Annotated in this window: 53 protein-coding genes (2 of these 53 only partly in view); 23 read left to right on the top strand and 30 right to left on the bottom strand. The window is 51.7% G+C overall.

The features are described from left to right. The 3 genes in view from IE117_RS15155 to IE117_RS15145 are tightly spaced (at most 24 nt apart) and all read left to right on the top strand, a layout consistent with a single transcriptional unit that may run on beyond the window. Positions 1–398: the end of an NAD-dependent epimerase/dehydratase family protein gene (locus IE117_RS15155; RefSeq protein ID WP_189565272.1), read on the top strand. Its footprint begins 679 nt before the window's first position; 398 of the gene's 1077 nt are visible here — the last part of the coding sequence; its start codon lies off the left edge, out of view; the stop codon is at positions 396–398. A gap of 24 nt (positions 399–422) precedes the next feature. Beyond that, positions 423–1370, top strand: coding sequence for a glycosyltransferase (locus tag IE117_RS15150; RefSeq protein ID WP_189565271.1), 948 nt, complete (start codon positions 423–425; stop codon positions 1368–1370). A gap of 2 nt (positions 1371–1372) precedes the next feature. Next, positions 1373–3034: a hypothetical protein gene (locus tag IE117_RS15145; protein WP_189565270.1), complete on the top strand. Its 1662-nt coding sequence runs from the start codon at positions 1373–1375 to the stop codon at positions 3032–3034. 34 nt (positions 3035–3068) lie between these two features. On the opposite strand, the gene IE117_RS15140 is transcribed toward IE117_RS15145, so the two are convergent. The 8 genes from IE117_RS15140 to IE117_RS15105 all read right to left on the bottom strand — a co-directional run bounded on the left by IE117_RS15140 (position 3069) and on the right by IE117_RS15105 (position 10996). Then, a complete protein-coding gene (locus IE117_RS15140; protein WP_189565269.1) occupies positions 3069–3506 on the bottom strand; it encodes an RrF2 family transcriptional regulator in 438 nt (145 codons plus the stop codon). Between the two features lie 183 nt (positions 3507–3689). Beyond that, positions 3690–4430, bottom strand: a complete 741-nt coding sequence (locus IE117_RS15135; RefSeq protein WP_229580912.1) for a tetratricopeptide repeat protein — start codon at positions 4428–4430, stop codon at positions 3690–3692. A gap of 80 nt (positions 4431–4510) precedes the next feature. After that, complete coding sequence (locus tag IE117_RS15130) at positions 4511–5854, bottom strand: DEAD/DEAH box helicase (RefSeq protein ID WP_189565268.1); 1344 nt, start codon at positions 5852–5854, stop codon at positions 4511–4513. A 38-nt stretch (positions 5855–5892) separates the two neighbouring features. Then, complete coding sequence (blaOXA, locus tag IE117_RS15125) at positions 5893–6684, bottom strand: class D beta-lactamase (RefSeq protein WP_189565267.1); 792 nt, start codon at positions 6682–6684, stop codon at positions 5893–5895. 59 nt (positions 6685–6743) lie between these two features. After that, positions 6744–7637, bottom strand: a complete 894-nt coding sequence (locus tag IE117_RS15120; protein WP_189565266.1) for an ROK family protein — start codon at positions 7635–7637, stop codon at positions 6744–6746. A 171-nt stretch (positions 7638–7808) separates the two neighbouring features. Next, on the bottom strand, positions 7809–8597 hold the full coding sequence (locus IE117_RS15115) for an SDR family NAD(P)-dependent oxidoreductase (protein ID WP_189565265.1): 789 nt from the start codon (positions 8595–8597) through the stop codon (positions 7809–7811). Positions 8598–8790: 193 nt separating this feature from the next. Then, positions 8791–10041 (bottom strand): ATP-dependent Clp protease ATP-binding subunit ClpX, encoded by a 1251-nt coding sequence (gene clpX, locus IE117_RS15110; protein ID WP_189565264.1) that lies wholly within the window; start codon positions 10039–10041, stop codon positions 8791–8793. Positions 10042–10309: 268 nt separating this feature from the next. Next, on the bottom strand, positions 10310–10996 hold the full coding sequence (locus IE117_RS15105) for a ClpP family protease (protein ID WP_189565263.1): 687 nt from the start codon (positions 10994–10996) through the stop codon (positions 10310–10312). 365 nt (positions 10997–11361) lie between these two features. On the opposite strand from IE117_RS15105, the gene IE117_RS15100 reads away from it, so the two are divergent. The 5 genes from IE117_RS15100 (at position 11362) to IE117_RS15080 (ending at position 15087) form a co-directional block, all read left to right on the top strand. Beyond that, positions 11362–11721 (top strand): helix-turn-helix domain-containing protein, encoded by a 360-nt coding sequence (locus IE117_RS15100; protein WP_189565262.1) that lies wholly within the window; start codon positions 11362–11364, stop codon positions 11719–11721. 146 nt (positions 11722–11867) lie between these two features. Then, positions 11868–12023, top strand: a complete 156-nt coding sequence (locus tag IE117_RS15095; RefSeq protein ID WP_189565261.1) for a hypothetical protein — start codon at positions 11868–11870, stop codon at positions 12021–12023. A gap of 66 nt (positions 12024–12089) precedes the next feature. Next, the gene (locus tag IE117_RS15090) at positions 12090–12476 is read left to right on the top strand and encodes a hypothetical protein (RefSeq protein ID WP_189565260.1); all 387 of its coding nucleotides are present in this window, start codon (positions 12090–12092) and stop codon (positions 12474–12476) included. Positions 12477–12682: 206 nt separating this feature from the next. After that, entirely contained in the window at positions 12683–13633 is a 951-nt protein-coding gene (locus tag IE117_RS15085) for an RraA family protein (protein WP_189565259.1), read from the top strand. 170 nt (positions 13634–13803) lie between these two features. Next, positions 13804–15087, top strand: a complete 1284-nt coding sequence (locus IE117_RS15080; protein WP_189565258.1) for a mandelate racemase/muconate lactonizing enzyme family protein — start codon at positions 13804–13806, stop codon at positions 15085–15087. Between the two features lie 40 nt (positions 15088–15127). On the opposite strand, the gene IE117_RS15075 is transcribed toward IE117_RS15080, so the two are convergent. Together IE117_RS15075 and truA are read right to left on the bottom strand one after the other, a co-directional pair. After that, the gene (locus IE117_RS15075) at positions 15128–15718 is read right to left on the bottom strand and encodes a nucleotidyltransferase family protein (RefSeq protein WP_189565257.1); all 591 of its coding nucleotides are present in this window, start codon (positions 15716–15718) and stop codon (positions 15128–15130) included. 97 nt (positions 15719–15815) lie between these two features. After that, the gene (gene truA, locus IE117_RS15070; RefSeq protein WP_189565256.1) at positions 15816–16592 is read right to left on the bottom strand and encodes a tRNA pseudouridine(38-40) synthase TruA; all 777 of its coding nucleotides are present in this window, start codon (positions 16590–16592) and stop codon (positions 15816–15818) included. 179 nt (positions 16593–16771) lie between these two features. On the opposite strand from truA, the gene IE117_RS15065 reads away from it, so the two are divergent. The 3 genes from IE117_RS15065 (at position 16772) to IE117_RS15055 (ending at position 20717) form a co-directional block, all read left to right on the top strand. Then, positions 16772–18439, top strand: coding sequence for a glutamine--tRNA ligase/YqeY domain fusion protein (locus IE117_RS15065; protein ID WP_189565255.1), 1668 nt, complete (start codon positions 16772–16774; stop codon positions 18437–18439). 129 nt (positions 18440–18568) lie between these two features. After that, the gene (locus IE117_RS15060) at positions 18569–19678 is read left to right on the top strand and encodes a T9SS type A sorting domain-containing protein (protein ID WP_189565254.1); all 1110 of its coding nucleotides are present in this window, start codon (positions 18569–18571) and stop codon (positions 19676–19678) included. Between the two features lie 52 nt (positions 19679–19730). Then, positions 19731–20717, top strand: coding sequence for a Kelch repeat-containing protein (locus IE117_RS15055; protein WP_189565253.1), 987 nt, complete (start codon positions 19731–19733; stop codon positions 20715–20717). Between the two features lie 22 nt (positions 20718–20739). On the opposite strand, the gene IE117_RS15050 is transcribed toward IE117_RS15055, so the two are convergent. From IE117_RS15050 to IE117_RS15020, 7 genes are all read right to left on the bottom strand, one after another. Further along, a complete protein-coding gene (locus IE117_RS15050; protein WP_189565252.1) occupies positions 20740–22974 on the bottom strand; it encodes a xanthine dehydrogenase family protein molybdopterin-binding subunit in 2235 nt (744 codons plus the stop codon). A gap of 77 nt (positions 22975–23051) precedes the next feature. Beyond that, the gene (locus IE117_RS15045; RefSeq protein WP_189565251.1) at positions 23052–24071 is read right to left on the bottom strand and encodes an FAD binding domain-containing protein; all 1020 of its coding nucleotides are present in this window, start codon (positions 24069–24071) and stop codon (positions 23052–23054) included. A gap of 21 nt (positions 24072–24092) precedes the next feature. Continuing rightward, a complete protein-coding gene (locus IE117_RS15040; RefSeq protein WP_189565250.1) occupies positions 24093–24602 on the bottom strand; it encodes a (2Fe-2S)-binding protein in 510 nt (169 codons plus the stop codon). A gap of 324 nt (positions 24603–24926) precedes the next feature. Then, positions 24927–26630, bottom strand: coding sequence for a sodium:solute symporter family protein (locus IE117_RS15035; RefSeq protein WP_189565249.1), 1704 nt, complete (start codon positions 26628–26630; stop codon positions 24927–24929). Next, complete coding sequence (locus tag IE117_RS15030; RefSeq protein ID WP_229580910.1) at positions 26627–26836, bottom strand: hypothetical protein; 210 nt, start codon at positions 26834–26836, stop codon at positions 26627–26629. The genes IE117_RS15035 and IE117_RS15030 overlap by 4 nt, the downstream gene beginning before the upstream one ends. A 98-nt stretch (positions 26837–26934) precedes the next feature. Beyond that, the gene (locus IE117_RS15025; RefSeq protein ID WP_189565248.1) at positions 26935–29151 is read right to left on the bottom strand and encodes a xanthine dehydrogenase family protein molybdopterin-binding subunit; all 2217 of its coding nucleotides are present in this window, start codon (positions 29149–29151) and stop codon (positions 26935–26937) included. Between the two features lie 23 nt (positions 29152–29174). Beyond that, positions 29175–29642 (bottom strand): (2Fe-2S)-binding protein, encoded by a 468-nt coding sequence (locus tag IE117_RS15020; protein WP_189565247.1) that lies wholly within the window; start codon positions 29640–29642, stop codon positions 29175–29177. Positions 29643–29980: 338 nt separating this feature from the next. On the opposite strand from IE117_RS15020, the gene IE117_RS15015 reads away from it, so the two are divergent. Then, positions 29981–30559 carry an RNA polymerase sigma factor gene (locus tag IE117_RS15015; RefSeq protein ID WP_189565246.1) on the top strand — a complete coding sequence of 193 codons (579 nt, stop codon included), beginning with the start codon at positions 29981–29983 and terminating at the stop codon, positions 30557–30559. Next, the gene (locus IE117_RS15010; RefSeq protein ID WP_189565245.1) at positions 30559–31140 is read left to right on the top strand and encodes a hypothetical protein; all 582 of its coding nucleotides are present in this window, start codon (positions 30559–30561) and stop codon (positions 31138–31140) included. Before IE117_RS15015 ends, IE117_RS15010 begins: the two co-directional genes overlap by 1 nt. Positions 31141–31184: 44 nt before the next feature. Here the strand turns inward: IE117_RS15010 and IE117_RS15005 are convergent, their stop codons facing one another. The 10 genes from IE117_RS15005 to IE117_RS14960 all read right to left on the bottom strand — a co-directional run bounded on the left by IE117_RS15005 (position 31185) and on the right by IE117_RS14960 (position 41303). Then, positions 31185–32231 (bottom strand): tetratricopeptide repeat protein, encoded by a 1047-nt coding sequence (locus tag IE117_RS15005; protein WP_189565244.1) that lies wholly within the window; start codon positions 32229–32231, stop codon positions 31185–31187. A gap of 6 nt (positions 32232–32237) precedes the next feature. Further along, complete coding sequence (locus IE117_RS15000; RefSeq protein WP_189565243.1) at positions 32238–33899, bottom strand: serine/threonine-protein kinase; 1662 nt, start codon at positions 33897–33899, stop codon at positions 32238–32240. Between the two features lie 13 nt (positions 33900–33912). Continuing rightward, the gene (locus IE117_RS14995) at positions 33913–35919 is read right to left on the bottom strand and encodes an NHL repeat-containing protein (protein ID WP_189565242.1); all 2007 of its coding nucleotides are present in this window, start codon (positions 35917–35919) and stop codon (positions 33913–33915) included. 52 nt (positions 35920–35971) lie between these two features. Further along, positions 35972–36766, bottom strand: coding sequence for a caspase family protein (locus IE117_RS14990; protein ID WP_189565241.1), 795 nt, complete (start codon positions 36764–36766; stop codon positions 35972–35974). Then, complete coding sequence (locus tag IE117_RS14985) at positions 36763–37599, bottom strand: PP2C family protein-serine/threonine phosphatase (protein ID WP_189565240.1); 837 nt, start codon at positions 37597–37599, stop codon at positions 36763–36765. The genes IE117_RS14990 and IE117_RS14985 overlap by 4 nt, the downstream gene beginning before the upstream one ends. A gap of 47 nt (positions 37600–37646) precedes the next feature. Continuing rightward, complete coding sequence (locus tag IE117_RS14980; protein ID WP_229580908.1) at positions 37647–38189, bottom strand: FHA domain-containing protein; 543 nt, start codon at positions 38187–38189, stop codon at positions 37647–37649. 56 nt (positions 38190–38245) lie between these two features. Next, positions 38246–39208 carry a hypothetical protein gene (locus IE117_RS14975; RefSeq protein ID WP_189565238.1) on the bottom strand — a complete coding sequence of 321 codons (963 nt, stop codon included), beginning with the start codon at positions 39206–39208 and terminating at the stop codon, positions 38246–38248. Between the two features lie 67 nt (positions 39209–39275). Then, entirely contained in the window at positions 39276–39986 is a 711-nt protein-coding gene (locus IE117_RS14970; RefSeq protein WP_189565237.1) for an FHA domain-containing protein, read from the bottom strand. A 69-nt stretch (positions 39987–40055) separates the two neighbouring features. Further along, positions 40056–40460, bottom strand: a complete 405-nt coding sequence (locus IE117_RS14965; protein WP_189565236.1) for a Dabb family protein — start codon at positions 40458–40460, stop codon at positions 40056–40058. Between the two features lie 21 nt (positions 40461–40481). Next, on the bottom strand, positions 40482–41303 hold the full coding sequence (locus IE117_RS14960) for a trypsin-like serine peptidase (RefSeq protein WP_189565235.1): 822 nt from the start codon (positions 41301–41303) through the stop codon (positions 40482–40484). 77 nt (positions 41304–41380) lie between these two features. Between IE117_RS14960 and IE117_RS14955 the strand changes: the two genes are divergently transcribed. Continuing rightward, complete coding sequence (locus IE117_RS14955) at positions 41381–41743, top strand: hypothetical protein (protein ID WP_189565234.1); 363 nt, start codon at positions 41381–41383, stop codon at positions 41741–41743. Between the two features lie 46 nt (positions 41744–41789). Here the strand turns inward: IE117_RS14955 and IE117_RS14950 are convergent, their stop codons facing one another. Then, a complete protein-coding gene (locus IE117_RS14950) occupies positions 41790–43151 on the bottom strand; it encodes a TolC family protein (protein ID WP_189565233.1) in 1362 nt (453 codons plus the stop codon). 97 nt (positions 43152–43248) lie between these two features. Between IE117_RS14950 and IE117_RS14945 the strand changes: the two genes are divergently transcribed. Then, on the top strand, positions 43249–44889 hold the full coding sequence (locus IE117_RS14945) for an amidohydrolase (protein ID WP_189565232.1): 1641 nt from the start codon (positions 43249–43251) through the stop codon (positions 44887–44889). Between the two features lie 88 nt (positions 44890–44977). Beyond that, positions 44978–45799 carry an ion transporter gene (locus tag IE117_RS14940; protein ID WP_189565231.1) on the top strand — a complete coding sequence of 274 codons (822 nt, stop codon included), beginning with the start codon at positions 44978–44980 and terminating at the stop codon, positions 45797–45799. A 27-nt stretch (positions 45800–45826) separates the two neighbouring features. On the opposite strand, the gene IE117_RS14935 is transcribed toward IE117_RS14940, so the two are convergent. Continuing rightward, entirely contained in the window at positions 45827–48907 is a 3081-nt protein-coding gene (locus IE117_RS14935; protein ID WP_189565230.1) for a PVC-type heme-binding CxxCH protein, read from the bottom strand. A 189-nt stretch (positions 48908–49096) separates the two neighbouring features. Between IE117_RS14935 and IE117_RS14930 the strand changes: the two genes are divergently transcribed. The 7 genes from IE117_RS14930 (at position 49097) to IE117_RS14900 (ending at position 57495) form a co-directional block, all read left to right on the top strand. Beyond that, positions 49097–49858, top strand: a complete 762-nt coding sequence (locus tag IE117_RS14930; protein WP_189565229.1) for an SDR family oxidoreductase — start codon at positions 49097–49099, stop codon at positions 49856–49858. Between the two features lie 155 nt (positions 49859–50013). Beyond that, positions 50014–50610 carry a hypothetical protein gene (locus IE117_RS14925; protein WP_189565228.1) on the top strand — a complete coding sequence of 199 codons (597 nt, stop codon included), beginning with the start codon at positions 50014–50016 and terminating at the stop codon, positions 50608–50610. Between the two features lie 170 nt (positions 50611–50780). Further along, on the top strand, positions 50781–51203 hold the full coding sequence (locus IE117_RS14920; protein WP_189565227.1) for a hypothetical protein: 423 nt from the start codon (positions 50781–50783) through the stop codon (positions 51201–51203). A gap of 259 nt (positions 51204–51462) precedes the next feature. Beyond that, entirely contained in the window at positions 51463–52575 is a 1113-nt protein-coding gene (locus tag IE117_RS14915; RefSeq protein WP_189565226.1) for a DUF4856 domain-containing protein, read from the top strand. 96 nt (positions 52576–52671) lie between these two features. Continuing rightward, on the top strand, positions 52672–53754 hold the full coding sequence (locus IE117_RS14910) for an imelysin family protein (RefSeq protein ID WP_189565225.1): 1083 nt from the start codon (positions 52672–52674) through the stop codon (positions 53752–53754). Further along, positions 53744–55087, top strand: coding sequence for an HTTM domain-containing protein (locus IE117_RS14905; protein ID WP_189565224.1), 1344 nt, complete (start codon positions 53744–53746; stop codon positions 55085–55087). Before IE117_RS14910 ends, IE117_RS14905 begins: the two co-directional genes overlap by 11 nt. After that, positions 55084–57495, top strand: a complete 2412-nt coding sequence (locus IE117_RS14900; RefSeq protein WP_189565223.1) for a TonB-dependent receptor — start codon at positions 55084–55086, stop codon at positions 57493–57495. Before IE117_RS14905 ends, IE117_RS14900 begins: the two co-directional genes overlap by 4 nt. Here IE117_RS14900 and IE117_RS14895 read toward each other — a convergent pair. Next, positions 57485–57671, bottom strand: the 3' portion of a protein-coding gene (locus IE117_RS14895; protein WP_189565222.1) for a hypothetical protein. It continues 179 nt past the right edge of the window; only the last 187 of its 366 coding nucleotides appear in the window; its start codon lies off the right edge, out of view — the gene reads right to left on this strand; it ends in the stop codon at positions 57485–57487. The two genes, IE117_RS14900 and IE117_RS14895, sit on opposite strands and share 11 nt — an antisense overlap.

Here is a 57671-nt window from a genome sequence, read left to right as displayed (position 1 = left end):
CCTACCTGATGAAATGCGCCATCACGGGCAATCATTACACGATTTTCGGGTACAAGGGCAAGCAGGTGCGCGACAACATCCACAGCCACGACCTGGTGAACATGTTCTGGCATTTTTATCAGGACCCCAAGCCGGGCGAGGTGTATAATGCGGGTGGCGGACGCTTTGCCAACTGCTCGATGATCGAGGCCATCGCACTTTGTGAACAGATTTCGGGCAAGAAGCTATCGCACTCCTACTCGGAAACCAACCGCTCGGGCGACCATATCTGGTACATCAGTGATCTCTCGAAGTTCAAGTCGCACTACCCCGGCTGGAACTGGGAGTATGGCCTGGAAGAAACATTAACACAAATTCACGACGGAATCGCAACGCGTTTGGCGACTAACCCCGCTTAACCAAAACCTACTTCCTCCCGCCCCATGTCCGCAAAATACATTATTCTGATTCCGCAATTCAACGACTGGGAGGCGCTGAATTTGCTGATCGAGAAAATTAACAGCGACGTTGCGGGCGACATTCTTGCCCACACGTCGCTGTTGGTCGTGGACGATTGTTCACCGTTGGATCGGACAGAGTCTTTTACGGCCTTCCAAGGCACGGGCATTCAGGTTCTGCGACTATACCGCAACCTTGGACACCAGCGCGCCATTGCCATCGGGCTATCCTACATCGCTACAGAACTGAGCTGTGAGAAAGTAATTGTGATGGATGCCGACGGCGAAGACGCTCCGCGTGACATCAACTTGCTTTTCGCCAAATCCGCCCAGCAACCCGACACCATTATTTTTGCTCAGCGCAGCAAGCGGCAGGAGAGTTTTTTGTTTCAGTTCTTCTATAGAATCTATAAGGCCGTTTTCAAACTCCTGACGGGCAAGGTGATTACTTTCGGAAATTTCAGTCTGATTCCGCAACGACGTTTGCAAAACCTGGTGCGGGTATCGGAGATCTGGAACAACTACCCCGGTGGAGTGATTCGCTCACGCATTCCCTACGATGGTGTACCTATTGAGCGTGCCAAGCGACTGGCAGGCAATAGTAAGATGAACTTCGTATCGCTGGTCCTGCACGGGTTGAGCGCCATTTCGGTGTTCATCGATGCAACAGCGGTACGCATTCTCATCTTTTCTATTTTTATGTCGGGTTTTGCCGTGTCAGTCATCCTTGTCATTCTATTTTTGAAGATGATTGGCAACGCTACGCCCGGCTGGGCTTCCACGCTAAGTACCACGCTGCTGATTGTGATGCTGCAATCGTTCCTGATCTCGTTATTTCTGGTATTTATGGTGCTGCAATACCGCACACAGCAACATTTCATCCCGGCTATCCACTACCGAGACTTTGTGGAGAGCGTCGAAACCGTCGCCTAGCCATGCTCACTTTCGACGCTTCGCCGACCGTTTACTGGGCATTGGCCTACGCGCTAACAGGATTGGTAATCGGTTCTAATCTCAGAAAAGACCTCCCAACCTGGCTCTATCTCATGGGTTGTCTTGCAGTGTTTGTGTTGATGCGGCTGCCGTCGGTGTTGTTTAACCGCGAGCTGAATGCCGATGAGAGCCAAATGCTGAGTCATGCCATCACGCTTTTTCAGGACCCCATATACTGGCACTCGGTGGACGGCACGACCATTGGCCCACTCGACAACTATCTGCTCGTACTTCCGCGGTTATTCGGAATTCAGCTAGACTACACTTCGGCCCGTATCATGGGGTTGTTATGTAGTATAGGCTCGCTGCTGTTCTTCTTTATCGCTTCGAGGCGCTGGTTTGGTGAAACCACGGCGCGGGTGGCGCTGTTGTTGCCGCTGGTCTTCCTGGCATTCACCCAGGAAACCGACTACGTACATTATTCAAGCGAGCAGTTGCCGCTGCTGCTGCTGAACATCTGTCTGGCGCTTTTGGCCGCATTATCCCAAAAGAAAAAGGAACTTTCCTTCCAGGAAAAAAAAGCACCCGTCTGGCCAGCCTACATGCTGGGTTTCATCGCCGGGATGCTTCCTTTTGCCAAGCTACAGGCCGTTCCGCAAGCACTTTTGCTGGTAGCTGGCGGGGTTTATTTCACGTATCAATATCATATAAAAAACAAAAATCCCAAGCCGCTACTACTTCTCGTCCTTGGAGGCATCTCATTCCCGGCTATGGCTTTGGTCTGGATGCTGGTTCAAGGGATTTTTCAGGATTTTATTGATTTCTATATTTTAGGAAATGCCGTGTACGCCGGAGGCAGCGGTATCGCCGATATTCCTACCCAATTCGGCAAACTGGTTCTGTTGAGTCCTGATTTCCTGGCTTTGCTGGGTGCAATAGCACTCGTTACTTTACTGGGAATATTTACCGAAAATCGTGAGTTGGTCAAACCTCACTCAGTTCCCAGTCTGTCCATTTCCATTCTAATACTGGGCTATGGATTGGTAGCGGTGTATGCCGCCACAAAATCGGGCAACCTGTTCGTGCATTACCTCAACTTTTGCGTTTATCCGCTGGGGTTGGCAGCAGCACTCGGCATTTCAAAAATAGATCGCAAGATGAATTTTGCATTGGTTGGGCCTTTGCTGCTGCTGGGCTGGTTTGGAGTGCAGGATGCGATTGGGTTTTATAAAACCCGCCAGCTCAATTCCTTTGTATCGGTTGGAGCGAGAACTCTGCCAGAAAGCCGGATCGTGCAGACCATGCGGCCTTATGTTAAGCCGGGCGATCAGATGGTTGTCTGGGGCTGGCAGTGTCGCTATTATGTGGAGGCGCAGTTACCGCAGGGAACCGCCGAAAATCATTCAGAGCGGTCGATTTACCAGCATCCATTACGGGAAGAATATCGCACCAGGTACCTCAGCGACATGAAGCGTAATCGTCCGGCTATATTCATTGACGCCGTAGGCAAAAACAGTGTATGGTTAGGCGACAAAGCCACGCAAGGGTACCAATCCTTTCCCGAACTGGCAGCTTATGTGGATAAAAACTACCAGTATTTGGGAGAGGCAGACGACGCGAGGCTCTTTGTAAGGAAAGATAGATCGAGTCCTAAAAAGAAGTGAGCGATTTATCGTAACGATACTCGCTCTCCTGCAATCATTCTTCACTGGTTCTCGGCAACCCGGTTAACATTAAGTCGTTTAGCGTCGTTTCGTCCAGAACTGCCAGATTGGCGTCACGCCATTTTTCCATTACGTTCCGAAGCGCGCAGGCTTCTTCGTCGGCGCAGTCATCACATTTTCCATAGAAAAACAGCGACACGCAAAGCGTCGGAGCGATGGGGCCGTCGATCACCCGCAGAACTTTGGAGAACTTCACCTCACCGGGCGGCACGCGAAGGAAATAGCCGCCGCCTTTGCCCTTCTGACTTTGCAGAATGCCGCTATTTCGTAAATCCAGCAAGATTGCTTCTAAAAATTTACGTGGAATTTTCTCTTTTTCGGCAATGTACGAGATCAGCACGGGTCCTTTACCATAATTTTCGGCCAGGACTTTTAGTGCTTTCAGGGCATACTTCGCTTTTTTGGAAATCATGGTTGAGCAGTGTACTTGAAACGACCGGCTTGGGACAAACCACCAGGTAGCCTTATTGAACCAGGATAAAAAATTATTTTATATCCTATGAAGCATGTAGACCAAAAGTACTAAAAAAAGCCGGTGGTGGCGAGCGGCCTGCCGGATTGGAAGCCGACCGGTTACTTTTAAGCGAAAGTCAAATCACTTGAAGAACTGCTGAGGATCGGGCATTTTGGCTTTCATCAACTCCACAAACTGGAAATCCACCGTCGAAAAGTTGAGTTTGCGTGCCCTGTGAAGCGCCTCCCAGGCTGCCGGAAGATTATCGCGGTGGTACTCGGCCAGGGCCAGGTTAGAGAAGGTCTGGGCGTAAGTCGTATCCAGCGAGGCCGCCCGCGTCAGCAACCTATAGGATTCCTGAAGATCCTCCTGTTCGTTGTCTTTGGCAAAGTGACCTAGTTCTACCGTTGCCAAATCGACAATGAGGGGTACATTGTCGGGAGCAATGTTGGCACCCCGACGAAGCATTTGCTCTGCTTTTTCCCAATCGCTTTTTTGATAGGAGATCACCCCCAACCCCCAGTAAGCATCCACATTCTTTTCATCGAGCAGGTACGCCAGGTTGAAACGATAGGCGGCAGTGTCGAGCTGTCCTTCCTGCACATATTCCCAGGCGCGGGCCGCGAAGAACGCGCTGGCCTCATCCCGGCTTGCGAAAGATTTGTCGCACTCACTCAGAAACTTTATCTCATCCTCAATTTGCTTGGAGGTCTTGCGCTGCTCGCCGAACAATGGGGCTACACGCCGCTCCGCCATAGTGAGTTCTCTCGGTGGAGAAGACACGTTGGTATCTAGCGAACGGTTATTGCTAACGTACTGCATCGTCTGGGACCATCCCATGACGGGAAGCAAGAGAAATAGAATCTGAATTGGAAATTTCATATTATTCAAAGCGAAATCAATATAAAAGGAGAGGGCGATGTCGCAGCAAATCAAACGCCTCGTTGCCGCTAAATATTGTCCTACCGGCGACGGGGTGGCCGCGGGCCACCTTTCCTGCGTGACTTATGGTTAGCCCGGCGAGCTGATGAGCTGGCTTTGACAGGTGGTTTTTTCTTTTCGTGAAAAGCGCCCTGAAAAGTGGGGTCTTCGCGCCGGCGCTGCTCGTCGATTTCACGTAGCTGGTTTTGGTTTTCTTCACGGGGTGTTTCCAGCACCGTAAGGTTGGCGGGCAACGGCTGACGCGGAATATCCGTGCGGATCAAGCCTTCGATTTTCTTGATGTGATATTCGTCGGGCGGTGTCAGGAATGTGATTGCGGCGCCCGCATGATTCGCGCGCCCCGTCCTGCCGATCCGGTGTACATAATCTTCGTAAATGATTGGTACATCGAAGTTTATCACGTGGCTTACTTCCGTGACGTCGATGCCGCGCGATGCTACGTCGGTGGCCACTAATACCCTGATTTCACCCTCCCGGAAGGCATCCATTGCATTGATGCGTGTATTCTGTCCTTTGTTGGCATGGATAACCCTGACATTTTCTTCTTTCAGTACCTTTCGGGTCAGGAATTTAAATACATTGTCGGCAGTGCTCTTGCTGCGGGTAAAAATCAGCACCCGGCTGAAATCCTCATTCTGGGTGAAGAGCAGTTCCAACAAATTGATCTTGGTCAGGAAATTAGGTACCTCGTAAAGAGACTGCGTTACCATTTCGGCGGTGGTGGCCTGCGGTGTCACTTCCACCCGCATCGGAAATTCCAGAAACTCGTAAGAAAACTTCTCGACCTTTTCCTGAAAAGTAGCCGAGAAAAGCAAATTCTGCCGTTTTGTGGGAATTACTTCCAGAATCCGCCGAATCTGTGGCATAAAGCCCATATCCAGCATTTTGTCGGCCTCATCCAGCACCATGGTCTTGATGTGCTTCAGGACGATTTCTTCCTTGGCGTACAAATCCAGAAACCGTTGCGGCGTACTGACCAGAATATCTACCCCTTGCCGTAAGGCCTCGGTCTGCGCTCGGGGGCCCACGCCACCATAAAGCGCCACGATGCGCAGATCGGTGTAACGGCTTAGTTCCTCGGCCGCTTTGGCAATCTGCATCACCAGCTCGCGGGTAGGTGCCAGAATCAGGGCACGCGGATCAGCGCCCTGCGCGTACTTGACTTTCATGAGCAGCGGCAACACGAAAGCAGCCGTTTTGCCCGTTCCGGTCTGGGCAATGCCAAGCACGTCGTGGCCTGCCATAGCCAGCGGAATGGCTTGTTCCTGAATGGGCGTGGGTTCAGTATAGCCCGCGTCGGCGATGGCATCGAGCAGTTGGCGGTTGAGCTTGAACTGCTCGAAAGGGTTAGCGTGGGTTTCCATGTAGCAAAGGTACGAAATCCTGAGCGGGACTAAGCTTCCTACAAAATCCCGAGGTCGGCCAGTATCTTTTTCGTAATCTCCTTTCGCTGATTGCCGAAGTCGTCGCTCTGCTGCGCGTCGGGCTGGTACAGACGTGTGGCAAAAAAATAGGCGTTGTCTTTCGTTTCGACATAGCCGACATACCAGCCCACGTGTGTGGGCTTGGTGTCGGCCCAGCCCGTTTTAGCCCGCAGGACGTATTCGTCAGTCCTTTTTTCTACCATAATTTCTTTACCAATGCGGTAAGTGCGGGCGCTGAACGGCGCCGTTTCGGCTTGTATTTTTTGTAAAACTTCCAGTTGATTTTTGGGCGAAATTTTAAGGCTCGACCCCAGCCAAAACATCGTCAGCCCGGCGCTGATGTCCTGATTGCCGTAGCCGAGTGCCTTCAAGTACTCGTGGTACCGCTTCTCCCCTACTTTCTTCGCGATTTCCTGATAAAACCAAAAGGCGGAGTTCTTGTAAGCCTGGTCCAAATCATAATCTTTTTCCCAGATTTTGAGACGCTTTGGCGTCCCATCCCATTTAATGATTTCTTTTTCATCCGCTACGGCCTTTTCTTCCAGCGCAATGAATGTATTGGGTACTTTAAATGTAGAGGCGGGCGAAGTCGCTACGGTAAAATCGGCTTTGTCGGTCGTGGCGTATTCCTTTTTGTTCAAATCATACAGACTGAAACTACCCTTGAAGCCCGCTTCTTTAAAATAGTGTTCGAATTGGGGAAGGACTTTTTGAGCTACAATTGTGTGACTCAGAACAACTAGTAACAGGAAGAGAAATATTTTTTTCATTTTTATAATTCACAAATAGTTCTGAAAATCTAAAAGCAACGGCAAAATTCTGCGGGTGACTAGTGACCTGTTTTGCTTTTCATTATAAAGCTTGCTGCCCCGATAGCCCCGGCCATGTCGCCGAAGTGGGCTTGCTCGATGGGGGTAGTTTTACCGCCAGGCCGCCATTCATAAACATCCAGAAAGGCTTTTAACGGCTTAAAAAGAGCATCATCGGCCAGAGTGATGCCTCCCGCCAACACGATGCAGTCCGGTGAAAAAGTGTTTACCAAAGAATTCAACCCGACCGCCAGAGCCTTGACAGACGTCAGCCATACGTAAGTAGCGAAAGGCTCACCTTTCCGGTAAGCTTCCACAAGTTCCCAGGTGGAAGTGTAGCGTCCGCGGCTGCGCCGTTCGACGGAATAGTTGCCTATGGCATACTCCAAACTACCCGGTGCGCCCACAATGCTGCATTCATCGTCGTGCGCATTAACGGTAATGTGTCCAATGTGGCCCGCCATTTGAGAGAGGCCCTGGTATAGTTCGCCATTGATAAACAGCCCGCCACCAACGCCCGTGCCCAACGTTACCAGGACGACATTTTTGTGGCCTCTGGCTACGCCGAAGGCTGCCTCTGCCATCAAAGCGGAGTGGGCGTCGTTGATAACTTTCGTAGGGAGCCCCAGGTAATCGCCCCACATGAAGTTTACTAAACCCGGCAGCCGATTGGGCAGATACGCGATGCAGCGATTGGCCTCATCGGGCAAGCCGGGAGCCGAGAGGCCGATGCCCGCAATAGGAGCCTGCCAGAAGCGCTGGAAATAGTGCGCCATTTCCCGCACGTTTTCACGCCAAAGCCGTTCCGGGTCGTCATGGGTTGGGATATAATGCTGCTTCAAAATCTCGCCGGATTCATCGACCAGCACGCCTTTAATTGTGGTCCCGCCCAGATCAATGCCGATGAAAACCATAGGTTGTTTGTTTGTGCAGGGGTTGAACTATCTAGCCAGGCAGGCGAGGCGGATTGAATTCCTGTGCCTGAGAAATCATATAGGGCACTGAACCAGGCACTGCCTCAACATGGTGAATTGCTATTGGAGCAAAAGCAATACTGATAAATGCCAAAGCAACGCTGCAATGGACTAGTACTGTCCCTCCGATAAGCTCCAGCCACCGTCCACGGTCAGAACTTGCCCTGTGGTGAAGCGAGAGAAATCAGACATGAAATAGACTGCTGCGCCATCAAGGTCGTTGGGCTGACCGATACGGCCGCCGTCGAGCGGTTGTTTGGTTTTAATAAATTCCTGAATATCGTCATCTTCCGAGGCCCGCTTGGCCATTGGAGTATCCATCAGAGCAGGAGCCAATACGTTGATTCGGATATTGTGTTTGGCGTAATAAGCCGCGGTGGATTTGGTGAAGCCGATGACCGCCGACTTGGCCGCCGCATAGGCGTGGGTGGTAAAGTGCTGCGGTGAGGGGGAGTTACCCAGTACCGAACCCATGTTCAGTATCACGCCCCCCCGATTCATGCCGACAAAAGCCCGGATGGCCGCCTGATTGGAAAGCATCAGGCTGGTGAGGTTCAGGTTGAGCGTTGTATTCCAGCCGTCCAGTGTCAATTCGTGCAGGGGGCCATCACCGAATTTGCGGCCGCTGCCACCCGCCACATGGTAGAGACCATCGAAACTACCAAATTCGCGCACACACAGCTGAATAGCCTTTTGGGCCGTCTGTGCATCGGTTGCGTCCCCTTGCTTGGCGCGGGCATTCTGGCCCAAATCCACCTCAGCCATCAGGCAACTTTCAGGATTGCGCCCGATGACCACTACGTTGGCCCCGTGCTTCACGAATGCTTTCGCCGCCGAGAGTCCCAGTCCCGTGGTACCGCCGATTATTACGATTGATTTGTTGGTAAGCCAATTGTTCATTTCTTGTGTGAGTTGTTAAGTGAAGCGAGATGATGGATTGAAGGAATAATGAAGTTCTGCCGGCATCAACCCACATAGTTCTCACACCCCCGTGTTTCCTTTCTTCGCCTTGCAAGGATAAACAATCTTGGGCAAAAAAACACCCTGCCTTTGTCGCAAAGGCAGGGTGTTTTCAAAATTGCACTCAGGCTGGTCAGGCAACGGAGCGAAGCAGTGCCATCGACGACTTGTCGAATTGCTCGCGGGCGTAGTCTAGTGAGAGTGTGAATTCCTTTACGTCCTTATTGGAAGGAATATCGAACATGGCATCCGTCATAATCGACTCACAGATAGAGCGCAACCCTCTCGCTCCCAGCTTGTATACCATGGCCTGATCTACGATGAAATCGATCACGGCTTCGTCGAAATGCAGCTCGACCCCCTCCATTCTGAATAGTTTCTGGTACTGCTTCACGAGGGCATTTTTGGGTTCGGTCAGGATACGGCGCAGCGTTTCACGATCCAGCGGATTGAGGTAGGTCAGCACGGGAAGGCGGCCGATCAGCTCAGGAATCAGGCCGAATGATTTAAGGTCCATGGCCGTCACATAGCGCATCAGATTACCTTTATCGAAAATTTCGATGATGCGGTTGTCGCCTGAAAAACCGATGGGCCGGGTATTGATGCGCTTGGCGATGTGGCGCTCGATGCCATCGAAAGCTCCACCACAGATAAACAGAATATTTTCCGTATTGAGCGCGATCATTTTCTGGTCGGGATGCTTGCGCCCTCCTTGCGGCGGCACATTCACAACTGAGCCTTCCAGCAATTTGAGCAGTGCCTGCTGCACCCCCTCACCGCTCACGTCGCGGGTGATGGACGGGTTATCGGACTTTCGGCTGATTTTGTCTATCTCGTCGATATACACGATACCCCGCTCGGCGGCTTCTACGTTATAATCGGCGGCCTGCAGCAGGCGCGTCAGAATCGTTTCGACATCCTCACCCACGTAACCCGCCTCGGTGACGGTGGTAGCATCAGCGATGCAAAAGGGCACCTGCAGCACTTTGGCAATGGTGCGCGCCAGGTAGGTTTTGCCCGTCCCGGTCTCGCCCGCCATGATGATGTTTGATTTTTCGATAATCACCTCGTCGTCGGTCTGATGCTGCGACAGGCGCTTGTAATGGTTGTATACGGCTACGGCCAATGAGCGTTTGGCTTCGTCCTGCCCGATGATGTATTGCTCCATGAACTCCTTCATCGCCTGAGGCGGAATGAGGTTCAGTTTGGGCAGTTTCGACTTTTTACCGTCTTTATCTTTCTTGTCTTTGGGATTCAGTTCTTCCATCACCACCTGATTCCCCTGCGTGATGCAGTGATTGCAGATGTGGGCGTCAATGCCCGATAAAAGAAGTTCAACTTCACTTTTACGGCGTCCGCAGAACGAACAGGTTACTTGAGCCATTTATCAATTTTGAATATGTGAATGAGAGAGTGGGAGAATAGAAAAATCCGGATCAACTGTCAGTAAATAAATAACTCGTAATAACCGTATTGCAATTTAAAATTCCCTTAATCTTCGATTCAAATTTTGGAAGGTAGTTTCGGAAGCTTCCACAAAGTTCAGTTTTTTTGACTCCTGAACCAAGTTGGATTTCCTTGCAAAGCAATAAAAAAACCGATAAGGTTCACGAATGAACCCTATCGGTGGACAAAAAATTATCCAGCGGTGCTTATTTTTCCTTCGACTTTTCGCGGGTTAGCACTTCGTCGATCAAGCCGTATTCCTTGGCCTCGCTGGCGCGGAACCACTTATCGCTGTCCGAATCCTTCTCAATGTCTTTCACATCCTTGCCCGTGTGATCAGCCAGGATTTCGTAAAGTTCTTCGCGGATCTTGACGATTTCGCGGGCCGTGATCTCGATATCGGTCGAGCGTCCCTGCGCGCCGCCCGAAGGCTGGTGAATCATTACCCGTGCGTGGGGTAGGGCTGAGCGCTTGCCTGCCGCACCACCCGCCAGCAGTACCGCGCCCATCGAGGCGGCCAGGCTGGTGCAGACCGTCGCCACGTCGGGCCGCACGTACTGCATGGTGTCGTAGATACCCAGGCCGGCGTAGACCGAGCCGCCGGGGCTGTTGATGTACATCAGCACGTCTTTCTTGGCATCAGCCGATTCGAGGAACAGCAACTGCGCCACCACGATGTTAGCGATGTTGTCGTCCACGGCCGTACCCATAAAGATGATGCGGTCGGCCATAAGGCGCGAGAACACATCCACCTCACGGAAGTTCATCGGGCGTTCCTCAATGACGGCGCGGGTCATGTTTTCAATCGTGTGGTTCATGTAGCCATCCACCGTGGAGCCGTTGAGGCCCATGTGATGTACGGCGTATTTTCTGAATTCTTTTCCGTAGTCCATTATTTGTTTGAGTAGTTTTTGAATAAAATAAAATCTAGAAAAGGGTTTTACCCGGTTTCGGAATTTTTACACAACGAAAACGAACGGGGCATAGTTTCGAGCTACCAGAACCGGGCCAATCCCCTTTCCAAGCACAAAGTTGGTCAATCATGACACATTCACTCGTCGGTACGGGCGACAAATTGTCGGGATTTGTGAAAATCAACCATGATTTTTCATTTCTTTAGGGTTAAAATCATTCGTTTGGCGGATCTCATCTAACTTTTATAATGAAGAATGAGTGATTTTGAAAATGAGAGAATTAAAAAACCATCCCCCCATACCATGGAACAACTACTCACTCAATCACTAATTCAAAACGGACTATGAATCTTTCTGAACGCATCCGGCAGTTGCGACAACAAAAGGGGCTATCTCAGGAAAATATGGCCGACGGGCTGGGCCTGTCCACCTCGGCCTACGGCGACATCGAGCGCGGCCGCACCGAGCCGCCCCTCTCCCGCCTGGAATCCGTCGCTGCGCTCCTTGAAGTACCCTTGCCCACCCTGCTGGGCCTGGAAAACGCTTCCCTCAGCGAAACCGAATGGCTCCGCCGCGACAACGAAGCCCTGCGCCACGAGAACGCCCGACTGCACCAGGAAATCGGCCAATGGAAAAGCAAATTTCACGAGTGGGTACGGACGGAGATTGCCCGAAAGGCGGAGCGGGAGCGGATTGGGTTTTAAGGGATTTGGTGTATTTTGCAAGTGGACACCGCGCGGTTGAAATCTTGCTTGATACCAGACTGCCAGTTACGCACTTTCAGTAGCATGGATTACCCCGAAAAATGATACAGTAATGGCAACCTATAAGAACACAAAACAATAAAACTATGAAAAGTCTGCTTGCCGCTTCCGCAATCGTTTTGTCAACCGTTTGCTTCGGTCAAACACAGCATGAAAAACTCAACGGGCTAAAACTGTTAAAACCAGATCTTGCTTTTCAAACGGATACCACGATACAGGTAATATACAAAAGCAAAGTTTAGGGACAGAACATAAATGCGGCCTTTTTCATCAACGGAAATCAGGTCAGTGAATATAATTTTAAAGGTATGAATCCCAGATACGTTCAAGATGTATCTGTTGAAAAGGGTGAGATTGAAGTCAATGGCGTGAAGTATCCTGCGAAGGTATCGATTGAAACAAAAGCGGATTATAGGCCGAATTTTATCTCCCTCAATGATTTCAAAGAGAAGCACGTTGATATAAAAGAAAAGTCGATCCTATTTCAAATCGACGACGAAATAGTGCTCGATGATTACGACAACTACATGATCGACGAAAACTACATTCTGAAAACCATTGTCGAGAAAGTGAAAAATAAAAGATTGAATTTCACTCTTATCAAGTTGTTGACCAGGTCCGAAAAGAATCTACAAGACTCAAAAAGAATAATGATTCGTGGTCAGGAAGGATTGGCTATAGATTATACCTTATAGATAAATTTGGTATTAATCGAATCCGTTATTTCAACTCACCCGTCAGAGACGATCACCACAAAAGATCCTGATTTGAACGTTATCCGGTATTGTTCAATACAGGGTTAAGAAGAGATTCAGACTAGCCATCAGCGTCCATCGGAATAAGTAAAAGGGCCTCCCCCACCCCTTTTCTCTAAAATCGTTATTCCCAACTTCGACGCTTCATGAAATTTCAATACCGCTTCCTGCTGGCACTACTCCTATTTTGCGCGGCGATCACGACCTACGCCCAGCAAATATCGAAGGCTGACCTCCTGATGCTCACGCCCGAATGGAAGGGCGAGCGCTTCCCCGATGGTCGCCCCAAAGTACCCGACGAGCTGCTGGATCGCCTGAAAAAGGCCACCCTTGAAGAAGCCTGGGCGGTGCTAAAAAACAAGAATTTCCGCCACCAGTACACCGAAAACTGGATGACGATCAACCCCGATAGCGTGCTGGTAGGCCGTGCCCTGACGGCCACCTTCATGCCGGGCCGCCCCGACGTGCAGCGGGTGTACGACGAAAAGGGACACAACCAGGACGGACGCATCAAGTCACAAAATGCCTGGCCGATCGACCTGCTGGTGAAGCGCGACGTCTACGTGGCAGACCACCACGGCTTTCATAATGATGGCCCGACGATTGGAGACAATCTAGGCAACTCGATTTACGCCAAGACGGGCAACGGCATCGTGTACGACGGGGCCATCCGCGACATTTCTGGTTTGAGGGAAATCGGCGGTTTTACTTCATTCTTCCGCACGTATCACCCTTCCCACCACCTAAACAACCCCGACGGCGACCTGAACACCACCCTTACGGGCATCAACCAGCCCACCCGCATCGGCGACGCCATGGTACTGCCCGGCGACGTGGTACTTGGCCGCGACGGCGGCGTCATTTTCATCCCGCCGCATTTGGTAGAGCAGGTAGTTAAGACCTCCGAAATCGTGCGGCTACGTGATATGTTCGGCCACCTGCGCCTCCGCGAGCAGAAGTACACACCCGGCCAAATCGACAACCGCTGGACCGACGATATCGAGAAAGACTTTTCCAAGTGGCTAAACGATCACATGAGTGAGTTACCCGTCCCGAAGGAGCAAGTGGCGGAATTCCTGAAGGGCCGTACCTGGTGAGGAGCGGTCGGCCGTTGGCTCTCGGCTTTTGCAAAAATGTCTGATAGCTGAAACTGAATGAGTTGCCTTCTTCATCTTTCTGTTAAAACAAATCCTCCCCCCCCCCTCTTTCTCAATCACAAAAACTAAAAAAGGCCGACTGCCGAAAGCTGAAAGCCGATAGCCTATTTATGGAAACTAAAAACTCCCGCCGCTCCTTTCTACAAAAAGGCGTTCTTGCCAGCGCGCTGGCGGCTTATGCCGGCTCGACTTACGGCAATGGACTGGTAGATGCCGTCGAGCGTACGCCGATGTCATCCAAACCTTCGGATCTCAGAATTACCGGTTTGAAGTGTGGATTTATTCGCGGTGGTTATAGTCTTTTTGTAAAAATTTACACCAATCAGGATATTTATGGCTGCGGTGAGGGAGTGGACGCCGTACCGGGTACTTACCACCTGGTAAAGACGATGGGCAGGCAGTTGGAGGGCAAGAGTCCGCTGAATGTCCATCGGTTGTTCGAAGACATCCGTCGTGCAGGGTTTTTCAAGGGAGCGCAGGCGGGCATGTACATCTCGGTACTTACGGCCGTCGAAACTGCCCTCTGGGATCTGGTGGGCAAAGCGTACGGGATGCCAATTTATCAGCTGCTGGGCGGGAAGTTTCGAGACAAAATCCGGGTGTATTGCGATACGGCGGCTTACCGTACCGAAGGTCCAAAACCAGAGGATTTTGCCAAGGCTGCCAAAGATGCCGTGAAGGCGGGCTATACTGCCGTGAAGTTCGACATTGACGAAGCCAAAGATCCCGCCAAGTACGACGCCTACAACTGGACGGCCAGCCAGGGCGAGCTCGACCGCATGTATGATCAGATCGCTGCCGTGCGCGAGGCCGTAGGACCGTACATCGACATCTGCGTCGATGCCCATGGGCGTTATGACATGACTACGGGTAAGAAAATCGCCAAGATGTTCGAGCCGCTTAAGCTGCTTTTCCTCGAGGAACCCATTCCCGCCGAGAACCCCGAAGCCTATCGCTACATCTCAGAAGGTACCGACACGCCAATCTGCGCTGGCGAAAACCACTACCTGGCCCACGGCTTCCGCAAGCTACTGGAGCTTGGCGCGGTGGACATCATCATGCCTGACTTGCAGAAAGCGGGCGGTCTCGGCGAGGCGCAGCGCATCGCCAATCTGGCCAACCTCTACTACGTACCGTTCGCGCCGCACATGGTGGCCTCCTACCTGGGCGCCATGTCGTCTTGCCACGTCTGCGCATCCGTTCCCAACTTCCTGATTCTGGAATGGCAGGTGTATTTCGACGAGAACCCAATGTACAAGGAGATCGTAACCTTCGATGGGCCGATGGTGGACAAAGGGTTTATTACCCTATCTGAAAAACCCGGTATCGGCGTGGACATCAACGAAGAAGGCTTGAAGAAATACGCCGCCGAAGGGGTACCGTTTTTTGAGTAAAGGCACAGCCCCACTGCGATTCTGTCCGGAAGAATTTTATTTATGTTCCCAGGTACGCGGCGTAATCCTCCGGAGTATCCAGGTCGACTATGCCTTGCTCGAAGTCAACGAACGCTACATCAGCCAAGTGTTTTTTGAGCAAAGGCTTGGCGCCTTGGTCCCCCGTGATCTGGGTTAGTTCGGCCAGCAAGTCCCGGCCGACCAGCACGGGTACCCCCCACTGTTTTTTGTACCGGCAGGCTACCGCTTTTTTGCCCGATTGTTCAAAAGTCGCCACCATTTGTTCCAGCAAAGGGGTAGTTAGGTAAGGCTGGTCGCAAACGAGCATCAGCACGCCGTCCAGCTTGGGTTCTGTCATGAACAGCCCGGCCAAACCTATTTTCACGGAAGTGGCCATACCTTCCTGCCAGAAAGCATTGTCGATGATTGTAACAGGCTGTCCGTCCAACTCAGGCACTACCTCGGCCTTGTTGGCACCCACTACCACGATCACCGGCCGCAGAGGGGTAGCCAGAGCGGTTTCGACCGTTTTCAGTAACAGGCTTTTTCCTTTTTGTATTTCGAGCGTCTGCTTAGGCAGTCCCATGCGCTGTGATGCGCCGGCGGCTAAGATGATTATTCCGATAGTCATATTTAAGCTGTCGGCTGACGGCTATTGGCCGTCAGCCTTTTTATTTTATGATACTTGGTTGATGATAAAGCAAAAAAGTGTTAGAGGAAGATAGCACTCAATGTGGACCATCAACAGCCTGCTGTCGGCTGCCGGTCACCGACTCTTCATACCCCACTTCCACCAAAAAAAGCCCCTTGGCCGGAGCCTGCGGCCCGGCAGCCTGGCGGTTTTTGGCCAATATTATTTTCTCAAATTCAGCTACGGTTAGCTTATTGGTGCCGACCTCCAGCAATGTACCCACCAGCCCCCGCACCATGCCACGCAGGAAGCGGTTTGATTGTACGCTGAAACAAAGTACCTCGTCTTTCAGAAACCATTCAGCCTGAACTATATTACAAATGAAGGTTTTCACATCGGTATGCACCTTACTAAAGCTTTCGAAATCGTCATGTTGTAACAGCAAGGCAGCGGCGGCATTCATCTTTTGAAGATCCAGCTCAGGACGGAAGACGTATGCTTCGTTGATCAGAAAAGGATTCTTCTGCCGGATGATCCGGTACTCGTAACGACGGTGCGTGGCGGCGAAACGGGCATGGATATCATCACCTACGAGAAAAATGGCCCTGACTGCCAGATCGTTCGGAAGTAAGCTGTTCATGCGATAAACTACCATACCGGGATCGGGAATTGCTTTTTCGAGATCGAAGTGCGCGAACTGCTGACTGGCGTGGACGCCCGCATCGGTGCGGCTGCTGCCGACAATCTCGATAGGCTGCCGGAGGATGGTCGAGAGTGCTTCTTCCAGAGTCTGTTGCACCGAACGCCCCTTGACTTGCCGCTGCCAGCCGATGAAATCCGTGCCTTTGTAGCTTAGTTGAATGAAGTACCTCACTGTTCCGTCCTGTTTTCAAGCTTTTCCGCAACCTAACAATTTCTTTTCAAACCTAAGTCCGAGAATCGTAACTTTGGCTTTCAAATCGTTCTTACTTAGTTCAGCGTTGTAGTTTCTCTGTGCTATTACTAAGAACAATGAACGGAACGGGCCGCCCCGTAAGAATTTTGAACGAACATATGGTTGACGAAAAAAAAGAAGAGAAGACGCTGAATTTCATCGAGGAGATTGTCGAGAAAGACCTGAGCGAAAATAAACACGGAGGCAGAGTACTGACGCGCTTCCCGCCCGAGCCTAACGGCTACCTGCACATAGGCCATGCCAAGTCCATTTGTCTGAACTTTGGGCTGGCCCAAAAGTACGGCGGCGGCACCAACCTCCGCTTCGACGACACCAACCCCACCACCGAAGATGTCGAGTACGTCGATTCGATCAAAAATGATGTGCAGTGGCTGGGCTTCAATTGGGTGGAGGAGCGCTACGCCTCCGACTACTTCGACCAGCTCTATGCGTTTGCCGTCAAACTTATTGAAAAGGGTCTGGCTTATGTCGACGATTCCACAGCAGAGGAAATTGCCGCCCTGAAAGGTACGCCCACCGAACCCGGCAAGCCCGGTCCTTACCGTGACCGCGCCGTAGCCGAAAACCTCGAACTCTTCGAGCGGATGCGAAAAGGCGAATTCGCCGAAGGCAGCCGGGTACTGCGGGCCAAAATCGACCTCGCCTCGCCCAATATGCACCTGCGCGACCCATTCATGTACCGCATCAAGTTTGCGCACCACCACCGCACGGGTGACAAGTGGTGCATATACCCGATGTACGACTTCGCCCACGGTCAGTCGGACGCCATCGAAAAAATCACGCATTCGATCTGTACTTTGGAGTTTATCCCCCATCGTGCGCTGTACGACTGGTTTATCGAAAAGCTGGACATTTTCCCCTCCAAGCAGTATGAATTTGCCCGGCTCAACCTGACCTACACCGTCATGAGCAAGCGCAAACTACTGCAACTGGTACAGGAGGGCCATGTTTCGGGTTGGGACGATCCACGAATGCCGACGATTTCGGGCTTGCGGCGGCGCGGCTACACACCAGCATCCATCCGCAATTTCTGCGAGCGCATTGGCGTGGCCCGACGCGACAACCTCATCGATATGAGCTTGCTGGAATTCTGCGTCCGCGAGGATCTCAATGCCATTGCGCCGCGCCGCATGGCTGTCCTCGATCCGCTGAAAGTGGTGATTACCAACTACCCTGAGGGCAGAGAGGAAATGTGCCTGAGCGAGAATAATCCTGAAAAACCCGAAACTGGCGATCGCGAGATGCCCTTTTCGCGTGAGCTATACATCGAGCAGGATGATTTCATGGAAAATCCACCCAAGAAGTACTTCCGACTGGCCCCCGGCCAGATGGTGCGCTTGAAAAGCGCGTACATCATTCGTTGCGATGAAGTTGTCAAAAACGCAGAGGGTACGATCGAAGAAGTGCGCTGCACGTATATTGAAAATAGCAAAAGCGGTCAGGACGAATCGGGCCTGAAAGTGAAAGGTACTTTGCATTGGGTATCGGCCGCGCACAGCATTCCGGTAGAAATCCGGCAGTACGACCGCCTCTTCCGCGTGGAAGATCCGGCCTCGCAGGAAGGTGATTTCAAAGAGTACCTCAACCCCGACTCGCTGTCGATCATCACCGCCCGTGCCGAGCCTGCCTTCAAGACCGCAACGCCCGGCGAAGCTTTTCAGCTGTTGCGGAAGGGGTACTTTTCGGTAGATTCCGATAGCGTGGACGGAAAAGTGGTTCTCAACCAGACTGTCGGGTTGCGGGATAACTGGGCAAAGGGAAATTGATTGCTTTTTTAATCTTGGTTTCTACAAAAAAAGACGAGCTTTTTGCTCGTCTTTTTTATTGCCTGATCAATACTACCTTTTTTCAGGGAACGTTTTGATTTTAAACTACTTCCTAAACCATCCGTTCCCATGAAAAAGCTATTATCACTGGCGCTTGTCTGCTGTCTGGCTTTCACCGCCAAAGCCACTCACCTGCTGGGTGGTGAAATCCAGGCTAAAAATACGACCGGGCTAACCTACGAGATCAGCGGAGTCCTTTTTCTTGACATACAAAAGGGGCAGGCGGCGGCTAATGCACAAACAGAGATTATTCTGTGCTTTGGAGATGGTCAGCAGATTACAGCAAAGCGGGTGAGTTCAGAGCAACTCGAAGGCAGTCCTAATGTAAACCGGAGCATCTACCGCGTTCTTCACACCTACGCCGCCTCGGGCAATTACACGCTCACGGCAAAGCTGGATAATTTCACGAATGGCATACTAAATATGCCGGCCCCCTCGCAGGAGACTTCTCTAATAATTCAGACTACCCTGAATACTTCTTTGCCTAATGCTACGGCCCAGGCTCCCAATCCTAAGTTCATTAGCGGGTTACGCCAGATATTCTCTCTGGCTTTGCCAAACACGGATCCCGACGGCGATAGCTTGTCTTATCGGCTCACTAAACTACTCAATCAATCACAGGCATGCCAGCCAACCGAACAAGCCAATGCTATTTTCCCGCACGAGGTCACCCGCGAAGGTACTTTCAAAATTAATCACTCAGCAGCCTTGTTGACATGGAATGCGCCTACTCTCGTAGGTTATTACACCTACGCCTACGTCACCGAGGAATGGCGCAAAGGAGTGAAAGTAGCTGAAACCTGGCGTACCTATGTTTTAACCGTCACCGACCAAACCAGTTCCACTAACCCCATCCCTCCTTTTGAGCCTGCCCTGGTAGAATTCAATGGGGTCATTACCGGGCTGCCGCCACACGAGTTCGTAGCGGCAAATATTTCCATGAAAATTTATCCCGTGCCGAGTGAGCAGACTATTACAGTGGAGGTCACAACGCGCCAGCCTTCCAATGTGTACATTGAAATGGTTGATTTGCAGGGACGTGTTCTACGGCAGGCAGCCTATCAGGATAAGGCCACCCGACGCACTCAGGAATTCAGGACAGATGATCTGGCGAAGGGTGTGTACCTGATTCGGGTGCGAAGCCAAGAGGCAACGGTGACCAGGAAATTTGTGCGATGAGGAAACTTTTGTACTTTTCGCTCATTCAAAAGTCAAACCCAACCCTCACCAAATGAAAAGCCGCTCTATAAACAATAGGTTGCTAAGTCTGGCAACCATACTCGTCTGCTTTAATTCTGCCCTCGCTCAGTCATGGCAGGCCGCCGAACCACTCAGTTTACCCACCCAGCGACATGAGTGTGCCCTCGCCGCTGCGGATGGTAAATTGTACCTGCTGGGTGGCCGGGGTGTCAAGGCTGTGGAGGAGTACAATCCGAAGCAGGATACCTGGACAAAGAAAGCAGTGACGCCGCTTGAGATGAGTCATTTCCAGGCAATCACCTATAAAAATGAAATTTATGTGCTGGGGGCATTCACGGGACCTTATCCCCATGAGACTCCCATTCCCGATGTGTATATCTACAATCCAGCACGCGACGAATGGCGGAAGGGCCCCGAAATTCCGGCCGATCGCCGGCGCGGGGCAGCCGGAGCATTTGTGCGCAATGACAAAATCTATATGGTCGCAGGAATCAAGGATGGCCACTGGGATGGACATGTAGCCTGGCTCGATGAGTATGACCCCAAAACAGGCCAATGGAAACAGCTTCCCGATGCCCCGCGGCCCAGAGACCACGTTTCGGTTGCCCTGGTGGGAAACAAGCTCTATGCGGCGGGTGGTCGGCTGTCTACCGCAAAAACTAAAAATGTATTCAATCTGACGATTCCCGAGGTAGATGTATATGACTTCAATTCAAATACCTGGACTACGCTGGATGAAGACCAAAATATTCCCACCCAAAGGGCGGGAAATATGGCAGTGGCCTACAATGGAAAACTACTGATCCTGGGAGGTGAAAGCGCTTCACAGGAAACAGCTCACCGGGAAGTGGAGGCTTACAGTCCCAAAGCTGATCGCTGGGAGAAGCTACCCATGCTTACGCAGGGGCGGCACGGCACCGGGGCCGTAACGATGGGTGGCAAAGTCTACGTGGTAGCAGGTTCAGCCAACCGTGGCGGCGGACCTGAGCTGAACGCAATGGAAATCCTGACCAAATAAGAATCTGCCTTTCTAAGGCTCCTCACAACAAATCGTCAAAATGAATGGGCAGGTGGTTTATCCGCTTGCCCGTGGCGTGATATATGGCATTGGCAATGGCCGGAGCCATGCCCACAATGCCGATTTCACCCAAGCCCTTAGCTCCTAGCGGATTCACAATGTCGTCGTGTTCCTCCACGAAAATAGCATCCAGTTCGTGAATGTCGGCGTGGACGGGTAGGTGGTATTCCGCCAGGTTGGGGTTCATGTACTTTCCGAAACGGTGGTCACTGATGGTTTCCTCCCGAAGAGCCTTGCTGATACCCCAGATCATCGCTCCGACAATCTGGCTTTTAGCCGTTTTGGGATTGATTATTTTCCCGCCAGCAACGGCAGTCAATGCGCGTGTAACGTTGATTACACCCAATTGCTCATCTACCTCGACTTCTACAAAAGCTGCACTATGGGCGGCCCGAGTGTACTTTTTCAACCTAAGCGGATTCGGGACAGAAGTAGTATCCGCCTTGATAGCCTTACCATTATTGTCAGCAATGAGATCAAAATAAGAAACCGCGACCAGCGGGCTTTCGCTTAGTACGATTCTGTCCTTTTCGAACCTGACTTGTGACATACCTTGATCAGACAGAGAGAAGTTCTCCATTCTCGAAGCCCGTTTCAGCAGTTTTTCACGCAGTGACTTACAGGCTTTCACCACTGCCGACCCTACGCTCGACACCGTAAAAGAACCACCTTCAATGGGTGCGAAAGCCATATCGCTATCGCCATATTCAAAAGTAACGTCATCGACCGACAGGCCGAATTCATCCGCCGCGATTTGTGTCATTACCGTCAATGTACCGGTGCCAATGTCGGATGTAGCAGAGTTCACCCTCAATTTTCCGTCTTTGTCCAGCATGGCTTCGGCACGGGATGGTACCGTCATTGCATCCCATATTCCCGTTGCCATACCGTAGCCAACCAGCTTGGTACCTCGTTTCATGCTACGTGGTTCGGGCTTACGCTCAGCCCAGCCGAATTTTTCGGCACCTTGCTTGTAGCATTCCCGTAATTCTTTACTGGAAAAAGGCTTGTCCTCAGCCATATCCCTTTCCGAATAATTGATTAGCCGGAGTTCCAGGGGATCTATTCCCAGCTTATACGCCATTTCGTCCATCGCGCTTTCGATCGCCGGCAGTCCGGTGCTTCCGCCCGGCGCACGCATATCCAGCGGACTGTACACATCCAACGGCACAAGCTGGTATTCCAGCAGGGTATTCTCAACGGGATAAAGGATGTGTGACCAGTTGACGACGACCTCAGTGTAGTCTTCAAACTGTGAAGTTTCGGCAATGGCCGCGTGGTTGAGCGCCGTTACTTTTCCGTCTTTGGTTGCGCCCAATCTCACGCGCTGCAAGGTAGGCGGGCGGTGGCCAAAGCTGTACATCTGTTCACGATCCAGGGTAACCCGCACCGAGCGTTTTAATTCTATGGCCGCCATTACTGACATAAACAATTGGTATTGGGGGCGAAGACCTGAACCAAAAGCACCACCAATATAGGGAGCGATGACCCGAACATCGCTAAAACTCAAACCAAACACGTTACAAGCATAAAGCTGGCTGTTAATGGTCCCTTGCGTTTTGTCAAATATGGTAAGCTTCCCCCCTTTCTCGTAGAAAGTGGTGGTGGCGTGCATCTCCATTGGATTATGGTGCTCTGTACCATGCCAGTAAGCGGATGAAACCTGCGCGTCAGCTTCTCCATAAGCGTTTTCGAAGTCGCCTTTGGGCTTGGGAGGCAGCGGTTTCAACATGGTGGCCAGGCCCACTTTCGGGTCCCGGGCCCTGGCAGTGTTCTTTTTGAGGTCAGAGTCAAACTCTTCCGCTTCGTAATCTATCTTGAGCAGGGATGCCGCATAGCGGGCAGTTTCGAAAGTCTCGGCTACTACCAGAGCCACCGGTTGGGCATAGTACTTGATTTCGTTGTCGTATAGCGGTCGGAAGGGCGAACCCGGCGGCGCATCCATGTCGGAATATTGCATATCGAACCAGGCTAACGAAGGCCGGTTCTCGTGGGTAAAAACGTCAATCACGCCCGGAATTTTCTTTACAGAAGCCGAGTCGATGCTGAGAATTTTCCCGCGAACAATGGTGCTATTGACAACATACCCGTAGAGTAAACCTTCCAGATTAAATTCGCCAGAATATTTGGCCGAGCCTGTCACTTTCAGGTGTCCTTCCAGCCGGCTAATGGGTTGTCCTATTTGTGCTTTTGACATGGATATGGGTGATTGGTAGAATGGGTGAACTTGTCGAGCCTTATCAACATGTTATTCACTTATTCTATGATTCAAAATTAGTTAGGTACTGCGCCCGGTAGTTGGGTTTCAGCGGGGTTCAGGGCCATCAGGCCATTACGGATAATGGCTCGCTTGGCCAGGTCGATCTTGAAATCGTTATGACCATACCCAGTCGCTCCTTTCAGAATTATATCAGCGGCCTGACCGAGACTCTCCTCGTTGACCTCTTTGTTTTCCAGGAATAATTCAGCTTCTACCACCCGCCATGGCTTGTGAGCGACACCACCCAATGCGATGCGGGCTTCCTTTATCCTGTTATTTTCCAATTCAAGCCCCATAGCCACCGACACCAGTGCGAATGCGTAGGAGTTGCGGTCACGGAGTTTGAGGTAGGAGTAGTTTTGTGAGAAGCCTTTCGGCGGCAGATCAATGCTAGTGATTACTTCACCATGCCGCAGGTTGTTGTCCAGCTCCGGGGTATCGCCAGGAAGCCGGTGAAAATCCACAAAAGGAATACTGCGCTCCCCATCCGGACCACTAACATTCACCGTGGCGGACAGCGCAGAAAGCGCGACGCACATGTCTGAAGGGAATACGGCAATACAATTTTCGCTTTCTCCCAGAATAGCCATAATGCGATTGTAGCCGCCGATGGCCGAACAACCACTGCCGGGTTCCCGCTTATTGCAGGGAGTGTTTATATCATAAAAATAGTAACAGCGGGTACGCTGCAGCAGATTGCCTCCATTGGTCGCCATGTTCCGTATCTGCCCTGTTGCTCCAGCCAGTATAGCCCGGTTCAGCAACGGGTATCGCTCGGTTATCAGCGGGTGGTAGGCAGTGTCGTTGTTGCTGACAAAAGCTCCAAGTCGAATACCGCCATCCTCTCTTTCCGAAATTTCATGGTTTTCAGTGATCGTGTTCAGATCCACCAGCGCATCGGCTTTGGCCACATTGTACTTCATCAGGTCTATGAGGTTGGTACCTCCCGCTATGAAGCAAGCCTCTGAATGACCGCTAACCTGGCCAACGGCCTCCTGAACGCTACTTGCCTTCTTATAACTGAAATTATTCATGCTGTTGTACTTTAAATTTCTTTACTTAATGCCTTCCATGATTGCGTCAATGATATAGACATTGGCTCCGCAACGGCAGAGGTTGCCACTCATCAGTTCCTTCACCTCTTCCCGGGAGTGGGCTTTGCCTTCCTGCAACATGCCAATGGCACTGCAAATCTGTCCCGGCGTGCAGTACCCGCATTGAAACGCATCATTCTCAATGAAAGCTTTTTGTAACGGGTGCAAATCCGTGTCGCTTGGTGCAATACCCTCGATGGTAGTGATTTCAGCTCCCTCCTTCATCGTTGCCAGTGTGAGGCAACTGAGTATCCGTTTACCATCACAAAGTACCGTACAGGCACCACACTGACCGTGGTCGCAGCCTTTCTTGGTGCCCGTGAGGCCGATGTATTCGCGTAGGGCATCCAACAGGCTTACCCAAGGCATTACATTCAGCTCACGCGGTTTGCCGTTGACAGTTAAGGTAATGGACTTGGTATCGAAACTACGTTCGGTTTTCGGAAGAATGGGGGCATTTTCGGTAAGCATGGCAGCTGGGTTGAATGTGTAGACACAAAAACTCAAAAATATTTTCTTAGGAATTGTAAGAATTATGCCAAAATAAGAAAGGCCAGTAGGGGCTGGCCGATTGATAAAAACTGGGATTCTTTTCCCCGATTCATTGTAGCTGATGGGGACAGATTGGGCAAAGCCATATCAGCTACTCACGATTGCTGGCTCCGGGACCAACGAAGAGTGGAGGGTAATCTGCCAGGCCAGAGAGGCCGTTAGATTACCAATAAAAACCTGGAAGGAATATGCTAGTTATTAGGAATTGTGCCCGCCAGAAACACTGGCTTCAGAGACTTGGGTCTAATCCAATGCTTCTCTCGGCTCATTCTGCGGCCAGATTTTCTCAATTGCCCAAGCAAACCCAATCACCAGTGTGCAGCCTATCAGGTTGAGCCAGAGAAAAGCGGTAAGATCCTGCCAATAACTGATGATGACAAAGAACTCCCCAATCACCGCGCCCCAGAAAACAGCGCGACTGCCAATGGATTTGAAGTAGAAAGCCACGAGAAAAACGCCCAGAATCACCCCATAAAACAGCGATCCCAGTACATTGACGGCTTCGATCATGCTCCCTAACCGACTGGCGTACTGCGCGACAATGATGCAGAAAACGCCCCAGCCGAAAGTAGCCCACCGGGAAGCACTGACGTAGTATTTGTCGGTACCATCCTTGCTTACCTGCCGCTTGAAAATATCCACAATCGTGGTGGAAGCCAGCGAATTGAAGGCTGCCGCTACCGAACCCATGGAAGCCAGCAGAATCACGGCGATCAGCAAACCAACTAGACCCGCCGGCAGATAGTCGATCACGAAGCGCAGGAATATATAGTTCACATCGTTGGTTTGCTCTCCGTTAGCTTTTGAGATTAGATTCTGCGCTTCCAGCCGTACGGCCTGCACTTTTTCCTCGGCAGCTCCCAGGTAGGTGCGCTCGCGCTCCACCGCCACCTCGTCATTTTTGTCCAGCGCCTCGGTCAGTGCAAGTACATGTGGGCGTTTTTCACTTTGGAGGATGGCGTGGCGATCTTCCAGCTTTTGGTACTCTGGAGCGTACTCCGTCGCCATGACCTGGTCCACCTTCACCTGGTTGAAGAACATCGGTGGCGTGGTGAACTGATAAAACGCGAACACCAAAGCCCCCACCATCAGGATAAGAAACTGCATGGGAATTTTTAACAGACCATTCATTGCCAGCCCCAGCCGGCTCTGTCCCACCGAACTACCCGTCAAGTACCTGCCTACCTGCGACTGATCAGTTCCAAAATAAGAGAGCTGCAGAAAGAAGCCGCCTATGATACCCGACCAGACATTGTACCGGTTATTGAGATCGAAGGTAAAGTCGATGACATTGGTTTTGCCCATTTTGCCCGCCACGTGCAAAGCATCGGTAAACGAAACATCGTCGGGCAGGAGTTTCACAACGGTGAAGCCCGCGATGACCATCCCCAGCGTGACGATACCCATCTGCTGCAAATGCGAGTGGGACACTGCTTTTGCCCCGCCCGTGACGGTGTAGAGCATCACCAGGCCACCCGAAATGATGTTGGTCCACATGATATCCCAGCCCAGAATGGCCGACAAAATAATGGAGGGCGCGTAGATCGACAGTCCGGTTGAAAGGCCACGCTGCAACAGGAAAAGGCCGGCAGTCAGGCTACGTGTACGAAGGTCAAAACGACCTTCCAGGTACTCGTAAGCCGTAAAGACATTAAGCTTGTGAAACTTCGGCACGAAGGTGATACAAAGCACGATCATGGCGAAGGGTAGTCCGAAATAGAACTGCACGAAGCGCATCCCGTCGGTGTAGGCCTGCCCGGGTGCCGACAAAAAAGTGATGGCACTCGCCTGCGTCGCCATTAGCGACAGCGTGACATGGTACCAGGGCAGCGAGCGGTCAGCCCGGAGGTAGGAGTCGATATTTCGGTTCTCGCGGCTGCGATAAATACCATAGCCCACGATAAAGGTAAGCGACAAAGCCAGAACAATCCAATCGAGATAGCTCATTGGAAATGGATCATGAAGGCGTAGAAAAGGGCAATCAGCAGCAACAGGACCCCGGTGATGATACCATACATCTGACGCCAGGTCTTGACAAATGGCGGCAGACCTTCGTTGGGTTGGCTTTCCACCGGGCGGCGGTCCGCCGGGCTGCGTCCAGCCGGGCTGTGTTCAGCTTCGGGCAATGGCATGAGGTAGGGTTGTGTTGGCAAACGTCGTTCGTCAATGGGTTGATAAAGGACGTGAAACAAAAATAGAACCCTTTTTGGAATATAGGGGAATTTTGTTGGGATTAATATCCTTTTGGCTGTTATCCAACTTCATCGACTGACTTTACAGGCAAGTTCCGGATGCGCTTGCCACTGGCACGATAGATGGCATTGACCAAAGCAGCAGCCGTGGGCGCCTGGGCAGCCTCGCCTGCGCCAAGCGGCTCCAGTTCAGGGTGATCGATGACAACTACTTGTACTTTTGGAACCTCGGTATAGCGCATTATCGGATAAGAAGTCCAGTCGCGGGTACTGATCTGCTGTTGACCGAAGCCTACTTCTTCTTTCAGGGTCCAGCTGGTTGCCTGAATCAGGCAGCCCTCGGTTTGGTTGATGACCCCGTCCAGATTAATTACCTGCCCGGCATCGAGTGCCGCCCAAAGCCCTAGTACCTTCACCTCGCCAGAGTTCTTGTCCACTGCTACTTTCGCCGCCACGGCGCAGTAGGAAGCCACATTTTTATAGCGCGAAAAAGCCAGCCCTATTCCTTCGTTCGGACCATTTTTCTCATTTTCAATCATTTTACCCAGCTTTTTCATCACGGCGATGGCGCGTTCGTCGGTCGAGTGCGCCAGCCGGAAATCCAGCGGATCCTGCCGGGCCTTTTCGGCCAGCTCGTCCATGAGCGACTCAATGGCAAAAATGTTAGCATATGCGCCCAGGCTCCTCAGCGACGAAACCCGTAACGGACCTTCGAAAGCGTGTGCGTCAATTTTGAGATTGGGAATATCATAGTAGGGCTCAGAGTTTCGGTACCCACCCCCAAAATAGCCCATCGAGGGTTGAGGAAAGGGTTTGTCAAGATGCCAAGCTGCCAACAGGTTGCCGGGATTACCGCCCGGGCGGTTGCTGTGGCCATCGGACCATACAGAATAGCGCCAGTGCGAGATTTTTCCAGTGTCGTCCAGACGGGCTTCGGCCTCCATACCCATGGCGCTACCGTAGGGTTCCCAGGCGTGTTCGTCCTCCCGCATCCATTGTAGCCTAATCGGCGTTCCCGGCATCGCCATCGCAACCAGAGCGGCATCGGTAGCGGCATCGTCGGCCCCGTTGTGACCGTAACAGCCTGAGCCGGGAACACCAATCACGTGGACTTTTTCTGCTTCCAACCCCAGCATCTTGGCCAAGGCATCCCGGAAAGGATAAATCCCCTGGCTATGCGACCACACGTGGAGGGTTCCTTCTTTGTACAAAGCCACGCCGCAAGACGGCCCGATTGACCCATGCATCTGGTAGGGTTTGAAATAGCTCGCCTTTACCGTTTTTCCATCTTTCTGATCAAGTGCTTCAGTCGTCCCCTGTTCTTTTACTTTCTGACTTTTCGCTGGAAAACCTCTAATGTATTGGGCCAAATCCTGTCCTTCGGGAAGCGGCGTTGCGCTCGACCAGCGCGCATGTTCGAGGGCTGATTGCCTGGCCAGTACTGCCTGGTACTCGTCAGCAGCAACTACCGCCAGAAAAGTACCATCGATGACTGTTTTGAGAAGATCCGGAGCTTTGCTGGCAAAGGCCTGCTCGTCAAACGACAGAAGTTTTGATCCATACACCGGCGGCCGCACCACCCGGGCGTGTACCATGCCCGGCATCCGCAGGTCCTGCACGTACAATGCCTGCGCCCGCACCATCTGCTCGATGTCGGTACGAGGGATGGCCTTGCCGACGTAGCGGTAGGTCTCCGGCGATTTCAGTTTTACGGGTAGTTTCACTTCACCTTCCAGTTGGGCTCCATTCAGGAGTTGGGCAAAGCGCAGAGTTTGCTTTTTCCCTTTCCGGCTGACCACCCCATTCGCCATCGTGAGCTGATCAGATTCAGTCTGCCAGCGTCGTGCAGCCATTTCCAGGAGCTTCTGACGCGCAAAAGCCGCCGCGTAGCGCACCGACATAGCCGTGTTTTCCATCGAACCACTGCCGGCCGTATATCCCTCGTTGGGAGTACGTTCGGTTTCAGCCAGGTGTACTTCTATTTGATTCAGGGCCAGATCCAGTTCTTCGGCGGCAACCTGCGCGATGGCCGTGCGGACTCCCTGCCCGAGTTCCATTTTGCCGATCAGTACCCGTACCCGGCCGTCGCCAAGTACTTCCAGCCAGGCATCGAGGCGTGGCTGCCGGCGCAAGGCACCCGGCAGATTTTCTTCCACTATTTTCGGCTTCGCCTCTGCCCAATCAGTGCCGATTAAGGAAAAACTGATCGTCAGACACCCGAGATTACTAATGAATTTCCGGCGCGATAGCTGTGGGTTATAAGATGTTTCTTTCATACTACTCTTTTGATGGTCGGGGTTCAGGAGGCATCAGCTGCCCGTTGGATAGCTTTGATCATACGGGTGTGGGTACCGCACCGGCATAAGTTCCGGTCCATACCTTCCCGAATTGCAGCCTCATCGGGTTTCTTATTGTTTTTCAGCAATGCCACCGCCGCGATCACCATGCCGTTGAGGCAGTAGCCGCATTGGGCTGCCTGTTCTTCCACAAAAGCACTTTGTACCGGATGTAAAGTGCCGTTCGAATGAGTCAAACCTTCCAACGTTACTATTTCGCGGCCCGTCATTTCTTCTACCGGTATCCGGCAGCTTGGCATCGCCTGGCCATCCATCAGCACCATGCATGAGCCACAGACCTCGATGCCGCAGCCGTATTTCGGCCCGTTCAATTCAAGCTGGTTGCGCAGCACGTAAAGCAGCGGCGTAGCAGGATCGACCCGGACTGTACGCGTCTGTCCATTCACTTGTAAGGTGACGTCTTTTATCATAGTTTTAATCTTGGAAACCGAATCTCAAATTACTAGAAACGTCTTCTCTCGTTTAATTCTGACACTTCCGATCCATTTTTTTATTCGTAAAAGGCTCTTAGAATCAAATTTTTACCTAGTTTGTCTTACTTTTTTTTGGAAAGCAAATCAGCCGCCACGGACCGACTCCGGGTTCACCACAGACCTGCTTTTGAATCGGTATGTTTGTGTCTTTATGGTTTCATTATTTCGACAATCTATAAAAATGCCTTACTTGGAAGGTCTGGTCTCTTCGGATAACGTTTTTACCACTTACCTTTTGCTGCCTGAGTTGATAGATACGTGAATGTTTCAATTTCATGACCACCAGAAAGACTTCCCCCCTCTCCCAATCCGAACTTTACGAGGCCCTCAAAAAGCGGCAGGGCTGGGCGTATGACTACCTGTATGGCGAGCTATCCCATTCGTTCCGGTACTGGGTCGAGCGGAACAGCGGCACGGAAATGGACGCCGAAGATGCGTTTCATAAAGGCCTGTTGAATTTTCTTCTGAATCTTGAAACGGGAAAATATGAATTCAGGGAAAACACCAAAATCACTACCGTGGTATTCGACTACTGCAAAAAAGTTTGGCTCAACGAACTGGCATCGAGCCGATTGAAAAAGCGGGCGATCATGCCCGATGCTTATGATCCAGTGAATGATGTGGATTTGCAGAAAGACCTTGAACGTGCCGAAACTATCGCGCAGGTACGTGCGGCCCTGGATCAATTAAAAGCGGATTGCCGCCGACTCATCGAGATGTTTTATTGCGATGAACTGTCATTAAAGGAAATCGCCAAAAAGCTGGGAATGAAGGAGTCTTCGACCAAACAGAAAAGGTACGACTGCACCGAGAAATTGAAGCAGTTGGTGTTAAAACAAGCCCCCCGGAACTGATGAATCACGAACAATTTGACAGGGTAGAAGCCTACCTGCAAAATGCGCTTTCGGGTCCCGAAAGGTTGGCTTTTGAAAGCGAGTTAAAAGAAAATACCGAATTGAGAACAGAAGTGGAAGTGCAACAGAAAATTCGTCTGGGATTGCGGGCACTCGCCATTGAAAAGCGCATACTTGACGCCCGAAAACGCACCCAAATCACACCGAAGACTACCATTGTCAGGACGCTGGGAAAGGTGCAGAATTGGGGGCTGGCAGCTTCAGTGGCCGTTATGCTCGGGGCGGGATGGCTGGCCTGGCAATACAATCAGGAATCGGGGAGTTCACAACTCAGGGAATTGGCAGAACAGGAAATGACCGATGTGCGGTACAAATCCATGCCCTTTGATTCGCTCCAAAACATTACCAAAAACGCCAATTCGGAAGATGCCCGTCAGAAAGCCGAGTGGTACGTGGCACTGGCGTATATGCACGAGGGGAAGAAAAAGGAAGCGAAGGGTTTACTAATCGGAATCGCTAAAAATCCTGACCATGCCTATCAGAAAAGAGCCGAAAAGCTACTGAAGGAGGGCTTTAAATGACAACTAAACCCCGAGTTGAAGTCATTTCATTCAGACCCTGGCGCTTATTTAAAAATATAGCGTACAGCCAGACCGGAACTTTGCGTAGCAGAGCCCAGGCTGATTCCGGTTGGTTTGCTGGTTTTGGGAAGGGCAAACAGAATAATCTCGGTGATCGCCGCCGCGCCCGCTACACCCAGCGCTGTCATGAACTTGGAACGGTCGTTTTTCGCGTCGGTTGTGGCTTTGTAAGCCGTTTGCCATTGGTTGAATTCAGCGGGCAAAAGAATGACATTGTCTCCGTCAGAGTCAACGGCTTTCCCAATGCGGTTAACCTCATCGAGTTTGGTTTGGTAGTTGTTGTTGAGTGAGTAGGCATAGGCTCCTGCCCCGACGCCCACGGCCGCTGCCAGTAACTTGGCCCCAAGGCGGCGTTTTGGTTTGATGAATTTAACCGGTTCGGGTTTGGCAGATGAAATTGTGATTTGGTCCAGTGTTTCCTCTTTCAATTCCGTGTCCGGTGTGGCGGGACTTTCATTCGCAGCCTGCTTTCCAGCTTGTTCATTGCGAAATTTGATAAACGCATCGCTGTTTTGAATCTGGACCTGAATCAGATCTGGCTTCGCGGCATATTTTAATGCTTTTTGGTACCGTTCTTTGGCGGCTTCATAGTCTTGCTGACTATAAAACTTGGTGGCTTCCCGCGTCCAGTAATCGGTGAGATTCACTTTCGTAATCGAGTCTTTGGGATTTTCAGCCAGTATTTTTTCAAAAGAGACGACCGCCTCCTCCCCGTTGCCCTGATTTAAGGACTTAGTGGCAAGTTCACGCAGTTTTATAAGTTGCTGACACAATTCAATCCTGCCCAAAGCGTAAGGATCTTTCTCAAAATTGGGTACTTCAAGGCAATTTCGATACTGCCGAAGGGCATTTAGATAATCTCCCTGATCGAAATAATCATCGCCGCGTTTCTTGTAGCGCTCATACTCCTCATCTACTCCCTGAGCAAGATTCTGTTCTTCTAGGTCCGGAAGACTTAATGCGGCTGTTCCCGCAAAGCCGGTGATGGAGATAAAAGAAGTAATGAGTGTAAGTAGAATAATTCTTCGCATTGACCACTATTGGTTAATTTCACAATCTTTGATTTTCCGGCTGACCTCATCAGTGGGCCGAAGCGACTGTGCGACCTTATACCAGGCCATTGCGCCTACAAAACCATTATTTTCGAAAATCCGGTTGCCTTTCTCCAGATATTGGGTATAACTAGCAGTCCCCTTGCCGGTATCGAGCGAATTCGTTGCCGCCAGCTGATTGGCTTTCCTGAAAAAGCCCATCGCGGCGTTTTTATCGTTGCTGGAACTGATCGCGGCATTGCCTTTTTCTATCAGTTCATCATATTCCTGCTGTACCTGCTGTTTTTTGAGGATAGTCTTGTCGACTGTTTCATCAGCTGGTTTTGGTAGTTTGTCCTCCCCTTTTTTGGTAGGGGTAGTTACTGGTTTCGCCCGGTCATTTGCTGTCTGGCCAGGCTTATCCATGAACGCTGCCTGCTGTACTGAAGCGGATGGTGGAGTTCCCGTTTCCTCCGGATAATTCTGGCTTGGCAGTCCTTGTGCAGCCTTGGTCTGGGTTTGGTCTGTTTCAGGGTTTATACCGGTCAACCGATTCGACCATACGTATGATCCGATCAATAGCACAACTACCCCAAGCGCCAGGGGTGGCCATGCCCGAACCGCCATGCCATTCCGCCCAGGTACCTGGGCGCTTTTTTGAGCAGTGGTATTTTCCCGGAACTGACTGGGGGAAGATACCGTAGTCGCCGGGATGAATACGTCCGTGGAGTCTTCTGAGGACTCAAGAAAATGCGATAAAACAGGCGCTGGTTTTGTGGCAAAGACTGGCGAAGTTGGATTTTCCAGCAAAGTGAGCAGCTCATCCGGCCTGCGTGCCCTTTTATGAATATCCTTCACCAAACAACGCCTGATCATGCTTTGAAAAGGCTCTGCAATGGTGTTCAGGCGGTCAGGGAGTTGAACCAGGGCAATTTTATTTTCCATTTCGCGGCGCTGGGTGGGTTCGCTCGCCTGGCTGCCCGCACTAAAAGGCTTCTCACCGGTGACCATTTCGTACAGAATCACGCCAAATGCCCAGAGGTCCAGGTTGAAGCTGACGGTACCGCCTGTGATTTGTTCGGGGGCCTTGTAAGCGGGGGTTCCGCGTCCATCGCTCAGATCGAAGTCGGAACTATTCACCTCGTCTTCCGCGACAAACTTACTCAGGCCAAAATCGGCGATTTTAGGAACCAATCGTCCCCGGTTGTCGCGCGAAATGAGGATGTTGGCGGGTTTAAAATCCCGATGAACGATGCGGTGCCGATGCAGCAATTTCAGGCCTTCCAGAATCCCCCGCACCAGTTCTCTCAGTTCAATATCACTCAGGGAATGGGATTTCAGGAGATCAGCCAGATTGCCATCGGCGTAATATTTCATGATGGCAAAATCGCTCGTCCCCATTTCAGTCTGGAGGCGGTAGCAATTATCGTAGCGGGCAATGTTGGCGTGGCGGGGTACTTTTCGGGCCAGTTCGACCTCATCTTTCAGGGATCGGGCATCGCCATGCCTGCACTCACTTATTTTGACGGCCACCCATTCAGTTTCTACCTGGTCTTCCACTTTGATCACCTTGCCATACGTTCCGCTGCCCAGCCACAAGGCATCGTCTCCGAACTGGATCGGATAACGCTGGCGGAAGTCGGAATAGGTGGTGAATGAGGGGGTCATGGCAATTTTCTAGTTAATCAGGGTACCTGGTAATCAAAACATCCAAACCACCCATTGCGGGCAATGTGGTGGTCCCGTTCAAATTTATACTCCCGGCAGAATAACCAACCATAAAGATAAGTGTACCGGTGCTATTCATTGCAAGGGAATTAAAACCATCTTCCGAAGTACTGCCAATCGCTTTGGCAAACCGGAAGTTGCCGTTGGGGTCGTACTGCGCCAAAAATCCATCGGTGTCGCCGGCCGAGCGGATAGTGGTACTTCCAAACTGGCAATTGTCGCTCAGCAATCCAGCCATGTAAATATTGCCCGCTTTGTCGAAGACAATTTTGTTTCCTGCATCAAAACCCGGACTACCGGCCGTCCGTATCCATTCCATATCCAGGGTATTGAGGTTGTACCTAGCCAGGAAGATATCCCCCTCGCCTCCCCGATAATTGACTGAGGTCGATCCGTATTTGTTACCGCCCACCATTCCGGTGGCGTACAGGGCACCATTGTTGATTGCCAAAGCATTACCATAAACAAACGTCCCTGAATTACCTTGGTGAAACCTTTGCAAATTGCCGAAAGAGTCGTATTTGGCGATAAAAATATCGGGCGTCACATTCGATGACTTGTTGTCTGAGGCCCCCGAGGCAGAGCGAAAAGTACCAGGGGACTGGTAACTTCCCAACATGTATACATTGCCGTCGGGATCTACCGCCACATTGCTGGCGTAGTCGCTTTCGAAGCCTCCGCTGGACACCGCCCAAAGGACATCGCCACTGTAATTCAGCTTGGCCAGAAACATCTCGAACTTACCTTCTACCCCCAATCCTGCCAACGTCACCGATCCAAGGATGGTATTAGCCGCACCGAAGATTCCGGTCATATAAATTCCAGACGGGTGTAACACAATAGATGTGGCAGACTCTGGATTGCCCCCTCCGTAATTTCTGAACCATATCAACTCGCCGTCCCGATTGTATTTTGCCAGAAAGGCGTCGCTTTTCCCCTTTACCGGCTTTCGGGAAATGACTCCCAGCCGCACATCGTTGGGATTGGCAAAGTACCCCGCGTTCGAACTCACCTCGCCTGCCACATACACATCACCGTTGGCGTCGATGGCTATGTCCTTCACCTCCTCTGTTTCATTACCTGTAATGCGCTGTATCCATAACCCATCCCCCTTGCTGTTGTATTTTGCAATAAAAATGTCGTTGAATCCATCAACGCCCATTCCCGTGGGGCCAAAAGAAAAAGAAGAGGTGTAGGTACCTACCACGTAAACATTACTGGCCGCATCGACGGCCACGCCTCTCCCGATGTCGTTGCCGGAGCTACCCAATTTCCAGGCAGTGAAGCGGGCTGAAGCTGAAATACCGGGATCAAAGGTAGTGTTGGTGGTCTGAGTTATCTTGTCACCGCAAACCGACTCAATCTCCGCCGTTACGGTGTAGGTTCCGGCAGTGGTAAAAGCATAACTGAATGCCGTGGTATCGGTGCGCGACTGTTGGGCCAGTACGGTAGTTCCGTTGGTTACCTTCCAGGCAACGGATTTCACATCAGCCGGAGCGGAGGTAAGGAGCTTATAACGATAGGTGTCATTGACGGAACTTACAACCGTGATTGCTGACGGCAGGACGCAGGTCTTCACCGTGGTGGAAGTGGTGATAGTGAGCGTACTTTTATCCCCGCACACCATTTCTATCTCCGCATTGACCGTATAGGTACCTGAAACTGCGTAAGTATGACTAAAAGCCGTAGTGTCGCTGCGCTCGGTTTGTTTCAGAACCGTGTTGCCCTGCTGAACTTTCCAAGTCACACCCTTGATATCGGCCGGGGCTGAGGTTACCAAGGCGTAGGTGTACGTGGTATTCTTTACGCCAACCGTGGTGGCAGCGGTGGGCAATACGCATGTCTTTAAACTTTTGAGTGTGGGGTCTTCCCACTTACAACTTAGCAACCAGCCCAGTGACCCGAGCAGGAAGAGACAAAAAATCAAAGGAGAAAGCCGACAATGTAAATATTTCTTCATAGTGTGGTTTTGTGACTCGATTCCTTAGTTTTTCACAAAACTAATAAAATAATTATCGCAGTGTACTCATAGTCAAATCGTCAGAGAATTTCCCGTAAAAAAGCGGAGATTGGTGGTTAGGCGTCTCCCGCCGAATCCGGGGAGCGAGGTAGTCGTAAAGCTCTTTGATCGTGACGACATGGTTTCGATTATTGTCCGCCTTACCATTCAGGCCGCTAAGTAGAAAGTAGGTGAACACGCCGCCCCGCCGGGTGCCACTCTCCACCGAACTCTGCGTGGAACGGGAAGAAAGCATCAGCACCACGTTGGAGTCAGAGGGCTCACGGGAAGCAGGTGCGTTCCATGCTTCCCGGGTGGTCATGCTACCTGACAGACAGGCATCGGCAATGCACAGTTTGGTGGCCGCTGCCGACTCCTTGAAACTTGCTTTTACCTCCCGATGCGTGAGGATCGTACTGGTATGCTTGGTGCTTACATCATAAGGCAAAAAACCGCCCTTCATACCGTGACCGGAAAAATAAAAGATTACGCGATCCTGGGGCGTAGCTTTTCGAAAAAGCCGCATGGCCTGCACGATCGCGGTTTTGGTGGCGTTCCGGTTGTTCAGAAGGACAATATTCTGCGCGGGTACGCTGCCTCCGGCGGTACTTTGCAGGAAGGCACCGAAGCGGCGGGCATCGTGGTCGGCGTAGCGAAGATCTCCGCTTCGGTAGTCGGAAAATTTGTAGTCGGCAATACCCACAATGACGGCGTAGGTTGTTTTCGCCTCGGCCGACCGACAGCCCAGGAAAACAACCCAAAGAATAGTAAATACCCGGAAAATCAGCTTATTGCCAGCCTCGTTCATTCCATATTTCGTAGTTGCGTTAAGATGTTGTTTTGCAAGGTCCTTGAAAACAGTTCGTGTGACTGGCCACTACCTGCGCCCTCCACTGATTTCACCGCTACCAGACAGCCGGAATAATTATCCCGGGTTTTGTCCTGGCAGCGAAGCAGTATCTGATCCACCTTTTCTGCCGGAGAAATATTTTGGGTAAAAACTACTTCCAGAGTACGGGGATCGATCTGTTCCAGAACGCCATCAGTACAGAGAAAAAAGCAATCGCCCGCCCGAATGTCAGTAAGATGCGTGATGTCCGGCTTATCCATTTTGGGCAAAGGCTGTCCTGACTCCGCCCCTACCGACCGGCTCAGTGTGTTGCGACGCGGATGGGTGAGTGCCTGAGCCTCGGTTATGATTCCATCGGCCACCAGTTCCCGCACGTACTTATGATCCTGGGTTTGGAACAAAACCTGGCCCGCACGGAGATGATAAACCCGGCTGTCGCCGACATGAACCACGGTGGCGCCCCGTCCGTGCAGGTAGAGCAAAGCCAAGGTAGTGCCCAGCTTGTTCACCAGCGGATTATGTTGCAGATATCCGGCCAATGCCAGATAGGCGCTGCTCAGGGCGGCAGCCAAATACTCTTCACGCAAATCCTCCTGAGGATGCTGCTGGAAGTACCTTGCTACGGATTCTCCCACCAACTGGCTGGCGACCTCGCCCCGATCCCAGCCCCCGATTCCGTCGCAGACAATAAACAGGCGGCTCTGCTCATTCACCTGAAGCACGAAATCTTCATTGTTGGCACGTTGGCCCACCAGTGAGAAAGTGATTGGTTTTTCTAGGGTGATTGTCAAAATACCAACAATTAAGCTATGCTCAAATTTAAAAAATAAGGAAAAGGCTATTGCGTTTCGTCCGGTTCCAGGGGTTTCAGCATCAGATAGCTTTCCAGCATCCGGGGTGGGATTCGGAAAGTTTCGAGACGAAAAAAATCTTTACCTCCCAAACCAACCAAGCCCTGATCGCCAATGTCAATTTTTTCGCCGTTCTGAAGCAGGTACCCGTTGAGCAAGGTACCGTTCAAACTGCTTTTATAATGGTGTGAATTTATATCGGAAGCGCCGTCCCGGAGCTGGTAGCGAAATCTACCCTTCCATTTATCAAAAATAACCTCGATCGTGCAATGTCGCCGGCTAATGTAGCATTTGTCTCCGTGCACCAGTCGCTCAACCGATACGTCACAGGTGGATGAATGCCCCACTACATTGGCACCCAACCGAAGCGGGAAAACCCGGGTGGGGTCTGCCTGATATACCAAGCGGCCGAATTCCGGCAGGCCTTCCAGAATGCGTTCATCGTAATAGGGCAGGGTGAGCTGATTGATCTGCCCGCACCCCAAATGAGTACACTGAATCGCGCCGTTTTCGTAGTCACGAGATTTCACCGCGATGCTTCTGCCGCACTTTTGGCATGGTATAAGAGCATTTTTGAAATTTGCCATCAGTCCATTTCCGGCATTTCCGCATCGTTCACATAGCCACTGTCGGTGGTGTAGTCGTCGTTGTTAAAGCTGTCGTCTTCGAAGTTTTTCTCATCGCTGACTGCCAGATAAGGATTGGAGTTTGATGGCTCATAGGCGGCGCTACTCCATTCCTCCAATCGGTGGACATCGACCAGAAAAGGTTCCTCAATGGTGTACATCCCGACGACCTGCTCGGAAGCCGTGTCATAACGATACACAGAATCGAGCCGGTCGTCGCCTCCCATATCCAAATAGGCGATTAAATCATTGGTGTCCTCGTCCAGAAATACGACTGCGTCGGCCACACCGTCGTGATCCTCGTCGATGCCGATGGCTGTTCGCCCGTCGATGACAAATTCGTAAATGTCTGGCTCATCCATTCCGGTCGGCCCCTGAGCTACATCCCGGCCGTCGGGCCGAAACCCGACATCTTTCAAAAACGCCTGCCGCTGGGCCAACGATAACCCCTTCCACTCTTCCGCATAATAGGTATTGTACACCTCACCGTGCCAGGAGAATATTCCACCGGGCCCCACATCTTCACGGGCAGCGGCAAATGCCTGCCCAAAAGACATCTCTTCGTTTACCTCGGTAGCGATGTCGATGTTTTCCCCGGGTGTGATGGTACCATTCTGTACGACTGAGCTGGTATCGTGCTGCAAGGGTGTCATTACTTCGGATTCGACTCCGGTAGGTTCAACCGGAGTCGAATCCTCTGGCTCATCCATATTTTTTCCAAGGGGATCATCGAGCAGACCGGCATTCACCGCCGCAAAAACGGCACCACCGCCCAGCAGCACTGCCGCCGTAGCAAGCGCCGCTTTTTTTCGGCCGCTGATTTTGATTTTGTCGTCGGCGGGTTGAGGCAAGGGAGGCAGCGGAGAAGAGAAACGGCCGAAAACGTCAGTCATTTCCTGATCGGAAGGTGAGGTATTGGTCATGAGGGAAGTACGTTGTTTTGATGTTTATCAAAAAAGGAGAAGAAAGGTAAGTCAAATATTAAGAAAATTATTCGACCCAGACTGCTTGGCAGCGTTGGCACTTTTTCTGCCGCTCCAGCATCTCGTATTCCCGGTTGCCAAAAGGCTCCCGGCACACGGGATTGGGGCAACGGTAGCGTTGCCGGTATTCCTTTTCGAGGAGTTCCAGTTTTTCGTCGGTAGACAGCAAATGAGAGGAGAGGGTGGGAATCAGGATGCTCATTCCTGCACTTGAAAGCATGGCCAGGAAACCAAAAGTACCCGCTGTCGCCACGGTGGTGATGCCGATCACCGAACCGCCCACAACGCTCCATAGACGTATCATCTTTTCGCGGTTGCGGCAGTTTTTTCGAAGCAACGGATACTCATCGTATACTTTTTGCAGGAGCGCAAATTCTTCCGTAAAATCCAGCGGATCTTTTTTGGGAAGAATCTTTTCGGCGGGGCTGTTACCCGCATCGGGCAATAACTCTTTTAATTTGAATTGGTATTCGGCCAACCAAATCTCATCTTCCAGATCCACCAGTTTGCGTGCAATCTGCACCTTGCTTGTTTCTGTGTCAGCGAAAAAAGTACCATGCTTGCTACCGTTGTCTTCCAGGATAAAACTCGTGGGCGAACAGACAAGTAACCTGGCGTGGCTGCGGCTGATTTTTGGATAGTCAAGGACAACGGTATTGGTTTTGTCGCGTCCCAGGGTGATGGTCTGAATCTCGGGAATCGTGGTGACTGAACTCATTACTAGGTGGTGAGGAATTGGTGTAGCAAATTACACCAAATCCCCGAAGTTCAAAATACCGTTCACGTATTACCCCTTCTGTCCCAACGCGTCATACACCACCATTTTTTCTAAAAGGGGCCCGCACTCGTCCAGAAAGGCCAGGTGCACCGGATCGGTCTGATAGATTTCTTCTTCGATAAGATTCTTGAAAAAGCACAGCCACGATACCGAGTAGTCTTTTTTGATAGCATCGCCACTGGTGCGGGCGGGTCGGCCTATGTGAGACAGCTTTACGGCAGGTATTTTGGCCAGTTTCTCCAAGCCTTGAAGTAGTTTGGCCTCGTCCTGCGCACTGTTGGGGTCTTTCAGGTAGAAAAAGACATGGTGGACGAAGAGCTCTTTTTTTCTTGTCGGTTCGGCCAGAACATGGGAAGTTCCGAGAGCAGCTAGCCCGGCTTTTTTCAGAAAATTTCTTCTGGGAGTTGTGCTCATCGTGGTCAGTTAACAATAAAGCTAGGACACCAAGGCGCCGGATGTCGTTTTTTGGGGAATAAAATCAGTACTACCATTGCCCTGAGCGGACGGTTCGGAATGTGAGAATTTTTCCACTGCGGATTGCTCCTGCTGCACCCATTCCTCGATCATCCCAAAAACCCGCTCTGTGATCAACACTGCACTACCGAAGGGCCGGTTTTCGGGCAAAGCACCGCAGGAAGCGGCATTGCCGGACACATGGATTCCGACAATACGAGGCTCTCCTCCGATCATTGTCCAGACGGGCGACCCGCTGTTACGCTTGGTTGTGGTAAAGGGATGCAACAGACAGCGATCGGTAATCTGCACTATGCCGCCCGACTCTTCCCACATCTCGAAATCGGGACGGTCGATGGGGTAGCCAGCGATGCGAATGGGTTGCTCCTCAGCCAGGGATAGGGTCTCGTAAAACGATCTTTCCCACTTAAAGTACTGCTTCGTCCAGTTGGGAAGTTCCGGTTTTTTCAGAAAAATAATTCCAAAGTCGTCCTTGACGAAACAATAAGGGTTGTTGTAGGCGGGCACTTTACGAATCTGGAAATCAGGCAGCTTTATTTCCAGGACATCCTGTGACTTTATCCGGGAATTCTGATGTGGGTATATCTTAAGCCTTTCAATGTGCGTATCCTGTTCATCAAGTGAATGCCCGGCGGTCACGATGACGTTCGGGGCGATGAGAAATCCGGTGGAGCGGTTGACAAAGGTGACGGGCTCGTCATTTTCGCCTACCCGGTACATTTCAATCAGACAAATAGATTCGTAGGGCGCAATTTCGGCATTAGCGACTCGGTTGCGTGACATAATGGGCAATTTTGCGAAATACCGAAACGGTGGTTTTCGCGTTAAGGTTCAAACCAATTTAGCCCAAATACCGTACCATGTCAAAAAAAAATTTGTTTCCCCTCGTCCTTTTCGGGTTGTTTTTAGCTAGTTGCGCTCAGACCAGCGTGCCTGCTAATCAAGAGGTTGAAGTCGAGTTTAATGAACGCCAGCTCGACAAATACATGGCCCAATACGCCGAGCAGCTTGACCTCAGCCGTCGCCAGCAGCGCCGTATCGCCAAAATCGAGAAGCGCTACGGTAAGCAGAGCGATAAAATCGGCACGCTGCAATTCGGTCAGAAGCGGAACCTGCAGAAGGAGAAAGCCGAAGATTTACTAAACATTCTGACTGACCGCCAGATCGAAAAACTGAACCAACTCGCCGGGAAGAAAGGGCTGTTCAGAAAGTTGACGGAATAAAGCAATTCCCGGGGTGGCCAAGTACCTAGGCACTTGGCTACCCGCTTTAAAGGCTCCTCTCTCCCAACACTCCTCCACTCAGCCTGAGTAGTTCTATTTCCGCCAGCTTCGCATTGTATTCCGCCTCGATCAGGCGGGTTTCGGCGGCGACGGTATTGCGCTGTACCTCCCGGAATTCGTAGGATGTCGAGTTGCCCACCCGATAGCGCTCAAAGGCGATTTCGACATTCTGGCGGGCCAGCTTCGTATTGGCTTCTTCCAGTGCAACAAGTTGCAGACTGTTTCGGTAGCTCAGCACGCTCCGGTCGAAAGCCGCCAGAAGCTGGTTCCTTATGTCAGACTCCTGGTCTTCAACGATCAGGGAATTGATCTTGGCGTTCTGGATTCTTCGGCGCTGGTTGAAGCCGTCGAAGACATTAACCGACACCCGCGCCCCGTAACTCCAAATATCGTTTCGGCCTTTTTTCAAGCCAAAGCCAGCCTGGTTGTTGGAAGTGGTATAGGCAAATCCGCCCAGCAAATCCACCTGTGGGTACTGCTGCGCCGAAAGAGCTTTGATGTCCAGTTCGGCCAGGCGGCGCTGCTGAGCCGCAAACACGAGGTTTGGATTTTGGGCCAGCAGGCTTTGGCGAAGATCGTCTATTGAAATATCCCGGCGTGTGATCGTCGTGTCTGACACCTCGAAATCCTGCGTGGCCTCTCTGGCCAAAAGTGCGTTCAGGTCGATCTTGGCGTTGCGCAGCGTTTGTTCCTGCGCGATATAGGCCGCAGTGTCCCCGTTGTAATCTACCTGCGCATTGATAAAATCCACCTTCGAACCCGTACCTACTTCATAAAATGCCTTCGCCAACTCGAGGCGATCATTTGATATGTCAAGTGCGTTGCGAAGTGCCCGCACCCGCTGGTACTGCCGGATGATTTCGTAGTATGCAGAGCTGATATCGGCCACCGTGTTTTCAATGGTGATCTTCGCGTTGGTGCGTCCGGCCCGTTCCAGCTCTTCCAGCCTGTCCTGAGCTACAAACATGCCCAAACCGTCGAAAATCGTCCAGTTAAGCGAGACTCCGCTATTGGAGTTGTTGTTGTTGACTCCCGAACGGTCTATCGGGTCCTGCAGGGCGTTGAAGAATTCCTGCCGGAGGTGGCTTGACGTGTAGTTTTTCTGAGACGATGCCGTCACCGATGGCAGAAATCCCGCATTTCCCAGCGAGTTGTCATTCTCTGCAATCTTGATTCGCTTTTCCGAAATCCTGATTGCATAATTCTTTTCCAGGGCAATGCCGATGGCCTCTTCCAGCGTAAGGGTATTCTGCGCAAAAACAGTTGGGATGGTGGGGCCAAGCAGCAGGGTCAGGATGATGTAAATTCTGAACCTGACATTGAATCGAGTAGCTTCTTTCGACGACATGAATTTGGTTTTGTGGGTATTCCGGGATTATTTTAACTTTCGCTTCACAAGAATACTTAATTGTTCCGACAAATTACCTCCTAACTTTTCTCGCCTCATGCGCAAGCCCCGAATTTTCAAATTCCTTTGCCTTATAATCCCCATTTTTCTTTGGCAATGCCAGACCAAAGACCGGGTGGACCTGATCCTACACAATGGTGTGGTGTACAGTGTCGATTCGGTTTTTTCAACGCATGAAGCCTTTGCAGTAAAAGATGGAAAATTCGTGGCAATCGGCAGCAATGACGACATCATGAATAAGTACGAGGCTGACTCCGTTATAGATGCGGGCGGTCAGTCGGTTTTTCCCGGTCTGTATGATCCCCACAGTCACTTCATGGGATTAGGCGGCAAACTGAACTCCGCCGACCTGGTCGCCACCAGCTCTTACGCCGAAATCGTGGAGCGGCTCAAAGCTTTCCGTAGTGAACATCCTGATCGGGAATGGCTCATCGGCCGTGGTTGGGACCAGAACGACTGGGACGATAAAAGGTTTCCCGATAAATCTTTGCTGGATGAGGCATTTCCCGACATTCCGGTGTATCTCACCCGCATCGACGGTCATGCGGCGTTGGTCAACTCCAAAGCTTTGCAACTGGCCGGGGTCAATGCGACAAGCAAAGCAGAGGGGGGGCTGGTACAACTGAAAAATGGCCAACCGACGGGAATATTGGTAGACAATGCCCAGAGATTAGTAGGTCGGGTGATTCCGTCTGCGACACCGGATGAGAAGCGTCAAATGCTGAAAGCCGCCGAAAAAGCGTGCCTGGCGCTGGGCCTGACGACTGTCTCCGATGCCGGACTCAGCCGGCCTGACATTGAGATGATCGATGAAATGCACAAAAGTGGCTCGCTCAAAATCCGGGATTACGCTATGATAAGCGTCAGTCCCGAAAACCTGGATTACTACCTGCCCAAAGGACCGTATCAGAGCGACCGCCTGACGGTGCGTTCGTTCAAAATCTACGCCGATGGGGCGCTGGGTTCGCGCGGGGCCTGCCTGCTCCAGCCCTACGCCGACGATGCTTCGACGGGCTTCCTGCTCACCCCGGCGGCCACGATGGACGGGTACTTTGCCCGCATCGCCGATAGCGAGTTTCAGGCCAATACCCACTGCATCGGCGACTCCGCCAACCGGCTGGTGCTGGACCTGTACGGAAAGTACCTCAAAGGTCCTAACGATCGCCGCTGGCGCGTCGAGCACGCCCAAATTGTCTCGACAGCGGACGTTCCCAAATTTGGCAAGTATTCCGTCATTCCCTCTGTGCAGCCTACCCATGCCACTTCCGACATGTACTGGGCAGATGAACGCCTCGGCCCGGAGCGCATCAAAACCGCTTATGCCTTCAAGGATCTAATGCAGGAAAATGGCTATATCCCCCTTGGAAGTGACTTCCCCGTGGAGGCCGTCAACCCACTCTTTGGCTTCCACTCCGCCGTGGCCCGCACCGACGACAAGAACTACCCTGACGGCGGCTTCCAAATGGAAAACTCCCTGAGCCGTGAGGAGGCCCTGCGCGGTATCACCCTATGGGCGGCAAAGGCCAATTTTGAAGAAAAAACGCGCGGCAGTATCGAGCCCGGCAAATTCGCCGATTTCGTGATTCTGCAAAAAGACATCATGAAGATTCCTCTGACAGAAATCAGGGCGGTGAAGGTAGTGCGGACGGTTCTGGGAGGAGAGACTTTGTACAGGTAAGCAGGTGTAATGTTGATGCGTTGATTTGAAGTAAAATTTTCAGGAATCAAATGTTTACTAAACAAGCACAATAGCGCTTCGGTAATCTATGCCCACTTTTCGCAAAAAAGTCCATTACATCCTCACGATCAGTACCAAGGGAAAGAAAGGTTTTTCCCTGATGGTCAACCTTTTCATTATCGGGCTGATCGCACTCAATTCACTGGCGATCATTTTGCACTCGGTGCCGGAAATCCGCGAACACCCCAGTCTGGGGCAACTGTTTATTGATTTTGAGATTTTTTCGGTACTTGTTTTTACGGTGGAGTATGTGCTGCGGGTGTGGGCAAGTGTAGAGAGTTCGGAGTACCAGCATCCGTTTTGGGGGCGCTTAAAATTCATATTCTCGGGCTGGGCGCTGGTGGATCTCTTTGCGATTCTGCCCTTTTTCCTCACTTTTTTCTATGCCGACTTTGGCCTGATAAGGATGCTGCGCATTTTGCGCCTGGTACGCCTGTACCGGGTTACGAAGTACTCACGCGCCCTGAACATGATCAAAACGGCGGTACGCTACACGAAGGAAGAACTGATTCTGAGCTACGCATTTCTGCTCTTCGCGATGTTGATCGCTTCCAGCATTATCTACTACATCGAGCACCCGGCTCAACCCGAGGTGTTCACCAGCATCCCGACCTCCATCTGGTGGGGAGTGGTGACGATGACGACCCTGGGCTACGGCGATATGGTACCAGTTACTGCGCTGGGGAAAGTCTTCGGCGGCTTTATCTCCATCCTGGGTGTGGCCCTCTTCAGCTTGCCAACGGGCATTCTGGCCTCAGGATTTATCGAGCAAATCAACGAGACCAAACGGACCCAACGCGCCGCCAAAACGACCAAATGCCCACATTGTGGTGAGGAGGTGAAGGTTTAGCTTTGTCGCTCCGGGTCTTTACCGCACTTACTTCCTCTTCAATGAGCTTAGGTACTCTACCAGCCCGGTCAGTTCTGCGGTACTCATAGCATCCTGCAGGCCGGAAGGCATCATGGATTCGTCCAGTTGCTTCATTGATTTGACGTTGGCCATTTTGTATTCCTGCGTGGTGCCGCCAGGGAATTTCATAATAAGATCGGTCTCGGTCTTGCTGGACACGATGCCTGTTACGGAAGACCCATCTTTAAATTTCACTTCCCACCCTTCATAACCAAAGCTGATACCCGCGCTGGGGTAGTAAATGGCCAGGTACTCGCCTTCCTTGGGGAGTTTGCTGCCAATCTCGGAGAGCTTTGGACCAAAGTCTGCGCCTTCACCATTGATTTGGTGGCAGGTCGCGCAGTACATTTTGAAGGTTTCCTTGCCTTTGACAGCATCACCTTTCATTTGGGCAAGTTCGGTCACAGGCGGGTGTTTCCGAACATTGGCCGTACCACCATCGAGGTACTTGGCCGCTTCGGCCCGTACCGATTTGCGCCAGGCACCACTTACGCTCTGCACCCCGGCCGCTTTGAGGTCGCCCGTCAGTTTGTTCTCTTTCAAAAGACCAAGAACCATGTCTTCGCCGTCCTGACTGCCCCCGATGGCACGCGCCGCTTCCCGACGCAGGGGCATGGGTTGCTTGTCATCCAGAGCCACGGTACGCAGGATAGTCAAGGACTCTTTGCTACCCACGCTGCGAATGGAAGCCAGGGCCGCCCCGGCTTTCCGGTTGTCGGAACCTTTAAGCAGATTCCAGATCATGGGAGCACCTCCCTGCGCCAGCAAAATTCGACCCGCATCCCGGCCAACGGCGTCGTAGGGTTTGGAAGTGGCCAGTTCGAGCAATCGCTTGTTTTCGGTAGCTACTCCGTAGCGATCGACCATTTCAATGTATTCCGGGGTGCCGTAGGTCGCGTCCAGCAGGTTTTGCAAAGCGGCCATCGCCCTGGGCATCTTTTTTACAAAATCAGGATCGAGGTGGCGTAGTACCAATTTGTTAATTTCGATTTGGTCAGCCCCATTGCCTTCCATGATTTTGAGCAGGGCTTCCGATTTCTCCTTCCCGCCGGGATTGAAATCGAAGGCCCGAAAGTACCTTAGTCGGCTCTTCAAATCCAGCGACGGATCGCCCGCCAGCGAGGCCAGCAGCGGGACAGCCTCGGCGGTGCGGGCCCGCCACACGATGTCTTTTCCGGCCGCATTGGCCAGTGGAGACTCCCCTGCCCCTTTCAGCCAGGCATCGAAGAACCGATCCCATTGGCCCGCCGCTCCGATACCGAGCGCCTCGAGGTACCAGCGATCCTTGCCGTCATACTGACTTGCAAGTTCCGCCCAGACTTCGGCGGCTTTTTCTGATTTGTTATCGTGTAAAGCCAACGCGCATTCGCGGCGTACCTGCGGATCGGGGTCGTCAGCTAGTTGGGAAATAACAAATATGTGGTCGCCGGGAAGTTCGAGTGTGGCCCGCAGGGCCGTGATGCGTAGGTCGGGGTTGAAGTCTTTCAGTGCTTTTTCCAGGCTTGGGGAAGACTGCCCTTCGATCTTGCTCAGCAACCACAAAGCCCGCGCCCGCATGCGGGGGTTGGCGCTTTCGTCATTGAAGAGTTTACTCAATTGCGAGCCAGCCTTGTCATCCATCTTTTTTAAAGCGTTCCAGGCGAGGTAGCGCACCGACATGTTGGGATTTTGCAGAGCTTCCAATGCACCCTCGGGGTTGGTAACATCTACCGTCGGGATGCGGTAGGGCGTGTCGGCGGGAGCCACGCGGAAGATACGCCCCCGCTTCTGGTCGCCAGCCTGGTGTCCGCCCACGCCGGGATCGTACCAGTCGGCCACGATCAGCGAGCCGTCGGGCGCCACGCATACATCCGATGGTCGGAACCACTGGTCGCGCTTCCCTTCCAGTACATTTTCGATTTTGGCCGTGTAGCCTGCCCCGTCCTTTGCGACGACGTATGAACGCACTACGTTAGGCCCTGCATCACAATGGATCATTTGATCCTGAAATCCTTTGGGCAGCATCCTTCCTTCGTAGATTATCATACCCGTGGGCGAACCCGCGCCCGTTTGCAGCAGATTAGGTACTACGCCGGGGTCGTTCAGGTGCCAGTGTCGCAGGGGAATGGAGTCTTCCATATTGGTGCGGTTGGCCCGCCAGCCAGCCTTCGTAATTTCGTCCTTATAGCCGTAGTTGCCGTAGGGCATTACGTAGTTGATCCGGACACCCCGGTTGCCGTCGTCGTCGTTGTCCGACTGCCACATGGTACCGTAGCTGTCGATGGCCACCTCGAAATTGTTCCGGAAATTGTTGCCCAGAATCTCGGCATTGGTGAAGTCAGGATCGCAGCGAAAGACCATCCCCTCCTGATTTTTTTTGAAATCCAGGGGCTTGCCGTCTTTTCCCACCACAGGCTTGCCCTTCCCGTCGAGCAGCTGGCCGCCCGCATTCCCGAAATTGAAGTACAGCTTGCCATCCGGCCCGAAGACAAAGGCGTGCATCCCGTGGTCGTGCTGTTCGCCTTCGATACCCTCAAAAATAATTTCCTTCTTGTCGGCCTTGTCGTCGCCATCCGTATCGGTGAACAGCCACACGTAGGGGCTTTGCGACACCAATACTTTATTGCCCATCACCAAAATGCCCAGCGGTGCATTTACTTCCGCCCCCTGGTAGAAAACCTTACTCACATCCGACTTCCCGTCGCCGTCGGTATCTTCCAGAATCACGATACGGTCCCCTTCCTGCTTAGTTGGGTTTCCGTTGATAGCGGGGCGGTAGTTGTAGGCTTCGCAAACCCACACGCGGCCCCGGTGGTCCACATCGATATTGGTGGGGTTGGTAATCGTCGGCTCCGAAGCGAAGAGATTGGCTTCAAGCCCTTCGGCGACGGTCAGCCCCGCCACGGCGTACCTGGGCGAACGTTTTTGCGCGTCGGTCAGGTCTTTGTACAGAGTATCGAGCGCTGGTCCACCCATGCGGCTGGGATTGGTATTTTGGTAAGAGGCCACCAAAAACCCGAGTGCCACTACACTTAAAGCAATGAAGGAAAAAGATTTAGGAAATTTCATCGATCGGTCAGGTTAAATCTGTCAAACAGACTATTTTTTTTGCAAATGTCATCCTTTGCTTAAAGAACGTTCTGGTATAAAAGCAAAAAAAGCGTGGTTTTCTCCATTTTTTATGAAATTAATTTTAGGTTTAGGCGAAATGCCAATCTGGCATTCTGCCTTTTATCTTAACTACCTCTACTTTTTTAAATGAAAAACTGGAATCTCGAAGGAAAGAAAGTTCTTATCACGGGTGGCACCAAGGGAATCGGGGAAGCCTGCGCCCTATTGATGGCTGAGGCAGGAGCCGATGTGATGGTGCTGGCGCGTAGCGAAGCAGACATCAGTAGAATGTCGACTAAAGCCGCCGAAAAAGGCCTTTCCATTGTCGGCCGGGCATTCGACATGGCCGAACCCAAAGTAGCTGCCAAAATCACCGAGCACGTGCAGCGAACCTGGGGCAGCCTGGATGTTCTGGTCAATAATGCCGGTATGAATATTCGCAAACCCACGATGGCTTATTCCGACGATGAATATGATCACATCATGCAGGTGAATCTGCGTTCGGTCTTCGAGCTGAGCCGGGCGGTTTACCCGCTACTCAAAGCCAGTCGGGGCTGCATTGTCAACATGAGTTCAGTATCGGCTCTGACGCACATCAGTAGTGGCTCGATCTACGGCATGACCAAAGCCGCCCTCACTCAACTCACCCGCAACTTGGCCGTGGAGTGGGCAATGGACGGCATCCGGGTCAATTGCATTGCCCCCTGGTACATTGAAACGCCCCTCATCGAAACAGTGCTGGCCGACGCTGAAAAACTCAAAGGCATTCTGGCCCGCACACCCATGCAGCGGCTCGGACAACCCGAGGAGGTAGCCGCCGCGGTGCTGTTTCTCAGTCTGCCCGCCGCCAGCTACATCAGCGGACAATGTCTCGGGGTGGATGGTGGGTTTATTGTGAATGGTTTTTAGGATAAGTGAAGGATTGATCGGGTAATTGACGGAATGTCACCTTCTCTCTTCACAGGAATTGGGCTTTTTAACTATCTTTAAAAGATCATTATTATGATCCACCTGTTTACATTGAGTATAATAAACTAACAGTCAATCGCCTACAACCCAAAACCATGAATAAAGTACTGCTTACCTCACTTATGGCTTGCCTGGCCATACCAGCCGTTCAGGCCCAGACTTCGCCCGTGCCCAGCGCGGACGTTCAAATCAAAACCGCCATGCTCGCTGCCCCCAGCGACAAGCGCGACGGTGCCAAAGTGTACGGTTACGGAACCGATGGCCAGTTTAAGGTACTTCGCGAGGGTACCAACGATCTTATCTGTCTGGCCGACGATCCAGGTAGCAAGGGCATTAACGTGTCCTGCTACCATACCAGTCTTGAACCTTTCATGGCGCGGGGCCGCGAGATGAAAACGGAGAAAAGGTCGTCCAAGGAAGTTTTCGATATGCGGGAAGAAGAAGTGAAATCCGGCAAACTGAAAATGCCCGAGGCTCCTGCCACACTCTTCGTGTATTCCGGAAAAGACGAGGACTACGACGCCAGCAAGGGCGAAATGAAGGATGGCTATCTGCGCTATGTGGTGTACATTCCTTACGCTACCGCCGAGAGCACCGGCCTACCCTTGAAGCCCGAAGGACCGGCGATGCCCTGGATCATGGATCCCGGCACCCACCGGGCGCACATCATGATCAACCCGCCGAAGGAATAAAAGAATAACACGGATTGGCCCGCGCAAGGCTTCCAGCCCGTTTTGAAAAAAAGGCCGGAAAGCTTCGTTGCGTTCCGGCCTTTTTGTAATACATCCCCCTCCTTCGGACAATGGGTATCGAAAGATGCAATGTGTCAACAATCCAGTTTTTATATCCCCCTCAAAGTCCAATGCCTGAACTCCTAACCACCATCGCTTACGTAGGTTACCTGTCATTTCTGCTTTTCTATTCCCGGCGCGTGGAATCTTCCAAACCATCTCCGTCAGAACCTGCCTTCTTCGATCGTCGGCTATTCCTTCATGTGCCGCTGGCCATTCTGGGTGGAATACTGGTTTTGCTGATAGCCAAAGAAGGCTATCTCATTCATGTCCCTTACCTGGCTGCGGTACTTTCGGGCGTTAGCCTGGGTTGGCTCGAACCCCGCAAGGGCTGGCTCCTATCTGTATTGCAGGCAATAGTATTGTTAGCAGGCTATTTCCTACTGCTGGACCAATTCGAAAGAAAAGACCTGGCCGCATTCAGCGTCTATGGCTCTGTGGGACTTGTTTTGATAGGCGGATTATTGGGAGGCGTGCTGAAACGAAAATTGTGAAAAGCCCCCATTGAATAACGGGGTAAGCTGGGCATAGAGGTAGATCTCATCAATGGTAAAGCCTTTCAGATACCCCAAAACAGCATTGGTCTGCCTGCTGCTACCAAGGGAGTTGCCAGAATCAAGTAGTGAATTGTACTCACGTTTGATCAGATTGAATCAATCATAGAATTTTCGGACAATTTTATTTTTAATAATTCTAAATAAGAATTGTTCAATATCTTTGCCTCGACAAAGTACCTATTCAACCTACGATTCTATGAAAAATACTCCTCTTTTGACCCTGGCATTGGCCGGGCTTCTTTTCTCCTGTACTGACAACACCGGCATCGATCCGGATGCCCCCGAACAATATACCGTCCCCTCTACTTACGACTTCACAAATGTGGAGTATAAAGAATCCGCCTCACGCATCAGCATGTGGCAAGGATTCCAGACCTACCTGGGTCGGGGCAATTCACGTGTGTTGAGCGCTGACACCGTCAACTACCTTTGGAATAACACGAATAGTGCCTTTACGGCCGAGCTGGCCAGCGGCATTCCTTACGAAGCCAAGGATTTGAATGCGCTGAGCTATAACCTCTCCGGCAAAGTAGCCGATGCCGTTTTGTTCAAAACTCTGGCCGATTCCACGGTTTACGTTAGCCAATTCAATCAAAAACCTGCCTCCAAGGGAACACCGGGAATCATTGGCAGTCGCCTATTCAATGCCAAAGGCGTCGAGTACAATCAGGTAGTTGCCAAAGGACTCATGGGCGGACTGGTGCTTAACAACATTATTTCCATACTTGATAAAATTCCTTCGGACAACAACACAACCGTTGTGGCAGGACAGGGCACGGCGATGGAACATAACTGGGACCTGGCGTTTGGCTACGTAGGCATCCCCATCGATTATGACACCGCATATAACTACCGCAGTCAGCCTATCAAGGCGGATCGCCCGTTGGCCATCGGCGGTTATTTTGGCGAAAGAGGAGTATACATCCAGGCCGGTGGAAGAATTTTTGAGGCGTTCAGGAAAGGGCGTGCAGCCATTTCGGCCAGAGACTATGCGGCCCGGGATGAGGCGATTGCCACCATCAAGGAATATCTCGAAAAAACACTTGCTGCAGCTGCCTATTATTACGTAACCGCACCGCAGTCCCAAGCCGCCCTGGATTCAAAATTCCACGGTCTTTCGGAAGGGGCCGGTTTCGTGGCCGCCTTGAAATACCGTCCGGCCAATAGCAAACTGACCGCCGCCAACTACCAGACGCTGGTTTCGATTCTCAACACCAGTTTCTATACTTTGGCCGAAGACGCCAGCAATACCAAACTGAAGCAAGCTCAGGCTATCCTGACTGATGCTTACGGAAAGCTCCAACCCTAGTTCTTGATTTCACCTTCGGACATGACTTTGCAGGCTGTTTTTTTTTACACAGCCTGCAAAGTCGTTTAATCCAAATCCGGTCCCATAACCAGCATAATGAAATTTTCCCGCATCTCTTTATTCTGTTGCCTGATTGCAGGCTCTTTTCAGTTCGGTTGCACCAAGAACAACGGCAGTACCGATCCCATAGCTACCAGCAACGACACTTTCAAAACCGGAATGCTGACTAATTATGCGGACAACCTCATTATTCCGGCCTACGGGGATTTGAACGCAAAGCTGAATACGCTGGAAACACCACTCAATGCTTTTCTCGACCAGCCCACCACCACTTCCCTGGAAGCGGTGAAACCTGCGTTCAAGGCAGCGTATGTAAGCTACGAAGCGACGTCAGTCGCTTATTTTGGCCCCGCTGCCGCTCTGCTGTCGAACAACTACCTCAACACTTTCCCCGCCGTTCCTGGCAAAATCGAGAAAGCGATCAGCTCAGGGAATTACAATTTCGAACTACCCGTAGTCAATGACAGCATCCAGGGATTTCCGGCGCTGGAATATTTGCTATTCGCACCCAACTCACTGGAAAAGTTCACGGGCGCGAATGCATCTGCCCGAAAAAAGTACGTTCGGGACGTACTTTCCCGGATCAGACTTTTGACCAATAATACGCTTAGCCAGTGGAATGGCGCCTATCGTACCACATTCGTTAATTCCCTAAAAACCGATGTGGGTAGTTCCATTGCTTTTCTGGTCAACCAGTTTGCTTACGAAATGGATGCCCTGAAAGGCCCCCGAATTGGCTGGCCGTTCGGAAAGCTATCGAATGGACAGGTTTTCGCCGATAAAAGCGAAGGCTATTATTCCGGGCTTACCAGAGAGCTGGCCGTGGCCAACCTGACGAGCCTGAAGAATTATTTCGTGGGTGCCAAGGGCGACGGGATCGCCGACTACCTGGTTATGCTGAAAAAGGACGCACTTGCCCAGCAGGTCATTGCCCAGTTTGACGTGGCCATTGGTGCCATTAATGCCATACCGCAACCTATGACCGATTCTTTTTCCAAAAACCCGGCGCAGGTAGAAGAAGCTTATCGTCAGGTGCAGAAACTGCTGACACTCATCAAAACCGACGTCGCTTCGGCCACCTCCGTGCAAATCACCTACCAGGACAACGATGGCGATTGATTGGACGGCGCGCGATCGGCCTGTCGCCATCGCCCCGCTGGTCACATTCAGAATTACATTCGGGCTGCTCATGTTTTTGAGCCTGCTGCGCTTCTGGGCGCGGGGTTGGATCACCGACCTCTATGTGAACCCGAGTTTTCATTTTACTTATTGGGGCTTTGAATGGGTACAGCCGCTGGGGGACACCGGTATGCACCTGCTTTTTTTTGCGCTCATGGCGGCATCCCTGCTCATTGCTCTTGGGCTGTTTTACCGGGTCGCCATCGTCTTTTTTTTCCTCGGCTTCACTTATGTGGAATTGATTGATGTTACCACCTATCTCAATCACTACTACTTCATCAGTCTCGTTGCTTTTCTCCTGATCTGGCTACCGGCCAATCGTCACTTCGCGCTCGATGCCCGACTGGGCTTGGTACAACGCCGGCTGGAAACTCCGGCCTGGACCATCGGAATTCTACGGTTGCAGTTGGGCCTGGTGTATGTATTTGCCGGCCTGGCCAAACTTAACGCTGACTGGCTGCTACGCGCCGAACCCATGAAGACCTGGCTGCCTGCCAAAAGCCATCTTCCCTTGGTGGGTCAGTTCATGTACGACGATTGGGTTGCCTATTTGTTCTCTTGGTTTGGGGCCGGATATGATTTGTTCATTGTCTTTTTTCTACTGAACCGCAGGACGCGCTCCATTGCTTATGGATTCGTCCTGGTTTTCCACTTGGCTACGGCCCTATTCTTTCCGGCCATCGGCGTGTTCCCCTACGTCATGATCGTCAGTAGTTTGATCTTTTTTTCGGGTGAATTTCACGACCGCTTGCTTTCTTTCCTTCCGGCAAAAAAGGAACCAACGATTGGTACAGAGCCCTACCGCTTCGCACACAGAAAGCTGACAGCCGTACTGACAGTCGCCTATTTTGCTTTGCAGCTCCTGATCCCTCTGCGTTATTCGCTTTATCCCGGCAATTTGTTCTGGACGGAGGAAGGCTACCGATTTTCGTGGCGTGTGATGCTTATGGAAAAAGCCGGGGCCGCGTATTTTACCGTGAAAGATCAGGCCGGGCAAAAGTCATATGCCGTGAATAATACAGAGTACCTGACGCTGCTACAGGAGAAAATGATGAGTACCCAGCCTGACCTGATACTGAAATACGCTCATTATCTGGCCGAAGTATTCAAAAACAAGGGCATAGCGGAGCCGAAAGTATTTGCCGAAGTGTACGTCACCCTGAACGGTGAACCCTCCCGGCTGTACCTCGACTCAACGGTCGATCTGGCGGCGGAAAAATTAAGATGGAATCACTACGACTGGATTTTGCCCTACGAACAAAGTACCCCATGAATCAAAAAAAACCTCTTGCCCTTATCCTATTTTTACTCGGTTCAGTGGTGGCTTTCGGTCAAAAGCCACTCGCCGTGGAAGGAATTGTCAGAGAAGGCAACGAAGGGCTTCCGGGTGCCATCGTGCGGCTATCTCCAACGGATGGCGTAGAAATCAGCAACGACAATGGGTACTTTCGCTTTGGGAGAGTTGCTTCGGGAAACTACCACCTGGAAGTGAGCCTGCTTGGGTACAAAACCTTTCAGGACACCATAAAGATCACGGACCAGAATATCCGCCTCGATATCCAGCTTGAGGAGGCGGTCAATATGCTCACCAAAGAGGTGGTAGTATTTGGCCGAAATACCGAAACCGTATCCGGCAAGCTCAACGATGTATCGGGAACGGCCATTTACGCCAGTAAGAAAACCGAACTCATCAACGTCAGAAACATGAATGCCAATCTGGCCACCAACAATACCCGGCAGATTTACGCCCGCATTCCCGGTCTGAATATATGGGAATATGACCGGGGTGGGCTACAAATGGGAATCGGTGGACGCGGACTGAGCCCCAACCGATCGTCCAACTTTAACATCCGGCAAAACGGCTACGACATCAGTGCCGACGCCCTGGGTTATCCTGAAAGCTACTACACCCCCTCCGCCGAGGCGCTGCAAAGGATAGAAATTATCCGGGGGGCGGCCAGTTTACAATATGGCCCGCAGTTCGGGGGGCTGGTCAACTTCGTAATGCGGGAGGGGCCTCGCACCAAGCCCATAGAGTTCACCTCGCGCCAGACCGGCGGCTCATTCGGTCTTTTCAATACATTCAATAGTTTGGGAGGGACGGTGGCCGATGGCAAACTCAATTATTATGGATTTTTTCAGTACAAGCGCGGCGATAGCTGGCGTCCCAACAGCCACTATACGCAGAAGAACGGGTACTTCCACCTGTCGTATGACCTGACTTCCAAACTAAAAATTACCGGCGAGTACACTCATATGAACTACCTGGCGCAACAGCCCGGCGGACTCACCGACGCGCAGTTTGCCGAAGACGCTTCCGTATCGGTTAGGGCCAGGAACTGGTTCAGGGTGGACTGGAACCTGGTGAGTCTCAACTTTGACTATACAATTAAAGAGGGTACCCGCATCAACTGGCGCAACTATGTCCTGCGGGGAGGAAGGGAAGCCATCGGGGCACTTACGTACATCAATCGGCCCGACTTCGGCCTGAACCGCGACTACATGGCCGACCGCTACGATAACCTGGGCAGTGAGCTGCGGTTTATCCATCAGTACAAAATTCTGGGCAAAGACGACAATACTTTTTTGATCGGGACCAGGGTTTACAAAGGACTCACCGTTCGTAAACAGGGGGACGGCAACGACGGCGACGGGCCCGATTTTGAATTTCTGGACGATGAACCTAACAAGTCTGATTTTCGATTCCCGGGTACCAACCTGGCTCTTTTTGCCGAGAATATTTTTCAATTGACCAAAAGCTGGAGCGTGACGCCGGGGGCACGGTTTGAGTTCATCGACACCAAAGCCGAAGGATTTTACTTCAAGCAAAACAAATTTATTCCGAACGAGAAGATTTTTGAAAGCCGCGCTAACCCCAGGTCTTTTTTCCTCCTGGGAATTGGCAGCAGCTGGAAATTCAAACAGGGAGCCGAACTCTACGCCAACGTTTCCCAGAATTACCGGTCTATCAATTTCAACGATATCCGGGTGGTCAACACCAACGCCCGCGTCGATCCCGACCTGAAAGACGAGACAGGATTCAACATAGACCTGGGGCTACGGGGTACTTACAAGAACTGGCTATACGCTGATGTGAGCCTCTTTTACCTGAAATACAATGACCGGATCGGCTCTATCTTTACGACCGACAGCAGCTTCATGACCTACCGTTTGCGTACCAATGTCTCGGATAGTCGCAATCTGGGACTGGAAGTCCTGCTTGACGGGGACATTCTGCAAGCGATCAGCAGGGGAAAATCAAAATACAAGCTGAATCTGTATACCAGCCTTTCGCTGATTGACGCCCGGTACGTCAACACGCAAAACACGGCTATCGCAAATAAGCTGGTCGAGAACGTACCCCCGGTACTGCTAAGGACAGGGCTGAGTACTGGCAATCAACGGTTCAATCTGACGTATCAGTTTGCCTTCCAGACCAAACAGTACTCCGATGCCACCAATACAGAGTCTACCCCAACCGCCGTGGACGGTGCCATCCCGGCTTTTTCGGTCATGGATCTGAGTGCAAGCTACAACTGGCGATTCCTGACCCTGTCGTCGGGAGTCAATAACCTGACCGACACGCGGTATTTCACCCGCCGGGCCGATGGCTATCCCGGCCCCGGCATACTGCCCGCCGACAAGCGGAACTACTACCTGACGTTGCAGGTCAAGATTTAAAACTACCCTGGGAGGCCCGATAATCCGTCAACGCCCAAGTCAGAAAAACCGCCCCGGCAAAGCCCAGGTAGAAGTTTCGGGCCAGATCGCCATCCAAACTACCCAGATAAAAAGCCGCGCCAACCAACGCCAGGGCCACGATCAGTTCGATCCAGCCGTGAATGGGGAAAGGAATC

This window comes from Persicitalea jodogahamensis, from assembly GCF_014651615.1.
Classification (GTDB): domain Bacteria; phylum Bacteroidota; class Bacteroidia; order Cytophagales; family Spirosomataceae; genus Persicitalea; species Persicitalea jodogahamensis.
This window is presented reverse-complemented; position numbering and strand designations above follow the sequence as displayed.

Excerpts from the sequence above, each read along its gene's own strand:
- IE117_RS15150 (WP_189565271.1), top strand. The coding sequence starts at position 423 with ATGTCCGCAAAATACATTATTCTGATTCCGCAATTCAACGACTGGGAG.
- IE117_RS15145 (WP_189565270.1), top strand. The coding sequence starts at position 1,373 with ATGCTCACTTTCGACGCTTCGCCGACCGTTTACTGGGCATTGGCCTAC.
- IE117_RS15140 (WP_189565269.1), bottom strand. The coding sequence starts at position 3,506 with ATGATTTCCAAAAAAGCGAAGTATGCCCTGAAAGCACTAAAAGTCCTG.
- IE117_RS15135 (WP_229580912.1), bottom strand. The coding sequence starts at position 4,430 with ATGAAATTTCCAATTCAGATTCTATTTCTCTTGCTTCCCGTCATGGGA.
- IE117_RS15130 (WP_189565268.1), bottom strand. The coding sequence starts at position 5,854 with ATGGAAACCCACGCTAACCCTTTCGAGCAGTTCAAGCTCAACCGCCAA.
- blaOXA (WP_189565267.1), bottom strand. The coding sequence starts at position 6,684 with ATGAAAAAAATATTTCTCTTCCTGTTACTAGTTGTTCTGAGTCACACA.
- IE117_RS15120 (WP_189565266.1), bottom strand. The coding sequence starts at position 7,637 with ATGGTTTTCATCGGCATTGATCTGGGCGGGACCACAATTAAAGGCGTG.
- IE117_RS15115 (WP_189565265.1), bottom strand. The coding sequence starts at position 8,597 with ATGAACAATTGGCTTACCAACAAATCAATCGTAATAATCGGCGGTACC.
- clpX (WP_189565264.1), bottom strand. The coding sequence starts at position 10,041 with ATGGCTCAAGTAACCTGTTCGTTCTGCGGACGCCGTAAAAGTGAAGTT.
- IE117_RS15105 (WP_189565263.1), bottom strand. The coding sequence starts at position 10,996 with ATGGACTACGGAAAAGAATTCAGAAAATACGCCGTACATCACATGGGC.
- IE117_RS15100 (WP_189565262.1), top strand. The coding sequence starts at position 11,362 with ATGAATCTTTCTGAACGCATCCGGCAGTTGCGACAACAAAAGGGGCTA.
- IE117_RS15095 (WP_189565261.1), top strand. The coding sequence starts at position 11,868 with ATGAAAAGTCTGCTTGCCGCTTCCGCAATCGTTTTGTCAACCGTTTGC.
- IE117_RS15090 (WP_189565260.1), top strand. The coding sequence starts at position 12,090 with ATGAATCCCAGATACGTTCAAGATGTATCTGTTGAAAAGGGTGAGATT.
- IE117_RS15085 (WP_189565259.1), top strand. The coding sequence starts at position 12,683 with ATGAAATTTCAATACCGCTTCCTGCTGGCACTACTCCTATTTTGCGCG.
- IE117_RS15080 (WP_189565258.1), top strand. The coding sequence starts at position 13,804 with ATGGAAACTAAAAACTCCCGCCGCTCCTTTCTACAAAAAGGCGTTCTT.
- IE117_RS15075 (WP_189565257.1), bottom strand. The coding sequence starts at position 15,718 with ATGACTATCGGAATAATCATCTTAGCCGCCGGCGCATCACAGCGCATG.
- IE117_RS15065 (WP_189565255.1), top strand. The coding sequence starts at position 16,772 with ATGGTTGACGAAAAAAAAGAAGAGAAGACGCTGAATTTCATCGAGGAG.
- IE117_RS15060 (WP_189565254.1), top strand. The coding sequence starts at position 18,569 with ATGAAAAAGCTATTATCACTGGCGCTTGTCTGCTGTCTGGCTTTCACC.
- IE117_RS15055 (WP_189565253.1), top strand. The coding sequence starts at position 19,731 with ATGAAAAGCCGCTCTATAAACAATAGGTTGCTAAGTCTGGCAACCATA.
- IE117_RS15050 (WP_189565252.1), bottom strand. The coding sequence starts at position 22,974 with ATGTCAAAAGCACAAATAGGACAACCCATTAGCCGGCTGGAAGGACAC.
- IE117_RS15045 (WP_189565251.1), bottom strand. The coding sequence starts at position 24,071 with ATGAATAATTTCAGTTATAAGAAGGCAAGTAGCGTTCAGGAGGCCGTT.
- IE117_RS15040 (WP_189565250.1), bottom strand. The coding sequence starts at position 24,602 with ATGCTTACCGAAAATGCCCCCATTCTTCCGAAAACCGAACGTAGTTTC.
- IE117_RS15035 (WP_189565249.1), bottom strand. The coding sequence starts at position 26,630 with ATGAGCTATCTCGATTGGATTGTTCTGGCTTTGTCGCTTACCTTTATC.
- IE117_RS15025 (WP_189565248.1), bottom strand. The coding sequence starts at position 29,151 with ATGAAAGAAACATCTTATAACCCACAGCTATCGCGCCGGAAATTCATT.
- IE117_RS15020 (WP_189565247.1), bottom strand. The coding sequence starts at position 29,642 with ATGATAAAAGACGTCACCTTACAAGTGAATGGACAGACGCGTACAGTC.
- IE117_RS15015 (WP_189565246.1), top strand. The coding sequence starts at position 29,981 with ATGACCACCAGAAAGACTTCCCCCCTCTCCCAATCCGAACTTTACGAG.
- IE117_RS15010 (WP_189565245.1), top strand. The coding sequence starts at position 30,559 with ATGAATCACGAACAATTTGACAGGGTAGAAGCCTACCTGCAAAATGCG.
- IE117_RS15005 (WP_189565244.1), bottom strand. The coding sequence starts at position 32,231 with ATGCGAAGAATTATTCTACTTACACTCATTACTTCTTTTATCTCCATC.
- IE117_RS15000 (WP_189565243.1), bottom strand. The coding sequence starts at position 33,899 with ATGACCCCCTCATTCACCACCTATTCCGACTTCCGCCAGCGTTATCCG.
- IE117_RS14995 (WP_189565242.1), bottom strand. The coding sequence starts at position 35,919 with ATGAAGAAATATTTACATTGTCGGCTTTCTCCTTTGATTTTTTGTCTC.
- IE117_RS14990 (WP_189565241.1), bottom strand. The coding sequence starts at position 36,766 with ATGAACGAGGCTGGCAATAAGCTGATTTTCCGGGTATTTACTATTCTT.
- IE117_RS14975 (WP_189565238.1), bottom strand. The coding sequence starts at position 39,208 with ATGACCAATACCTCACCTTCCGATCAGGAAATGACTGACGTTTTCGGC.
- IE117_RS14970 (WP_189565237.1), bottom strand. The coding sequence starts at position 39,986 with ATGAGTTCAGTCACCACGATTCCCGAGATTCAGACCATCACCCTGGGA.
- IE117_RS14965 (WP_189565236.1), bottom strand. The coding sequence starts at position 40,460 with ATGAGCACAACTCCCAGAAGAAATTTTCTGAAAAAAGCCGGGCTAGCT.
- IE117_RS14960 (WP_189565235.1), bottom strand. The coding sequence starts at position 41,303 with ATGTCACGCAACCGAGTCGCTAATGCCGAAATTGCGCCCTACGAATCT.
- IE117_RS14955 (WP_189565234.1), top strand. The coding sequence starts at position 41,381 with ATGTCAAAAAAAAATTTGTTTCCCCTCGTCCTTTTCGGGTTGTTTTTA.
- IE117_RS14950 (WP_189565233.1), bottom strand. The coding sequence starts at position 43,151 with ATGTCGTCGAAAGAAGCTACTCGATTCAATGTCAGGTTCAGAATTTAC.
- IE117_RS14945 (WP_189565232.1), top strand. The coding sequence starts at position 43,249 with ATGCGCAAGCCCCGAATTTTCAAATTCCTTTGCCTTATAATCCCCATT.
- IE117_RS14940 (WP_189565231.1), top strand. The coding sequence starts at position 44,978 with ATGCCCACTTTTCGCAAAAAAGTCCATTACATCCTCACGATCAGTACC.
- IE117_RS14935 (WP_189565230.1), bottom strand. The coding sequence starts at position 48,907 with ATGAAATTTCCTAAATCTTTTTCCTTCATTGCTTTAAGTGTAGTGGCA.
- IE117_RS14930 (WP_189565229.1), top strand. The coding sequence starts at position 49,097 with ATGAAAAACTGGAATCTCGAAGGAAAGAAAGTTCTTATCACGGGTGGC.
- IE117_RS14925 (WP_189565228.1), top strand. The coding sequence starts at position 50,014 with ATGAATAAAGTACTGCTTACCTCACTTATGGCTTGCCTGGCCATACCA.
- IE117_RS14920 (WP_189565227.1), top strand. The coding sequence starts at position 50,781 with ATGCCTGAACTCCTAACCACCATCGCTTACGTAGGTTACCTGTCATTT.
- IE117_RS14915 (WP_189565226.1), top strand. The coding sequence starts at position 51,463 with ATGAAAAATACTCCTCTTTTGACCCTGGCATTGGCCGGGCTTCTTTTC.
- IE117_RS14910 (WP_189565225.1), top strand. The coding sequence starts at position 52,672 with ATGAAATTTTCCCGCATCTCTTTATTCTGTTGCCTGATTGCAGGCTCT.
- IE117_RS14905 (WP_189565224.1), top strand. The coding sequence starts at position 53,744 with ATGGCGATTGATTGGACGGCGCGCGATCGGCCTGTCGCCATCGCCCCG.
- IE117_RS14900 (WP_189565223.1), top strand. The coding sequence starts at position 55,084 with ATGAATCAAAAAAAACCTCTTGCCCTTATCCTATTTTTACTCGGTTCA.